Origin of the sequence: Actinobacillus lignieresii, from assembly GCF_900444945.1 — a bacterium.
Lineage (GTDB): Bacteria > Pseudomonadota > Gammaproteobacteria > Enterobacterales > Pasteurellaceae > Actinobacillus > Actinobacillus lignieresii.
In genome coordinates, this window is sequence record NZ_UFRM01000001.1 from 1,777,672 (window position 1) to 1,822,500 (window position 44,829).

General features: G+C 42.3%; 49 protein-coding genes and 3 rRNA genes (2 of these 52 cut by a window edge). 7 read left to right on the forward strand and 45 right to left on the reverse strand.

The window, feature by feature from the left end; translation table 11 throughout:
- From rodA to DY200_RS08335, 10 genes are all read right to left on the reverse strand, one after another.
- Positions 1-721, reverse strand: the 5' portion of a protein-coding gene (rodA, locus tag DY200_RS08290; protein ID WP_115587653.1) for a rod shape-determining protein RodA. The gene continues 404 nt to the left of window position 1, outside the view; the window shows 721 of its 1,125 coding nt (coding positions 1-721); its start codon is at positions 719-721; its stop codon lies beyond the left edge, outside the window.
- Positions 714-2,675 carry a penicillin-binding protein 2 gene (gene mrdA, locus DY200_RS08295; protein ID WP_115587654.1) on the reverse strand — a complete coding sequence of 654 codons (1,962 nt, stop codon included), beginning with the start codon at positions 2,673-2,675 and terminating at the stop codon, positions 714-716. The genes rodA and mrdA overlap by 8 nt, the downstream gene beginning before the upstream one ends.
- Before the next feature lie 82 nt (positions 2,676-2,757).
- Positions 2,758-3,225: a 23S rRNA (pseudouridine(1915)-N(3))-methyltransferase RlmH gene (gene rlmH, locus DY200_RS08300; RefSeq protein ID WP_005598965.1), complete on the reverse strand. Its 468-nt coding sequence runs from the start codon at positions 3,223-3,225 to the stop codon at positions 2,758-2,760.
- 22 nt (positions 3,226-3,247) lie between these two features.
- A complete protein-coding gene (gene rsfS, locus DY200_RS08305; protein WP_005619625.1) occupies positions 3,248-3,562 on the reverse strand; it encodes a ribosome silencing factor in 315 nt (104 codons plus the stop codon).
- 140 nt (positions 3,563-3,702) lie between these two features.
- On the reverse strand, positions 3,703-4,011 hold the full coding sequence (locus DY200_RS08310) for a helix-turn-helix domain-containing protein (protein ID WP_115587655.1): 309 nt from the start codon (positions 4,009-4,011) through the stop codon (positions 3,703-3,705).
- Positions 4,012-4,353, reverse strand: coding sequence for a type II toxin-antitoxin system RelE/ParE family toxin (locus tag DY200_RS08315; RefSeq protein WP_115587656.1), 342 nt, complete (start codon positions 4,351-4,353; stop codon positions 4,012-4,014).
- Positions 4,354-4,532: 179 nt separating this feature from the next.
- On the reverse strand, positions 4,533-7,127 hold the full coding sequence (mutS, locus tag DY200_RS08320; RefSeq protein ID WP_115587657.1) for a DNA mismatch repair protein MutS: 2,595 nt from the start codon (positions 7,125-7,127) through the stop codon (positions 4,533-4,535).
- A gap of 165 nt (positions 7,128-7,292) precedes the next feature.
- Positions 7,293-8,042, reverse strand: coding sequence for an amino acid ABC transporter ATP-binding protein (locus DY200_RS08325; RefSeq protein WP_115587658.1), 750 nt, complete (start codon positions 8,040-8,042; stop codon positions 7,293-7,295).
- A 21-nt stretch (positions 8,043-8,063) separates the two neighbouring features.
- Positions 8,064-8,780 carry an amino acid ABC transporter permease gene (locus DY200_RS08330; protein WP_115587659.1) on the reverse strand — a complete coding sequence of 239 codons (717 nt, stop codon included), beginning with the start codon at positions 8,778-8,780 and terminating at the stop codon, positions 8,064-8,066.
- A 148-nt stretch (positions 8,781-8,928) separates the two neighbouring features.
- Positions 8,929-10,227: an L-cysteine desulfidase family protein gene (locus tag DY200_RS08335; protein WP_115587660.1), complete on the reverse strand. Its 1,299-nt coding sequence runs from the start codon at positions 10,225-10,227 to the stop codon at positions 8,929-8,931.
- Between the two features lie 282 nt (positions 10,228-10,509).
- Between DY200_RS08335 and DY200_RS08340 the strand changes: the two genes are divergently transcribed.
- The gene (locus tag DY200_RS08340; RefSeq protein WP_115587661.1) at positions 10,510-11,004 is read left to right on the forward strand and encodes a hemerythrin domain-containing protein; all 495 of its coding nucleotides are present in this window, start codon (positions 10,510-10,512) and stop codon (positions 11,002-11,004) included.
- 78 nt (positions 11,005-11,082) lie between these two features.
- On the opposite strand, the gene DY200_RS08345 is transcribed toward DY200_RS08340, so the two are convergent.
- The 18 genes from DY200_RS08345 to DY200_RS08430 form a co-directional block, all read right to left on the reverse strand.
- Positions 11,083-11,412 (reverse strand): DMT family transporter, encoded by a 330-nt coding sequence (locus tag DY200_RS08345; RefSeq protein ID WP_005619623.1) that lies wholly within the window; start codon positions 11,410-11,412, stop codon positions 11,083-11,085.
- A gap of 88 nt (positions 11,413-11,500) precedes the next feature.
- Complete coding sequence (locus DY200_RS08350; RefSeq protein ID WP_115587662.1) at positions 11,501-11,791, reverse strand: YfcZ/YiiS family protein; 291 nt, start codon at positions 11,789-11,791, stop codon at positions 11,501-11,503.
- Positions 11,792-11,935: 144 nt separating this feature from the next.
- Positions 11,936-12,568, reverse strand: coding sequence for a tellurite resistance TerB family protein (locus tag DY200_RS08355; RefSeq protein WP_015674208.1), 633 nt, complete (start codon positions 12,566-12,568; stop codon positions 11,936-11,938).
- A gap of 176 nt (positions 12,569-12,744) precedes the next feature.
- Positions 12,745-13,035, reverse strand: a complete 291-nt coding sequence (locus tag DY200_RS08360; RefSeq protein ID WP_115587663.1) for a putative quinol monooxygenase — start codon at positions 13,033-13,035, stop codon at positions 12,745-12,747.
- A 21-nt stretch (positions 13,036-13,056) separates the two neighbouring features.
- On the reverse strand, positions 13,057-13,869 hold the full coding sequence (locus DY200_RS08365) for an urease accessory protein UreD (protein WP_115587987.1): 813 nt from the start codon (positions 13,867-13,869) through the stop codon (positions 13,057-13,059).
- Positions 13,870-14,051: 182 nt separating this feature from the next.
- Positions 14,052-14,687, reverse strand: coding sequence for an urease accessory protein UreG (gene ureG / locus DY200_RS08370; RefSeq protein WP_009874590.1), 636 nt, complete (start codon positions 14,685-14,687; stop codon positions 14,052-14,054).
- 20 nt (positions 14,688-14,707) lie between these two features.
- The gene (locus tag DY200_RS08375; RefSeq protein WP_172539929.1) at positions 14,708-15,391 is read right to left on the reverse strand and encodes an urease accessory protein UreF; all 684 of its coding nucleotides are present in this window, start codon (positions 15,389-15,391) and stop codon (positions 14,708-14,710) included.
- 11 nt (positions 15,392-15,402) lie between these two features.
- Positions 15,403-15,966, reverse strand: coding sequence for an urease accessory protein UreE (gene ureE / locus DY200_RS08380; protein ID WP_115587988.1), 564 nt, complete (start codon positions 15,964-15,966; stop codon positions 15,403-15,405).
- Between the two features lie 44 nt (positions 15,967-16,010).
- Positions 16,011-16,628, reverse strand: a complete 618-nt coding sequence (locus DY200_RS08385) for a glutathione S-transferase (RefSeq protein ID WP_115587665.1) — start codon at positions 16,626-16,628, stop codon at positions 16,011-16,013.
- 268 nt (positions 16,629-16,896) lie between these two features.
- On the reverse strand, positions 16,897-18,618 hold the full coding sequence (gene ureC, locus DY200_RS08390; RefSeq protein WP_115587666.1) for an urease subunit alpha: 1,722 nt from the start codon (positions 18,616-18,618) through the stop codon (positions 16,897-16,899).
- An 11-nt stretch (positions 18,619-18,629) separates the two neighbouring features.
- Positions 18,630-18,935, reverse strand: coding sequence for an urease subunit beta (ureB, locus tag DY200_RS08395; protein WP_005602348.1), 306 nt, complete (start codon positions 18,933-18,935; stop codon positions 18,630-18,632).
- 190 nt (positions 18,936-19,125) lie between these two features.
- Positions 19,126-19,428, reverse strand: a complete 303-nt coding sequence (gene ureA, locus DY200_RS08400; protein ID WP_115587667.1) for an urease subunit gamma — start codon at positions 19,426-19,428, stop codon at positions 19,126-19,128.
- 71 nt (positions 19,429-19,499) lie between these two features.
- Positions 19,500-20,402: an urea transporter gene (locus tag DY200_RS08405; protein ID WP_115587668.1), complete on the reverse strand. Its 903-nt coding sequence runs from the start codon at positions 20,400-20,402 to the stop codon at positions 19,500-19,502.
- Positions 20,403-20,439: 37 nt separating this feature from the next.
- Complete coding sequence (locus DY200_RS08410) at positions 20,440-21,069, reverse strand: energy-coupling factor ABC transporter ATP-binding protein (protein WP_115587989.1); 630 nt, start codon at positions 21,067-21,069, stop codon at positions 20,440-20,442.
- 22 nt (positions 21,070-21,091) lie between these two features.
- A complete protein-coding gene (locus tag DY200_RS08415; RefSeq protein WP_115587669.1) occupies positions 21,092-21,709 on the reverse strand; it encodes an energy-coupling factor transporter transmembrane component T family protein in 618 nt (205 codons plus the stop codon).
- 6 nt (positions 21,710-21,715) lie between these two features.
- Positions 21,716-22,324 carry a cobalt transporter CbiM gene (gene cbiM, locus DY200_RS08420; RefSeq protein ID WP_005599013.1) on the reverse strand — a complete coding sequence of 203 codons (609 nt, stop codon included), beginning with the start codon at positions 22,322-22,324 and terminating at the stop codon, positions 21,716-21,718.
- Positions 22,325-22,738: an HI_1622 family ECF transport-associated protein gene (locus DY200_RS08425; protein WP_115587990.1), complete on the reverse strand. Its 414-nt coding sequence runs from the start codon at positions 22,736-22,738 to the stop codon at positions 22,325-22,327.
- A 68-nt stretch (positions 22,739-22,806) separates the two neighbouring features.
- Positions 22,807-23,493: a DUF4198 domain-containing protein gene (locus DY200_RS08430; protein ID WP_115587670.1), complete on the reverse strand. Its 687-nt coding sequence runs from the start codon at positions 23,491-23,493 to the stop codon at positions 22,807-22,809.
- A gap of 201 nt (positions 23,494-23,694) precedes the next feature.
- Here DY200_RS08430 and DY200_RS08435 point away from each other — a divergent pair, with 201 nt between their 5' ends.
- Positions 23,695-24,594, forward strand: a complete 900-nt coding sequence (locus DY200_RS08435) for a LysR family transcriptional regulator (protein ID WP_115587671.1) — start codon at positions 23,695-23,697, stop codon at positions 24,592-24,594.
- Positions 24,595-24,672: 78 nt separating this feature from the next.
- Here DY200_RS08435 and DY200_RS08440 read toward each other — a convergent pair whose 3' ends face one another.
- The 14 genes from DY200_RS08440 to DY200_RS08505 all read right to left on the reverse strand — a co-directional run bounded on the left by DY200_RS08440 (position 24,673) and on the right by DY200_RS08505 (position 40,496).
- Positions 24,673-25,134: a nuclear transport factor 2 family protein gene (locus tag DY200_RS08440; RefSeq protein WP_115587672.1), complete on the reverse strand. Its 462-nt coding sequence runs from the start codon at positions 25,132-25,134 to the stop codon at positions 24,673-24,675.
- A gap of 227 nt (positions 25,135-25,361) precedes the next feature.
- Positions 25,362-27,227 (reverse strand): SLC13 family permease, encoded by a 1,866-nt coding sequence (locus tag DY200_RS08445; protein WP_115587673.1) that lies wholly within the window; start codon positions 27,225-27,227, stop codon positions 25,362-25,364.
- Positions 27,228-27,287: 60 nt separating this feature from the next.
- A complete protein-coding gene (locus DY200_RS08450) occupies positions 27,288-27,812 on the reverse strand; it encodes an MltR family transcriptional regulator (protein WP_005599023.1) in 525 nt (174 codons plus the stop codon).
- Positions 27,812-28,951 carry a mannitol-1-phosphate 5-dehydrogenase gene (locus DY200_RS08455; RefSeq protein WP_005599024.1) on the reverse strand — a complete coding sequence of 380 codons (1,140 nt, stop codon included), beginning with the start codon at positions 28,949-28,951 and terminating at the stop codon, positions 27,812-27,814. Before DY200_RS08455 ends, DY200_RS08450 begins: the two co-directional genes overlap by 1 nt.
- Positions 28,952-29,037: 86 nt before the next feature.
- Positions 29,038-30,927, reverse strand: a complete 1,890-nt coding sequence (locus tag DY200_RS08460; RefSeq protein ID WP_115587674.1) for a PTS mannitol transporter subunit IICBA — start codon at positions 30,925-30,927, stop codon at positions 29,038-29,040.
- Positions 30,928-31,230: 303 nt separating this feature from the next.
- Positions 31,231-33,063, reverse strand: a complete 1,833-nt coding sequence (gene glmS, locus DY200_RS08465; RefSeq protein ID WP_115587675.1) for a glutamine--fructose-6-phosphate transaminase (isomerizing) — start codon at positions 33,061-33,063, stop codon at positions 31,231-31,233.
- A 123-nt stretch (positions 33,064-33,186) separates the two neighbouring features.
- Positions 33,187-33,945, reverse strand: coding sequence for a DeoR/GlpR family DNA-binding transcription regulator (locus DY200_RS08470; RefSeq protein WP_012478566.1), 759 nt, complete (start codon positions 33,943-33,945; stop codon positions 33,187-33,189).
- A gap of 137 nt (positions 33,946-34,082) precedes the next feature.
- Complete coding sequence (locus DY200_RS08475; RefSeq protein WP_115587676.1) at positions 34,083-34,283, reverse strand: YMGG-like glycine zipper-containing protein; 201 nt, start codon at positions 34,281-34,283, stop codon at positions 34,083-34,085.
- Positions 34,284-34,381: 98 nt separating this feature from the next.
- Entirely contained in the window at positions 34,382-35,374 is a 993-nt protein-coding gene (locus DY200_RS08480) for an alpha-1,6-glucosyltransferase (RefSeq protein WP_115587677.1), read from the reverse strand.
- 48 nt (positions 35,375-35,422) lie between these two features.
- Positions 35,423-37,285, reverse strand: a complete 1,863-nt coding sequence (locus DY200_RS08485; protein ID WP_115587678.1) for a UDP-glucose:protein N-beta-glucosyltransferase — start codon at positions 37,283-37,285, stop codon at positions 35,423-35,425.
- Between the two features lie 15 nt (positions 37,286-37,300).
- Positions 37,301-38,632 carry a 30S ribosomal protein S12 methylthiotransferase RimO gene (rimO, locus tag DY200_RS08490; protein ID WP_115587679.1) on the reverse strand — a complete coding sequence of 444 codons (1,332 nt, stop codon included), beginning with the start codon at positions 38,630-38,632 and terminating at the stop codon, positions 37,301-37,303.
- Between the two features lie 173 nt (positions 38,633-38,805).
- Positions 38,806-39,504: a 5'-methylthioadenosine/S-adenosylhomocysteine nucleosidase gene (mtnN, locus tag DY200_RS08495; RefSeq protein ID WP_115587680.1), complete on the reverse strand. Its 699-nt coding sequence runs from the start codon at positions 39,502-39,504 to the stop codon at positions 38,806-38,808.
- A complete protein-coding gene (locus DY200_RS08500; protein ID WP_115587681.1) occupies positions 39,504-40,208 on the reverse strand; it encodes a thiol:disulfide interchange protein DsbA/DsbL in 705 nt (234 codons plus the stop codon). The genes mtnN and DY200_RS08500 overlap by 1 nt, the downstream gene beginning before the upstream one ends.
- Before the next feature lie 66 nt (positions 40,209-40,274).
- The gene (locus DY200_RS08505) at positions 40,275-40,496 is read right to left on the reverse strand and encodes a SlyX family protein (protein ID WP_115587682.1); all 222 of its coding nucleotides are present in this window, start codon (positions 40,494-40,496) and stop codon (positions 40,275-40,277) included.
- A 90-nt stretch (positions 40,497-40,586) separates the two neighbouring features.
- On the opposite strand from DY200_RS08505, the gene fkpA reads away from it, so the two are divergent.
- The 5 genes from fkpA (at position 40,587) to tusB (ending at position 43,122) form a co-directional block, all read left to right on the forward strand.
- Complete coding sequence (fkpA, locus tag DY200_RS08510) at positions 40,587-41,318, forward strand: FKBP-type peptidyl-prolyl cis-trans isomerase (RefSeq protein ID WP_115587683.1); 732 nt, start codon at positions 40,587-40,589, stop codon at positions 41,316-41,318.
- A 111-nt stretch (positions 41,319-41,429) separates the two neighbouring features.
- Complete coding sequence (locus DY200_RS08515) at positions 41,430-42,089, forward strand: helix-turn-helix transcriptional regulator (protein ID WP_115587684.1); 660 nt, start codon at positions 41,430-41,432, stop codon at positions 42,087-42,089.
- Positions 42,089-42,466 carry a sulfurtransferase complex subunit TusD gene (gene tusD / locus DY200_RS08520; RefSeq protein ID WP_115587685.1) on the forward strand — a complete coding sequence of 126 codons (378 nt, stop codon included), beginning with the start codon at positions 42,089-42,091 and terminating at the stop codon, positions 42,464-42,466. The genes DY200_RS08515 and tusD overlap by 1 nt, the downstream gene beginning before the upstream one ends.
- Positions 42,466-42,840: a sulfurtransferase complex subunit TusC gene (tusC, locus tag DY200_RS08525; protein WP_115587686.1), complete on the forward strand. Its 375-nt coding sequence runs from the start codon at positions 42,466-42,468 to the stop codon at positions 42,838-42,840. The genes tusD and tusC overlap by 1 nt, the downstream gene beginning before the upstream one ends.
- A 12-nt stretch (positions 42,841-42,852) precedes the next feature.
- Positions 42,853-43,122, forward strand: a complete 270-nt coding sequence (gene tusB, locus DY200_RS08530; protein ID WP_115587687.1) for a sulfurtransferase complex subunit TusB — start codon at positions 42,853-42,855, stop codon at positions 43,120-43,122.
- A 358-nt stretch (positions 43,123-43,480) separates the two neighbouring features.
- On the opposite strand, the gene rrf (DY200_RS08535) is transcribed toward tusB, so the two are convergent.
- The 3 genes from rrf (DY200_RS08535) to DY200_RS08545 form a co-directional block, all read right to left on the reverse strand.
- Positions 43,481-43,596, reverse strand: a 5S ribosomal RNA gene (gene rrf / locus DY200_RS08535).
- Between the two features lie 56 nt (positions 43,597-43,652).
- A 5S ribosomal RNA gene (gene rrf / locus DY200_RS08540) occupies positions 43,653-43,768 on the reverse strand.
- 115 nt (positions 43,769-43,883) lie between these two features.
- Positions 43,884-44,829 (reverse strand): 23S ribosomal RNA (locus tag DY200_RS08545) (it continues 1,956 nt past the right edge of the window).

A 44,829-nucleotide genomic window follows, 5' to 3' on the forward strand; every position in this document is an offset into this window, starting at 1 on the left:
CGTTAATTCCGCCGGAACCGATGGCAATTTTCGATTGAATAATATGATAGCCGGCACCCAACGGGTCTTTTTCCGGATCGATTAAGGTCATTACACGGGTTTTCTGATAGTCGTGCATTAAGAAAAACCACATAATCGGAATAAAACCGGCTAAGAAAACCACACCGGCACTAATTAATTTCCAACTTAATCCGGCTAAAAACAGCACGAAAATACCGGCGGCACAGACTAAAATCGACGTACCTAAGTCCGGTTGCGCCGCCACTAATAAAGTCGGCACAATAATGATTCCCAACGCAATAAAGGTATCTTTCAAGCTTGGCGGTAACGCTCGTTTTGCCAAATAAGTCGCTACCATCAGCGGCACGGAAAGTTTGGCGATTTCCGACGGCTGAAATCGTACAAAACCTAAATTTAACCAACGTTGCGCACCTTTACTGGTTTCACCGATTAAATCCACCAAAATCAGCATGACAATACAAACGAGGTAGAGATAAGGCGAAATTCGTTCATAAAAACGAGGCGGAATCATTGCCATAAAAAGCATTAAACCCAAGCCGAGCGAAACTTGAATAATACGGTTGGTAAACATTTTTTCACTCGCACCGCTGGCACTATACAGCACAATCAAACCGTAACCGGTAATCGCCAACAAGCCTAGCAACAGCCATACGTCAAGGGAAAAAATCTTCCAAAAAAATTTTCTGATTCCGCTACTCATTATTTGTCTGTCCCTCTTCAAGCGGTTGAATTTGCTCGATATTTTGCAACAGTTCTGATGTTCCCATCGGTTCTTTTAAGGTTTTTCTTAACGCAAAATCCATCACTTGGCGAGCCACCGGCGCTGCATTCGAACCGCCGCCGCCCGCATTTTCTAAAATAATCGCTACCGAAACTTTCGGCTCTTCATACGGCGCATAACTGATAAACCACGCATGGTCGTGCAGCTCTTTTTTCAGCGCATTTTTATTGTACTTACCGCCGTTTAAGTTAAACACCTGCGCCGTACCGCTTTTACCCGCCGCTCGATAAAACGAACCGCCGGCTTTGCGCCCCGTACCGTTTGCCGCATTAATTACGTTGTACATTCCGAATTTCGCCACTTGCCAAAAACGCTCGGGCACGTCTTGAATATCTTCATATAACAGCGGATCTTTGTAAGGCTCGGTTTTATCGCTGCCGATGACTTCCATCATCAAATGCGGCGTGTTTACACGACCGTTATTAATTAAGATCGCTTGTGCTTTCGCTACCTGTAACGGCGTTGCAATCCAATAACCTTGCCCGATACCGACCGGAATCGTATCGCCCTGAACCCAAGATTTTTTATGACGGCGTTGTTTCCACTCACGATTCGGATATACGCCGGCGGATTCTTCAAAAATATCAATCCCCGTTTTCTGTCCGAAGCCGAATTTACGCATCCACTCCGACATTTTATCGATACCGGTATCATAAGCGAGCTGATAGAAGAACGTATCGGAAGACTCGGTAATCGCTTTATTCACATTAGTCGAGCCGTGACCGCCTTTTTTCCAATCTCGGTAACGTTGTGTCGTCCCCGGCAAAATCCAAAAACCCGGGTCATAAATCGCATTTTGCGGTGTAATTTTTCCTTCCGCCAATCCCATTACCGCATAAAACGGTTTTACTGTCGAAGCCGGCGGATACGTCCCTTGTGTCGCTCGGCTATATAACGGACGAGCCGGATCTTCCAATAAACGTTTATAATCCGCTCCCGATACGCCGCCGACAAATAAATTATTGTCGTAGCTCGGGTTGGTAACCATCGCCAATACGCTGCTATCACGCGGGTCAAGCACTACGACCGAACCTTTTTGATCACCGAGTAAATTCTGAATATATTGCTGTAATTCCACATCAATGGTTAAACGAATACTACTGCCCGCTACACCCGGTTGATCACGCAATTTGCGAATCACTTTGCCTCGGTTATTGATTTCCACTTCCTCAAAGCCGGTTTGTCCGTGTAATTGGTCTTCATAATATTTCTCAATGCCCAATTTACCCATATCGTGCGAACCGGCATAATTACCGAACTTACCCTCTTCTTCGAGCTTTTTCTTATCTCTTTCGTTGATTTTCGCCACATAACCGAGAATATGGGTCAAGGTTTCGCCGTAAGGATAATTACGCTTGTAATACGCCTGTACGTCTAAACTCGGGAAACGATATTGATTTACCGCAAAACGCGCCATTTGTTCCTCGTTTAAATTGCCTTTTAATAAAATCGGCGTATAGCGAGAAGTACGTTTTTTCTCTTTACGGAACGCTTCCACATCTTCGTCGGTCAGCCCGACGACATCACGCAATTCGACTAACGTTTCTTCTAGGTTTTCCGTTTTTTCAGGAATGATATAAAGCCCGAAATAGGTAATATTTTCGGCTAATACTTTACCGTTGCGGTCGTAGATCAAGCCGCGAGTCGGAGGGACAGGTAATAGTTTGATACGGTTACCGTTGGAACGCGTTTGGTAGTCGTCATAATTTACCACTTGTAAATGATACAGGTTGGTTAATAACACGCCCGTAAGCACCAATACTCCAAGAAATGCGACCAATGCACGACGAGCAAACAGATTGCTCTCCGCTTGTCCGTCCCGCACTTTTTCACGAGGTTTTGGATTGGTTAATTTTCCGAGTTTACCAAACATTGTTTATCTCATTTTGTTCTCTAGCGAACGGAACAAGCGGTCAAAATTTTGGCATTTTTTACCATGTCCGTTCGAGATCAAGCTATTCTCGATGATAAGGGTGATTTGTTGTCAGTGACCACGCACGATATAAACTTTCAGCAACAATTACGCGCACCATCGGATGCGGTAAGGTTAGCGGCGAAAGCGACCAACTTTGTTCCGCAGCGGCTTTACATTCCGGAGAAAGTCCTTCCGGCCCGCCGATTAACAAACATACGTCTCGTCCGTCATTTTTCCATGCTTCCAATTGGCTCGCCAATTGTTCGGTTGTCCAAGGCTTGCCCGGAATATCCAAGGTCACAACTTTGCCTTTACCGGCGGCGGCTAACATCGCTTTGCCTTCTTGCTCTAAAATGCGTTTAATATCCGCATTTTTGCCGCGTTTACCGGCGGGAATCTCAATCAGTTCAAACGGCATATCTTTGGGGAAACGGCGTTGGTATTCTTCAAAACCGACCTTTACCCAATCCGGCATTTTTTGCCCGACCGCAATTAATTGTATTTTCATTGTGCCACCACGAAAATGACGATTATGCCCACAGTTTTTCTAATTGATACATTTCACGGGCATCCGCTTGTAATAAATGCACAATCGCTTGACCGAAATCGACCACGATCCAATCGGCGACCGCTTTACCTTCTTCGCCAAACACTTCAAAGCCCGCTTGTTTTGCTTCCGCACTTAAACGATCGGCGGTTGAAGCCACGTGACGTACCGAAGTACCGGTTGCGATAATCATGGTATCGGTAATGCTCGATTTACCACGCACGTCAATCGCTAAAATATCTTGCGCTTTTAAATCATCTAAAGTTTTCGTTAAAAATTCGACTAAATTCTGTTCCACGTTCGGTTCTCTTTCAAATTTACTAAAAATACAAACGTTAAATTTTAACACAAATTCGTTACAATATAACAAATAGACAAAAGTAAAGCGGTCGTATTTGCAAATTTTTTTACCAATACGACCGCTTGTCTTTAACCGGCTTAGAATTGTGCCATTTGTTCTAATAATTGCGGAGATTTGTCCACCATACGTAGTAAAAGTACCGCTTGTGGATTCGGTTTGGTTTTGCCTTGCTCCCACCCTTGATAAGTCCGCACGGAAGTATGCAATTTATGCGCAAAAACCGCTTGTGATAGATTTAATTTTTCTCGAATCGATTTAACTTCGGATGGACTAAGTTCTATCGGTTCAGGCTTTTCTAATACCGTAGTTCGCAGGGTGATTTTGCCTTGAAGGTATTGTTCTAAGGCTTCCGCCCCTTCCATTAGATCATCAAATAAACGTCCCATTTATAGCTCCCTATCCGCAATATTTTTTAAATGTTCCAATACTTTAGAAAATGCTTTTCTTTCCATTGAATTCAAATCTATTTTTCTTGATTTGTTATACCCTGTAAATAACCAAATTTGTGATCCTCTAACATAATAGTAGTAAATCACTCTGGCACCACCTTTCTTCCCCCTTGATTGGGTTGATATACGAATTTTTCGTAAACCGTTTATGCCTTGAACAATATCTCCAGCTTCGGGATTATTCATTAAATATTCTTGAAATTCACGATAATCATCATCTGTTAAATTTTCATAACGAAATTTATTAAAAGGTGGTAATTCTACAAAAACTAACTTCACATTTTCCTCACTATACGCTTAAAGCGTATGGTTTTCAACCAATGAAAGATAGCTTATAAGTGTTTAAGTAACATACAACTTGATTATTCTTTTTTTGCGATCAAGATCGAAAAATCAACTGATTAATAATCACTCAACAAAAAATAAGGCTAGTGAAAACTCACTAGCCTTTTTTGCGGTTAAGCCATTAATTTCTTCAAACGGTACAACTCATCCAATGCTTGGCGGGGGGTGAGTTCATCTGGGTCGATGCTCATTAATGCTTTTTCCACGTCACTTTGTTGTACAACAAGCGGTTGAATTTGCGGTGTTTCTTGCAAATCAGCACCGAATAATAAATCGCCTTGCGGGTTATCGTGCGCTTCTTTGGTTTGTAATGAGATTTCTTCCAAATGCGCTAAACGCTGTTTCGCCAATTGAATCACCTGTTTCGGCACACCGGCAAGCGCCGCTACTGCCAAACCATAACTTTTACTTGCCGCACCTTCTTGTACGCTGTGCATAAACACGATGGAATCCTGATGTTCTCGGGCATCTAAATGCACGTTCGCTACACCTTTTAACTGACTTGGTAAACTGGTCAGCTCAAAATAGTGCGTCGCAAATAAGGTGAGCGATTGAGTTTTCTTTGCTAACCATTCGGCACACGCCCACGCCAGCGATAAACCGTCATAAGTTGAAGTACCACGCCCGATTTCATCGATCAGCACTAAGCTGTTTTCGGTTGCCTGATGCAGAATATTCGCCATTTCGGTCATTTCCACCATAAAAGTCGAACGGCCTGAGGCTAAATCATCACTTGCGCCGATACGGGTAAAAATTCGGTCTAACGCACCGATTTCCGCACCATCCGCCGGCACAAAACTGCCGATATACGCCATTAGACTGATCAATGCAATTTGACGCATATAGGTACTTTTACCGCCCATATTCGGGCCGGTTACCACCAATAAATGACGTTGTGCATTTAAGAATACCGGATTAGCAATAAACGGATCTTTCAATACTTGCTCCACCACCGGATGGCGACCGCCTTTGATATTCACGCCTCGTTGTAAGCTGAACGTCGGACGCACATAGTTCAAACTTTCCGCACGCTCAGCAAGATTGGTCAGTACGTCTAATTCGGACAATGCCATCGCCGCCAACTGCAATTCGCCCAAACGCGGCATAAGTAAATCGAACAACTCATCATAAAGTTGCTTTTCTAACGCCAATGATGCACCTTTTGCTTTCAGCGCCTTATCTTCATAAGTTTTCAACTCGGGAATAATATAACGCTCGGCATTTTTTAAGGTTTGGCGACGGACATAGTGCATCGGGGCTTTATGCGCTTGCCCTTGGCTAATTTGAATATAGTAGCCGTGCACCGCATTAAAGCCGATTTTAAGCGTATCAATACCAGTTGCTTCTCTTTCTCGAATTTCGAGATTTTCCAAATATTGCGTTGCACCGGCAGAAAGCTCACGCCATTCGTCCAATTCCGCATTGTAACCTGCGGCAATGACACCACCGTCACGAATTAATTGTGGAGGCGTTTCAATAATCGCACGTTCAAGCAGTGCGTGTAATTCTCTGAAATCGCCTATTTGTGCCACAAGTGTATCAAGCGAAGTGGTCAAATGTTTCGCATTTTTTGCAATATCAGGCAATTGCGCCAAGGCTGTACGTAAACGAGTTAAATCACGAGGGCGAGCCGAGCGCAATGCAACACGAGCAAGGATTCTCTCCATATCACCGACATTTTGGAGTAACGGCTGAAGTGGTTCGATACATTGCTCTTTTTGTAAAGTGTCAATTATATCTTGACGCTTCTTCAACTTTTCTAGGTCACGAATCGGTTGATGAATCCAGCGTTTCAGCAAACGGCTGCCCATTGGAGTAACACATTTATCTAAAACTGCCGCTAACGTATTTTCCGTTCCGCCGGCTAAATTCTGGGTCAGTTCTAAGTTACGGCGAGTTGCCGCATCCAGCAAAATAGTGTCACTATTTTGCGCCAAATGAATACTATTGATATGCGGTAAGGCGGTACGTTGCGTTTCTTGTGCATAGTGTAAAACACAACCCGCCGCACATAATGCCACCACGGCTTTTTCCACCCCAAAACCAGCTAAACTTTGTGTACCGAATTGGCGATTTAATAAATTAATTGCCGTGACTAACTCAAACTCCCATACCGGACGGCGGCGTAAACCTTTATAATTATTTAAAATTTTAGCGGCAGAAAAATCTTCCGCATAGAGAATTTCCGCCGGTTGTAAGCGTTGTAATTCGGCAGCAAGCGCTTCTTTATTTGGTAATTCGGTAATTAAAAAACGACCGGAAGTCATATCTAGCGTAGCAATCGCAAACACGCCCTTTTCTTCGTAAATCGCTGCAACTAAATTGTCCTGTCGTTCTGGCAATAACGCTTCATCACTTACGGTACCGGGGGTAACGATGCGTACCACTTTACGTTCAACCGGGCCTTTACTGGTTGCCGGATCGCCAATCTGCTCACAAATCGCCACAGATTCGCCCAATGCGACCAATTTGGCTAAATAGCCTTCTACCGCATGATACGGCACGCCAGCCATCGGAATCGGCTCACCTGCCGATGCGCCTCGCTTGGTCAAAGAAATATCTAACAACGCCGCCGCTTTTTTAGCGTCGTCATAAAACAACTCGTAAAAATCGCCCATACGGTAGAACAACAAAATATCGGGATTTTGCGCTTTAAGTTGCAAATATTGCGCCATCATCGGCGTGTGCTTAGAAAGATCTTGAGTCATGGCTTCGCAGTTAAGTTAGTCAAAATTGGCAGTTAGTGTAACAGATTGAAGGAGTGGAAAAAACTGCGAGGCGCAAAAGGAATAATTAGGGAAATGTTCAGATAAATGACACAAGCGGTCTAAATTTGCAAAAATTTTGCTAATTTAAACCGCTTATCAGAAGGATTAATCCGCACGAATTTGATGTAAGAAGCGTTTAGTACGTTCGTGTTGCGGATTTTGGAAAAGTTGTGCCGGCGAACCTTGCTCGACAATTTCCCCTCCGTCCATCACAACCACCACATCCGCCACATCTAATGCGAATTTGATTTCGTGCGTAACCACCACCATTGTCCAGCCTTCTACCGCCAATTCTTTCATGGTATTCAACACGTCTTGTACCAATTCCGGGTCAAGCGCCGAAGTCGGTTCGTCAAATAACATCAATTCCGGTTGAATCGCTAATGCACGAGCAATGCCGACCCGCTGTTGCTGACCGCCGGAGAGTTGGAACGGATAAAGCAAGGCTTTATCGGATAAACCGACTTTTGCCAGTAATTTCTCGGCTTCCGCTTTAGCTTGTTCCGGCTTTTTACCTTGCACGAATACCGGACCTTCCATCACATTTTCCAATGCGGTTTTATGTGGAAATAAGTTGTAATTTTGGAACACCATACCCGATTTACGGCGTAAGGCAAGAATCTGTTTTTTGATGTTCTTTGCCGAAAAATCCACGCTTAACGGCTCTGAACCGTCAAACGTGATTGTGCCTTGCTCCGGCATTTCCAACGCATTTAAACAGCGTAAAAACGTGGTTTTACCGGAACCGGACGGCCCGAGAATCACCACTACCTGACCTTTTTTAATTTCCAGATCGATGCCACGTAAAATCGTGTTGTCGCCAAAGGTTTTATGAATATTGCTAATTTTGATCATCTTGTTTTCCGTGGTTAGCTATTATTTCGCCACAAAGCGGTTAAAACGGTGTTCCAATTTTGCTTGAATCAAGAACAGCACCCAGCAGAAACACCAGTAAATTAAACCCGCCTCAATATATACCGGCAAGAAGTCGTAGGACATATTCGCCATTTGTTGTGCGACACGGAACATTTCCGTTACTGTCACCACAGAAGCTAATGAAGTATCTTTAAACAAACCGATAAACGTATTACTTAACGGCGGCACTGCGACTCGAATTGCTTGCGGTGCAATAATCCGGCGGAAGGTTTGCATATAAGTCATACCGATGGTATAACCGGCTTCCCATTGCCCTTTCGGCACGGAAGAAATCGCCGCGCGCACGGTTTCCGAACCGTATGCACCGATATTCAGCGAGAAACCGATAATCGCCGCCGGAATCGGATCAATATATACACCGATCGCCGGCAAGCCGTAAAACACCACTGAGATTTGCACCAACATCGGCGTGCCTCGAATAATTGAGATATACACTTTCACAATTGCAAGTGCAATGCGGTGTAGCATACCGTTTACCGGCGTCACTCGAATTAAAGCGACACCAACCGCAATCGCCATACCGATAATAAAAGAAGCGATTGCTAGCGGAATAGAAACCAAGACCGCCGCTTCAACCATTGGGAAGAAGGCATCCATCACCAGTTTCACACGCGCTTCATCCATAAATGGAATTTGCAATAATAAATTTTCTAACACAAGTTTTCCTAATTGAAATGTAATAAATTGAATTTTAAGGGATATAAATAGAAATGTACACGTCTAGACGTCTAAATAAAAAATAAGCGGTAAAATTTGTTAAAATTTAGACAAATTCTACCGCTTGTTACCTTTCAATATTTACCGATTATACGTTTTTCGGTTTGCTCACCATAATCTCAATCACTTGGCGATCAGTATATTGCATACTGCGGGAAGCAATCGCACAAAGGTTATTGATTGAACGGTCGATTTGGTGTTCGACAATCCCTTCGTTACCAGTCACTTGGGTGTCGTCCAATGCCATTAAAATCGATTTATAACTGGAACTCACACTGGTTGAAACTTTCATCGCGCAGCTATTTGCCGCACCGTCACAAATAATGCCGCTAATATCACCGATCATACTGCTGATTGCCATACTGATCGCTTCAAATTTACCGGTCAGCAACCAAGCCACACCGGCACAGCTACCCATAGCCGCTGTGGTTACCGCACATAACGCCGAGAGTTTCGGTAATTTACTATGAATATAAATCGCCATTAAATGCGAAAGAAATAAAGCACGAATCAGCTGTTCTTCGCCAGCGGCTACATGGCGAGCGACCACGACTACCGGCATTGTCGCAGTAATGCCTTGGTTGCCGGAACCGGAATTGCTCATCGCCGGTAAGTTTGCCCCACCCATACGTGCGTCACTGGCGGCGGTGGTTTCAATCACGATTCGATTTAATAAATCATCACTAATTAATCCTTTACCGATTTGTTTCTGCAAAGTTCGTCCGATATGTAAACCATAATCTTGATTCAGCCCTTCTTGTGAAAGCGCACTATTTAAAATTGCCGCCTGTTGAATAAAGCAAATCTTCTCCAATTCCACATTTAAAGAAAAATCATAAATATCTTTCGCATTTAAGTTTGCGAAAACATTTTCCGCATTGTCACTTTCCACCGCACAAGGTTTGGAAAACAGTAATTCGCCGTTTTTCTCAATATAAATCACATTGGTATGATGAGCGGCGATACGTACTTTCACTTGCTGATCGGCATTAAACAGTGTGGCTTCGGAATAGAGAATATGTTCGGTATCGGAAATACTGACTTCGATTTTGTGATCATGAATCATTTGTTTCGCTTGTGCCACTTGCTCGTTGGTAATATGTTTAAGCACTTCCAATCCGCCATTCGGATCACCGCCGATTGCCCCGATTGCCGCCGCCATGGTTAAACCGACCGTACCCGTCCCGGGAACGGTTACCCCCATACCGTTTTTCATCAAATTCGGCGAAACTTTAGCTTCGATACGATCAGGTAACGCCCCTAAATACTGACGAGCTACAGCCGCTGCTAATGCCAAAGAAACAGGTTCGGTACAACCCAGTGCCGGTACAACTTCTTGTTGTACGGTGGCAATAATCGCTTGTTCTAATTCCGATTTAAATTTCATTTAATTTTCTATCCTTAATTATTGATCAGTTATGTTGTTATTATAAATTTTAAAAAATACGACCGAGATAAAATTTTACTAAAAAAGCCGCAACATACTCCACCGTTTCATAAGATGATTTTCATTCATCGTTATCCGTTTTAAGTTTTAGCTAAAAATCGGCGGAAAATGACCGCTTTTTGATTTAGGTCTAACCGCTACCCCATCTTGATTATAGAGCTACTAAATCTCCAAATTTATAATTCCTACTAATTTAATCAACTATATTATTAGGAGTTTACGATGTCCGTTTTAACTGATAAAGATTGGCGTACTGCCCCGCTTGGTGAAATTATTGATTTTATTATCCCTCGTTTTCACGATACACATCGCAACCAATTACCGATCCTGATTGAATTGGCGGAAAAAGTGGAATCCGTTCACGCAGATAGTGCTGATTGCCCGAAAGGTTTAGCGGAACTTATTCGTAAAGTTTATGCGGATTTAGTGAATCATATGATGAAGGAAGAACAAATTCTGTTCCCATTGATTAAATCGGGTAGAGGAAAAATGGCTGCGGCACCGATTTCCGTAATGGAAGCTGAACACGATGAAGCCGGTAATGATGTCGAAGAGATGCAAAAACTGACCAATAACTTCACTCCGCCAGAAGGTGCTTGCACATCTTGGCGTAATTTATATCAAGGCTTACAAGAATTTGCCACCGATTTAGATGCGCACGTAGATTTGGAAAATAATAATTTATTCCCTCGTGCATTAGCAGGTGAGCAGCCTTAATAGAAAACAAGCGGTTGATTTTAAAGAAAAATTTGCAAAACTCTTGCAAAAATCAACCGTTTGTATCTCATTCACAAATTAAGCGGACGCTTTTGAGAACAGGTTAATCACCAACACGCCAGCAATAATCATTCCCATACCGATAAAGCCTGCCAAATCCGGTTTTTGTCCGAAAGCGAAATACGCCACAATGGCGGTCAGTACGATACCAACTCCAGACCACACCGCATACACAATACCTATCGGCAACGTCTTGGTAATCACCGATAATAAATATAACGCTATCACAAAAGCGCCAATTGCTACTGCTGTCGGTAGCGGTTTGCTAAAACCTTCGCTTGCCTTAATGCAATTACTGCCGATCACTTCAATCACAATCGCAAAGCCCAATAAAACCCAAGGGTTCATAAATTTCTCCGAAAACAAAAGCGGTTGGATTTTGCTTATTTTTTGCAAATTTCTAGCAAAATCCAACCGCTTTTTAAATAATTACAATTTAGATTGCACGTGTACCTAATTGGAAAATTACCACTTCCGCTTGGCAACTAAAACGGAAATTCGCATCTAGTAAAAAACCGCCTTCTACCGCTTTAATTTCGCTGGTGATTTCACACAGTTCACTTTCCGTGTCACGTGCTTTTTGGGTTAATTTCACAAGTGCTTGTTCTGCTTCCGCTTGTGTTTCATACACTTTTTCAAATTTCGCATCTCGTTCACTGTTATCAATGATTGAGCCGACATCAAAAGTGTTACAGCCAACACATTCAACCGGTTTATCTGATTTCATAAAAACCCCTATAAATTATAAGTTAATCACCTTGTTACTCTAATACTAAAGCGAGTTTGAATCAACCGAGCTTTATACCGTTGTTGATTTACAATAAAAAACGGTCGCAAAATTTTTACAAAATACGACCGCTTATTACTTGGATTAGAAGCCTGCTTGTTGTTCTAGCTGTTCTACTAACGCATCGTCTAAGCCGAGAGCTTCGGCAAGGTCAGCGAGGAAGACGATTTCTTTACGAGCTAAATCGGCACATACCACACGAGCGGCTAAATAAACTTGCGCCGCTAATGCCGGGTTGTTACCGACTTGTGCGGCAATTTGTTGTACGGTCGCCGGTTGGTACATTGCTTGTTCAATCCATTGTTGGATTTCCGGATCTTGACCTGCTTCGCCTAAAATCGCTTGTCTTTCTTCGTTAGAAATCGCACCGTCAGAAGCAGCGGCTGCAATCATCGCTTGTAAAATAACTTGGCTACTTGCTTGAGCATTTTGTTCTGTCACCGCAAAATTTTCTTCACTCACCGGAGCGGCTTGCGTTTGGTTTTGCTGATATTTTTGGTAAGCCTGATAAGCAAGGCTACCGATTGCCGCCAATGACCCTAATTTCGCTAAGCTAGAACCGCCGTTACGACCGAAGATCATCGAAAGAATGCCGATTGCCGCCGCACCGCCACCGATTTTGGCGACTTTATCGGTAGTAGTATTGCCGTTCATCGCATTTTTTGCTGATTCCTGCGCAACGCTTAGCACTTGATTTAAAATTTTGCTGAAATCCATAGGGTTTCTTCTCCAATAAGATTGAGGGTAAATACACTTAGCGCACTAAGTACTTAGCTGTTCGCCAAATTAGCAATAAGTTACCCGACTTGCCAATCAAATTTACCTATCATTAAAAAAAGCAAACGGTCGTAAATTCTTGTGAAAATACGACCGCTTGTTTCAATTAAAGAGAATTAAACTTCAAGTAAATCTACGATATTAATCGCTATCGGCTGACTTAATAACTCGGCAAATTTAGCGCCTGCATCAATAAAATGCGCTTGCTGAGTATGCAACGCCAAATCTTGTTGCGATTGCCATTGTTCCACAAAAGTATACACATTCGGCTGACCTTGCACCGCACCACAACCATAAGAAATACAACCTTGGTCGTTAAGTGAAGCACGAATTAAGTTTTGTGCCAATGCTTCAAATTCTGCGGTTTTATCCGCTTTTACATGGCATACTGCATAAACTGCGATCATAATTGCTCTCCTAAACTAAAATTACACGATGTTGGAATATGCTTTTAAAACTTGCCCAATCCGCTCAAATAAATGTTGAATGATATCCGCTCGATGTGCAAGCACTCGAACCATTAATCCGCCGTCATTTAACTGGGATACCCCCACCAACATCTCTTTTTGCGCGGCAATCAAGGCTTGTAACTCACTCACAATCGCCTTAATTTCTAAGGTACTTTTTGCCAAATTGATGTAGGTTAATGAACCTTGATGCGAAAAATCTTCCATTTGGCTCAATGACGTCAATGCCATTTTTGCCGGTAGCCACTGAATACGGTCGGTAACAAGCGGTCGATTTTGGTGAGAAATTCGCAAATAGGACGCAAAATGACGGAAAGCAAATCGCTCGCCGTTTAGCACACGCCCAATCGCCACAATCTCGCCATAAATTAGCTCGGACTGCTCCCCCATCTCAATTTCTGTGGTTTGCTTAAATCCGCTGTCTTTATGCAGCACCAACGGATGCGGAAGATAAAATAAGCGACTATTTTTGCCCAATTTTATGCACGTTTTTTGCGTGGCATAATCGCCATCATTCATTGATTGCACCCGAGTAAATGCCTGCGTGTTCAATGAAAGTGCGGTATCATCCGCCAGCGAAATCTCAATATCAAGCAGATCACCTGCCAACAAACCGGGCGAAGACGACATTTGCATCGCATTCAAAGCATTGCGCCAATACGAATCCAAATTCGGTAAAGTCATTACCTTAAACGGCGGCGACACAAAGTATTGATCGAGCTGCGTTTTGCCCTGTGAGGTTAATTTTGTTGAGAGTAAAAGTTTGCTTTGCATTTGATTGCTCACTCTCTCCCCTCGAGGGAGAGAGACAGCTTGTTGAAGCGTTCAGCGAAAACAAGCAGAGAGAGGGAATTTGCAAAAAATGAGTGTTCAAACACCGTTTCCCCTCTCCCTGATTTTTCTTCTATACGAAGAAAAATCTGTCCCTCTCCCACAAGGGGCGAGGGTTATAGTATTTAACGAACTAAAGATGCTGGATCTTCAATATTTTTTAACAATGCGTATTTTTCGATCCAACCGATCACGCCATCAAGGTTTTCGTTCTTCATCAAGTTAGTGAAAATAAACGGCTGACCGTTACGCATACGGCGAGCATCACGTTCCATTACGCTTAAATCCGCACCCACAAACGGCGCAAGGTCGGTTTTATTAATCACTAATAAATCCGAACGAGTGATACCCGGTCCGCCTTTACGTGGAATTTTCTCGCCTTGTGCCACGTCAATCACGAAAATCGTCACGTCTGCCAAATCTGGGCTGAAGGTTGCCGAAAGATTATCGCCGCCCGATTCAATGAAAATTAACTCCACTTCCGGAAAACGCGCCACCATTTCGTCCACCGCTTCAAGGTTCATTGAAGCGTCTTCACGAATCGCCGTATGTGGGCAACCACCGGTTTCCACACCCATAATGCGTTCAGGTGGAAGCAAACTGTTTTTCGTTAAAAACTCTGCATCTTCTTGGGTGTAAATGTCGTTTGTGATAACCGCAACACTGTATTTGCTTGCAATTTCACGGGTTAAGCGTTCGATTAATGCGGTTTTCCCCGCTCCCACAGGGCCTGCCACCCCGATTTTGATATATTTACGCATTGGTTTTCCTATTATTCAAATTAAGACATATAAAGTCTTGTATAAAGCTGTTCGTGTTGCATTGAGCGAATATCACTTGCCAGCGTTGCTGCGCCGAGCCATTCTGGGTCTGGATTAAGACTATTTTCGACCGCTTGTGCCAGTGGCGTGCGAAGTGCAAACAAAATATCTTGCCCATCCATTTGACTTAACGGCACCAGTTTCACGCCATTAGTCACCGCTCCAACTGCCGCATTATAGTAGAACGCATAGAGTGTTTCGGCTTTATCCAGCTGCATCGCCTGTGCCACGATCGCAAACACAATCGGGAAATAACCCTGACAGCGTTTTTCGCTGATCGCTTGCTGAAATTCGCTCAATAACGGATGATTTTCATAACGGATAAAAATCTTCAGCAAACGCACACCTAATTTATAACTACCCTCACGACTTTCACGGGCAATTTTACTGGCGGCAAGTTCCTGATCTAACACTAACAAGCGGTCTAAATCGTGATTTGTCATCGCATCAAACGCTAACGACAAGTACGCACCGTCATTGTAAATCCAGTTCTGCATCAACTGGGTTTGCACGTATTCTTCAAGGCTGGCTCGGCTGTTCACTTTGCCTTGTTGGACAAAAGTTTCCAAGCCGTTTGAATGGTTAAAACCGCCAATAGGGAGCGTAGGATCAACTAAGTGTAACAACGCACCCAACTGCCCCATTCGGGCGAAATCTAGTGCTTGTGCCAATTTCCGTCTCCGTGATGATGATAGCCGTGATGATCGTGCGAATGGCTATGGCTGTGAGAATGTCCGTGTCCTTGTGCCGAGTTCGCTCGCAACGCTTGGCTTAAACGGCGTTCCGCTTTTTGCGGTTCAAATCCTGCCGCTTGTAGCCATTCAAACATCGGTTTGTCGTATGGTAACGTTACTTCATCACCGTCTAAAAATAGGGGCGAATGTTTGTTACCGATTTCATAGCACGCACGTGCCATTTCAGGCAAGGTTTTCGGCGAAAGCACAATCACTTCGCTTGGCACGATTTCAATCGTAATCACTAGGCTCTCGCTCACAAAAACTACATCATCATGCTTCAAACGTTGCCCTTCTTTCAGCAAACGAAACGCCACTTCACGTCCTGATTTCGACGTTTTACGCAATATATTGCGTTCACTTTCATACCATTGCAATTCAACGGTGTCGATTTGTTGATTGGTAATTTTGCCTGAAGCTTTTAGCTCGGCAAGATTGCCTAAAATATCTTCCATTACTGGGAGGATTGGGTTAAGGATTTGCATAATTGTATTTTTCATTATTTTCCTAGCACGGCTCGTATGCGGTATTACACGTGTGGTTTCGTTTCTGCCAACACTACATATTTGTCATTCATTTGTTCCGCCCAAGCGGTCAAATTCGGGTGATGTTTTGCAAGATCGTAGCCAAGTTTTTCGGCACGGAATTGCAACCAATCAATTAAGCAAACTGCAGTAATTGTGCCGATATTTAGTTCTGTGCCAAACGGTTCAATCGCTTTTTCAAGCTGTGGAAATGATCGGATATTACGTTCCATTAACTGTTCTTGACGGCTTGTCCACCATTCGTTTTCAGGGCGAAGTAAACGTTCCGCCATAATCGGTACGGTGTTTTCTAAAATACCGTCCGCTAAATTGTGTAGAGCCAATGCAGCCCAACGAGATTTACCGCTTTCCGGGAAAAGTTTTGGTTGGTCGCCTTTTTGATCGAGATATTCGCAAATCAGTTGGCTGCCGAATAACCAGTTGCCGCAATTACGCTGTAAAGCCGGTACACGTCCAAGCGGATTGTCTTGGTTGTGCGGCGAATTTGGATCAAATGACGAGTTGATTTTTAACAATTCGGTTTTAGCTTCTAATTGTTGATGTTTTAGCGTAACTAATACTTTACGCACGAAAGGACTAGTGGTGGAATACCAGAGTTTCATAGATTCTCCTTTTTCCTCATACTCACGTATGAGGTTAGACATTGTATGGTTGCTCTGCAACCAACTTAGTGAATTGTCGCAGAGCGACGACCCTATACTTAACCACGCACGTCAGTGCGTGGTATTTGCAAAATTTTATGCAAATTTAACCGCTTGTTGGAATGTTTAGCGAAACAAACAGAGAGGAAAAAACCGTTCCCCCTCTCCCTGATTTTTCTTCTTAACAAAGAAAAATCTGTCCCTCTCCCACAAGGGGAGAGGGTGAACACTAGAACAAGAAATAACGCTGTGCAAGCGGCACTTTGGTCGCAGGTTCGCAAGTAATATGTTCGCCGTCCACACGTACTTCGTAGCGTTCCGGATCTACGGTAATTTCAGGCGTTGCATTGTTGTGAACAAGGTCTTTTTTACCTACGTCACGACAACCTTTTACCGCCAGGGTTTCTTTCTGAATGCCGTATTGGGCTTTGATGTTCGCATCCACGCTCGCTTGTGAAACGAAATAAACCGCACTTTCGGTATTCGCTTTCGCATTCGCCCCAAACATTGGGCGGTAGAATACCGGTTGTGGCGTTGGGATTGAAGCGTTCGGGTCGCCCATTTTCGCAAAGCTGATAAAGCCTTTTTTCATCACAAATTCCGGTTTTACACCGAAGAATTGTGGCTTCCACAATACGATATCCGCAAGTTTACCCACTTCAAGCGAGCCGACGTGTTGGCTGATACCGTGAGCGATTGCCGGGTTGATGGTATATTTCGCAATATAGCGTTTAATACGGAAGTTATCGCTATTCGGATCTTCAGCTAATGCTCCACGTTGTACTTTCATTTTATCTGCCGTTTGCCACGTACGAGTGACCACTTCGCCGACACGTCCCATTGCTTGACTGTCTGAACTCATAATTGAGAACACGCCCATATCGTGCAGAATATCTTCCGCTGCAATCGTTTCAGGGCGGATACGGCTATCTGCAAATGCCACATCTTCCGGCACACGTTTATCTAAGTGGTGACAAACCATTAGCATATCCAAATGTTCGTCAATCGTGTTCACGGTAAACGGACGGGTCGGGTTGGTTGAAGCCGGTAATACGTTCGGGTACATCGCCGCTTTAATAATATCCGGTGCATGACCGCCGCCTGCACCTTCGGTGTGGAAAGTGTGAATCACACGTCCGTTAATCGCTTTCATCGTGTCTTCTAAGAAACCACTTTCGTTGAGCGTGTCGGTGTGGATTGCTACTTGCACATCCATTTCGTCCGCCACTTTTAACGCCGCATCAATTACTGCCGGTGTGGCGCCCCAGTCTTCGTGGATTTTTAAGCCTAACGCACCGGCAACGACTTGTTCTTTAAGCGGTTCGAGCGTAGAACAGTTACCTTTGCCGAAAAAGCCGATATTGACCGGTAACGCTTCGCAAGCTTGGAACATTCTTTCAATGTTAAATTTACCCGGTGTACAGGTGGTGGCATGAGTGCCGTCCGCCGGGCCTGAACCACCGCCGATCATCGTAGTAATGCCATTTTCGATAGCGTGTTGTGCTTGTTGCGGACAAATCCAGTGAATATGCGTATCAATACCGCCTGCGGTCGCAATTAAATGTGCGCCGTTATGTACTTCGGTGCTTGCGCCGATAATCATATTTGGCGTGACGTTATCCATCGTATCCGGATTACCCGCCTGACCGATACCGACAATGCGTCCGTCACGAATCCCGATATCCGCTTTGATAATGCCTAATTTTGCGTCGATAATCATCACGTTAGTGAGAGCAAAATCCAATACGTTCGGATTATCACGGGTAGCGGTACTGGATTGTGCCATACCGTCACGCACCGATTTACCGCCGCCGAATTTACACTCATCGCCTTTGGTTAAAAAATCTTGTTCAATTGTCGCCCATAAATCGGTATCGCCTAAACGGACTTTATCACCGACTGTCGGGCCGTAAGTCGCTACATACTGACTGCGTGGGATTGTTAATGCCATTTTCTTACTCCCTATAATTTGCCGTCGATTTCATTATGGAAACCGTAAATCACTTTATTACCACCAAACTCAACCAGTTCCACTTCTTTCGCTTCGCCGGGTTCAAAACGCACCGCATTGCCGGACGGCACATTTAAACGCATACCGCGAGCCTGCAAGCGGTCGAATTTTAGGGCGTGATTGGTTTCAAAAAAATGGTAATGCGAACCGACTTGAATCGGGCGGTCGCCTGTATTGACTACTTCTAATTTGACGGTTTTGCGACCCACATTCGCTTGTATATCACCGTCTGCTAATTGGTATTCTCCGGGGATCATTTTTTATTCCTTATTTGTTTACTTTCTCCCCTTGAGAGAGAGGCAGCAGAAAATTGCGTCAGACAATTTTTTGCAGAGAGAGGGGGAATTTGCAAAATATTGCGATTTTACACCGCTTTCCCCTCTCCCTGATTTTTCATCTATACGAAGAAAAATCTGTCCCTCTCCCACAAGGGGTGAGGGTTTATTTTTATCTAATAGGGTTATGTACGGTCACCAATTTGGTACCGTCCGGAAACGTCGCTTCGATTTGTACTTCGTGCACCATTTCCGCAATCCCTTCCATCACCTCCTCAACCGTCAGCAATGTTGCGCCGTATTGCATCACTTCCGCCACCGACATACCGTCACGTGCCGCTTCTTGTAAATGGCTGGCGATATAAGCGATTGCCTCCGGATAATTCAATTTTACACCTCGAGCTTTACGTTTTGCCGCCAGCTCACCGGCAAGAAATAACATCAGTTTTTCTTGTTCTCTTGAAGTTAAATGCATTTTGTACCTTCTTTTTGTTTGTGTTTGTAAAATTTTTCTGAAAATAGACCGCTTGCTTATGACCGTTTTGACTAAGGATTCAGCAATCTGACTAATTTGTTTTTATCGAAAGCGGCTTTATCCAGCTTGGATTTAACCGCCAATAATAACCAACTGGCGACAATAAAACCGATGGTATAACTCGGTATGCCTAAACTTGAAATACTAAATTGGATTAAAACCGCTAACAGCGATCCTAAAATAATATAAACAAAGTTACGGAAACGATCGCCGGCAAAAGCGCAAGCGACGAGAATCGGAGAGAAACCGTAAATACCGTTTGCGAGTTGGTTCGGTTGAACGGTTAATAACTGGTTGGCAAAGGAAGTGCCGATGGTTGCGGCGGCTAAACCGTACATGGCAGCCATCGGAGAATTAATCGAGATGGCAAGGAAAAGTAAAATACCGGTAATAATACTGGATCCGAAATTGACTTCCGCCCAAGCGTAAAACGGCTCGCCGATTGCCTGTAGCGTATTCGTATTATCCGCTAATGCGGGGGTGGTCTGAGAGAGATCAAAGAAATGATATTTAGCGATAGCCCAGCAAAAAATCCAGCAGGTAAATACGAAAGGGAAGGTAAATGCGATTTTATTCCGTTTGGTAAATTCCCGCATAATAAGGGTTGCCACGATGGAAGCAACGACGGCATTTAGCCAAATGAGCGGGTTACTTGCATCAATTAAACCAAAAGTAAACATGACGCACATAAAAGCGAGGCTGGCGTTAAAACCGTATAATCCCTGTTCAATCTGCCGTTGAGGATATTTAAGCAAAGATGCCGTATATGTGCCGATTAATGCACCGAGAAAACACCCCACACCGAGCGTCCAATGACTAAAAAACATAGCGATGACGATCACCAAACCGGACAAACCGTTTTCTTGTAAAAAGATTTGCCCAACCCCGGTAAGGGTAGATTTAAGCAGCTTCATTTTTCATTCCCGTGTGTTTGCACCACTATCTTGTGGTTTATTTTGTTAAATAAAGCGTATCTGTTGCGAGCGTTCGACAAAACGCTTGATCATGCGAAGCAATTAACATCGGCAATTTTAATTGTTTGAGTAAAGCGGTTAATTTTTCGCAATTTTTTGCATCAAGCCCGTTTGTCGGCTCATCAAGTAATAACATTTTAGGTTGCATCGCCAATACGCCGGCTAATGCGGTAAAATTTTTTTCTCCGCCGGAGAGTAAATTGACCGGACGGTCTTTTAGGTGAGCAATACCGATTTGTTCCAACTGCGTAAGGGCGATATGATAGGCTTCCACCCTTGCGTAGCCTTGATTTAATACGCCGAACGCCACATCGTCCAATACCGTAGGGCCGAATAATTGATCTTCCGCATTTTGGAAACACAAGCCGATCGTTCCCCTAAACGGCGCAAAATCTTTTTCAATTTTACACCTTTTGCCGAATAAAGATATCTCTCCCGATTGAATCGGTACGAATCCCAATAAAGAAAGCAGTAATGTCGATTTACCTGCACCGATTTCACCTTGTAGAAATAAACACTGTTGAGCTTCGAGGGTAAAACTGAGGTTTTCGATAATAGGCTGTTGATTACGGCAAATCGTAAGATTGCGGACTGTCAGTATATTCATTTGTGTATTCTTATTCGCAAAGCTATTTTTCACCAAATTTAAATCCGCGAGCTTTTAAAGCGATTTCGGCTTTTTCCGCCCTTACCATCGCATGAATCAATAATAGCGATACCTTTTGGGCGATAATCATCAAGGTTCTCATATTGCATTTCGGCTGATAGCCTCTGGCGCGCATCGCCATATCCATTTTACCGTTCAGTTCGGATAATAATGCGATATAGCGTATCGTCAATACAAAGAGATGAATAAACTTGCTTGGTAACGGCAATTTACCGATTGCCTGTACTAAAACGGTATCCGTTATATTAAATAGCCCCAGCCACATGACCAAAACAATTAAATTCATACGTAAGCCGATTAATAACGCCAGCTCAAACCCTTTTTGATGCCATTCGATGCCGTTTGAACCTATATGCCAACTCAAAGTAAGCAATATCAGTAATGTGAAAAGATTAAACTTCAGCCAACGAAGACACAAGGTTTTCAGCGAATACTGCGCATAAAAATGCAACCCGATCAGCAAAATCGCCGTGCAAGCGGTCAGAATAAATAAAAAATTTACGGAATGCAGCGCACTAATCGCTAACCCTGCGATAAAGATATAAATTAAACGCCAATGTGGTTGCAATAATACCGTCATGACCAATTAATCGAAATGTAAGGCGGAAGGCATCATTTTGGTGAGCGTCAATACAACCCCCACGCTTACGATACTATCGACAACAAAAATAGGTAAATGAGAAACGATAAGCAAGCCGATCAAATCGGTATAAGCCTTACCGCCGTCGAACGCTAACACCAACGAAGCCAAAAATGCCGCCCCGCCGACTCCGATAGTTCCCACGCAAATACCCGTAAAGATCAGGTAATTGCGTGATAAATTCCGTTTCAGTGAATTGCGGAAAAGATAATGAACCAGTAATGCAGGTAATGCCATAATGCATAAATTTACGCCGAGTACGGAGAATCCGCCGAACGAAAACAACAAAACCTGCAATAAAAGCGCAATTAAAAAAGCGGGAAAGACCGTCCACCCAAGAAATAATCCCGCCATCCCATTGAGGATAAGGTGAACGCTTCCTATCCCGACCGGCACGTGAATCGTCCCCGCCACAAAAAATGCCGAGGCAAACAAAGCGGTTAATGATAAGCGGCGGTAATCTAACTTACGCAGACCGATTGCCACTCCCGCCAGTGCGATTACCGCACCGGTAATCAGGGTTGTGGAATGTAAAACACCTTCAGACAAATGCACTTACTGCTTTTCCCTTTTCGCTTTTAATAACGCAAAAAGACCGAATAAACCGAAGATATAACCGATTCCGCCTAAAATATCGTGTAAATAGATTTTATCTTTTAATTTATGTAAGTCTTCACGCAATAACTCGAATTCGGATCTCCCCATCGCACGTTTCGCGATATTATCCGCAACTCTCTCCGCTCTATGACCTTCAGGTCCGTCAATCACGACTTTAAACGGCCCGGTGGTCGTTACCGGAAGGACAAAATGCCCCGACAAATCGGTTTTACCCGAAACGATAGGTTGCTCCGGATTGCCCCCCATACCGAGCTGATAGGCTTCTACATAAGTTTCCGCCACGGGAGATTGATCGGAATAATATGCCCTGCCGGTAATTTCATCGCCGTCATATTGTGCAAAAAGATACAAATTATGCGCTATTGCTTGAAATGAAAACAGCGATAAAACGAGGACTAATAAATATCGAACGACTTTCATTATTTCACATCAAACGTCAGCATATATTCAATTGAACGTTCGGTATAATCCGGATGTTCAACCCCTTTTTCCTCAAATTCCGCCCAAACTTTATTAAATCCCGCAACAGGGGTAAATTGAGCGATACCTTGTGCATTCGTAAGCTCAAACGGCTTATCTTCACCGCTGCCGACTTTAATGCCGGAAACCGGTTTTCCTTTATGTAAGACTAAAACGGATAACGGCTTACCCGCCTCCGGTTTGGCTTGCGGTACTAATTCATAATCAAGATCATGTGATTTAGTCGCTTGTTCGTTCCAAGTTAAAATCGCTTTGCCGAGTTTAACCGGATTGAGGCTTAATACGGCGCTAGGCGCTTCTCTTTTTGTTTTCTCGACATATTTACCGCTAGGTAGCTTCGACCATACGCCGTTATCAAATTGGAGGAAAACGATAGGATAAACATCCGCTTTAAAATAAGCTTCGCCGTTTTGGAATTGGTAGGTTGCAGCTTCGAGAGAACCGTCGCTTTTAAGTAACTGAATGGATTTTAATTTATGTTCCGGATAACTTTCCGTGGTTTCATGCCCGAATTTTACCACATATTCATCTTTATTCTTTGTCGGCTCTAACCATACATTATGTGCTTGAACAAACGATGTCATCAAAAAACCGCTTAATAAGATTGTCATTTTTGCAAATCTCATTACACAATACTCCTTTTAAATTTTCTTAAAATATCGGCATTATTCTTGCCTTATTCAGTCTATAACAATTTTACTGAGCGTTCAAATAAATAGCCATAATGCTTTAAGGTTACTTCTTGCTCCGTTGTAAAAGATCGCTTTACGGTTGCATCATTTTTGAGAAAATGAATAATAACGAAAAAACGGATCAACTCGGACAATATGTTAAATAAACTGGACGCACTAAAATATTTCTGTACCGCCGCTCAAACGCTTAACTTTAGAGAAGCAGCCAATCAATTGGCGGTTTCTCCGCCGGTTATTAGCCGAGCCGTAAATGAGCTTGAATCGGAGCTAGGCGAACAATTGTTTAAACGTACGACGCGTAACATCACCCTAACCAATTTCGGCGAAGAGTTTTTATTACAGGCGGAACAATTACTGAGAGACAGTGAGAAATTATTCGGCTTAGGCAAGAAAAAACAAAACGATATGGCGGGCGTCGTGCGTATCACGCTACCGAAATTACGTGATCAGGAGGAAATTCTATTTGAGTTACTGCAAGCGCTGGAGCCCTATCCGGAATTAGTGATTGACTGGCGGGTTGATGCCGCGCGTTTAGATAACGTTAAACATCGAATCGATATCGGTATCCGAGCCGGTCATGACCCCGATCCTAATTTTATTATTCGTCCTTTAACCAAAATGCACGAGATTTTCGTTGCCTCCCCCGCTTTTATTCAGCGTTGGGGCATGCCGAAAAATCTGGACGATATGCAACGAAACTTCCCCATCAGCAGCTTATTAAACGCAAATACCGGGCGACCTTGGGAAATTTCTCTTAACGAGCATCAAGTGCTTGTTCCGCAAAAAATCGGTTTTATTACGACGGACTTATACTGCGAGCTTCAGGCGGCATTAGCCGGTAAAACCATTACGCATATCGGCAATACGGTGTGTAAGCCGTATCTCGAAAGCGGTCAGCTTATTCAACTTTTTCCCGAACAGCAGTCCGAATTATGGCAACTGTATTTATATCGCCCGTATCAAGCGGTAACATCGCCGAGAGTACTTAAAGTTTTTGATCTGCTGACCGAGATTATGCAACGTCGTTATAGCTAACAAGAAAAAAGCGGTCAAATTTTGCAAAAAAATTGCAATCTCTGACCGCCAAGGTGAACACTGTTCTCTTTAAACGGATTAAACGTTTGCCGGCTTAATCACAATTTTAGTAATTTGTAATTTATCGCCGTTTTGTTTGGTATCAATATTAAATTTTACGTTCCAACTTCCTTTGTTATCCCACATATCGCCCAAAATACGTGCGGTAACCAGTAATTCGCTATAACCCTTCGATTTGATTTTCGACTCGGTAATCGCGTAATATTTTAAACCGCCTTCTTGAATGTTTTTAATCCATTCTTGTTTGGTTAATGTATCCTGTTTAAGCGTGACTAATTTAAAATCGTCGGCTAAAAGATTTTGCAACGTTTCAAAATTCGGATTGACCAATGCGTTATTCAGTTCTTCATAAGCATGGATCACTTTTTCTTGTTGTTCCTGTTTTGCTTCCGCATTCGTAATAACCGGTAAACTTGCGGTAAAACTCAGGGCAATGCCCCAAAATAACGATAAAAAAATTCGTGTAAAAGTTAATTTCATTTGATTCCTCGAATATCTCTCTTCTCATTTCTTGAGTGATATTATAAGGTAATCATTATTAATGATAAGAGCACATTTCATTAATTAACTATTAACAAAAAAGAAATAATCTTTTGGTTAGTTTTGTGTACAAAGCAAGACAAAAGACTGTTTATCCGGAAAATGGCAAGCGGTCGTTTTTACAAAAAAATCGGTAAAAACAACCGCTTGCAGTTTAAAGAAGAGGATTAAAGCGGAAATAATAACGGCACAATCAAGACCGTGGCAAACATCACTAAAATCGTAAACGGTACGCCGACTTTGACGAAATCTATAAAGCGATAGCCCGCCGGTGCAATCACCATCGTATTTACCGGAGATGAAATCGGTGTCATAAATGCGGCGGAAGAAGCGATAGTAATCACCATCACCAACGCAATCGGCGAATAGCCCAACTGTCTTGCCACTTCAATTGCAATCGGCGCCATTAGAATCGCCGTCGCCGTATTCGAGATAAATAAGCCGACTATCGCAGTCAAAGCAAATAATCCGATTAAAATAAAAATATAAGAGGTTTCGGAACCGCCGGTAAGTCGAATAAATTCCTCTACCATCAACGCCACACCGCCGGTTTTTTGCATCGCGGTCGAAAACGGCATCATACCGACAATTAATAAAAGCGTTGGAAAATGAATCGAATCATAAGCGCTTTTCATATCAATACAGCGAAATTTACCGAGCAATAAACAGCAAATCAATGCGGCGATCACATTCGGCACGATACCCGAGATCATTAAAACGACCATCAATAATACCGAAAACAGTGCGTAAGGCGCTTGACTGGTGGACGGCGCAATCTGTTTGCCCTCTTTCGGCATACCGAGCAGAAATAAGTCTTTATTATATTTTTCCAACGCAACGATTTTTTGCCATACGCCCATTACCAACAGCACATCGCCCGCTTTAACCGGTTCTTTTAACAAATTATCTTGTAAAATCCGGTTTTCTCGTTTAATCCCAACTACGCTTAAACCGTAAGTCGGGCGGAAATTCAATTCCTGTACCTTTTTATCGATACTTTCCGTTTCCGGCATCACGACAAATTCCGCCATGCCGACCGATTTGGAATGTGTTGAGAAATATTCGCCTTTCAACTCTACCGGTTGTAAGTGACATTCTTCGCATAACATCGCAAAAATATCTTCGTCAATGCCGATATCCATCAACAAAATATCTTTTTCTTGCAATTGGTCGTTACCGAACGCCGCCATAATTTGCGAACGGAAATTTTTATATCGTTGAATCGCAATCACATTCATGCGATACAGCGAGCGCAGTTTCAGCTCGTCCATGGTTTTACCGATAAACGGCGAACCTTCTTGCAAGATCACCATTTTGGCTCGTCCGTGCAGCTGATATTGCTCAATTAAGTGCGACATACTGTTATCGTCTTTGGCGAGCGTCGGTATATCGCCGTTATCCAACCAACGGCGAGCGACCAACATATATAAAATACCGAGCACAAGTACCGTCATACCTATCGGGGTAAAACTAAAAAAGCCGAATCCTTGATAGCCGGCTTTAATCAGTTCCGAATGCGTCACAAGGTTTGGTGCGGTCGCAATTAAGGTCATCATACCGCTGATTAAACCGGCAATACTGAGCGGCATCATCATACGGCGAGGCGAAATATTCATTTCGGCACAAATCGCCAACGCAACCGGTATAAAAATCGCCACAATTCCGGTCGAACTCATAAATGCGCCCAACAATCCGATCGACAGCATCATCAACACCAATACTTTGGTTTCGCTTGAACCCGCCGCCCGCATTAGCCAATCGCTGATTTGATACGCCACACCGGTACGGGCAAGCGCCTCGCCCACCACATATAACAGAGCTAATAAAACAATGTTCGGATCGCTTAAGCCCGCAAAGATTTCTTGCGTCGTTAAAATGCCGCTGATGCTAAAGGCAAGCATTACCAGCAATGCGATAATATCCATCCGTAATTTGTTTTGGATAAATAGCACAACGGCAACGATAAGAATCGCCAACACCCAAAATAGCGGATGTTGTAAAAAAGAAGGTAAATAATTAAGAAGAGTCTGCATTCAATTCTCCTTATCCGGTAGGCTTTGTTATTATACCTTTTATATTATAAAAAAAGCCCTTTATAAAGGGCTTTCTACATTTAACTTCTCGTTAATTTCAGTAATGGCAAGAATCAAACTGGATCGCATCACACGTTCCAAACGAATTTGTTGCATTTGATATAACATTGAATCTTTATTTTCTACCGACGAAGCAAATTTCAACAGATCCGCAACCGGGCTGAGATCAATGTGATGAAGATCTTTGGCGAATTGTACGATTGCCGGATGGGAAAACGGTAATTCCTCCACCTCATCGCTTAATTGCTGTTTCACTTCGATAAAAAGCGAAATATCTTCAAAAACGGCGGCGGAAATCACCCCCAAACCCAATAATAACTTTAGACGAACAGTCAATTCCGCAAGCGGTCCTTGATGTTCAAACAAGGAATCGACCACCGACTTTAAAGCAAAGTCGGTTTTACGAAATACTCTTTGAATAAGCCGTTCAATATTTTGCGCAAACTGATTCACTGAAAGTGCAAAGAACCCTCGTAAAGAGGGAACTTCGCTTAATTGTTCGATAAAATTATCTGAATATGGCATTAGTTATATAACGCAACAACTTGATCAATCACCTCTTGGTTTGTTAAACCGGTATATTTCTCAACTGCCGCAGCTACTCCGTTATCTGCAATAAATTGTGCTAATTCGACCGCTTGCGGGTCTTCTTCATTACGATATTGTAGAGCCATTACCACGCCATTGACGAGGTTTTTATGCGGTAAACCGTATTCCAACGTGCCTAAAAGCGGTTTAATTAAACGATCGTTCGGGCTAAGTTTACGAATCGGCTCACGACCGACACGGTTTACATCATCGTTTAAGTACGGGTTCGCAAAACGTTTTAAGATTTTTTCGATATAAGCGGCGTGCGCTTGCGGGTCAAAATTATAACGTTTAATTAATACCGCACCGCTTTCTTCCATGGTCGCTTTTACCGCCGCTTTCACGCTGTCGATAGCGATCGCTTCTTTAATCCATTTCACGCCGGCTTGTTTACCTAAATAAGCAGAAATTAAATGACCGGTATTTAACGTAAATAATTTACGCTCAACAAATGCCATTAAATTATCGGTTAATTCCATACCTTTAATATCCGGAATTTGACCTTTGAATTGGGTTTTATCTACAATCCATTCGCTAAACTCTTCCACCGTTACTTCTAACGGATCCGCTTCGTTTAATTCCGCTGGCGGTACGATTCTATCTACCGCAGAATCGACAAAACCGACAAACTTTTCAATTTCCGCTTGTTGAGAAGCGGTTAAATTTTCAAAGATTTTTGCTTTAAAGAAGCTTGTACCACGCACCATATTCTCACAAGCAATAATATTTAACGGCTGGGTGTTACCCGCTTCTAAACGAGCTGCTAACGCTTTGGCAAACAACGGCGCAATAAAACCTAATACATTCGGACCAACCGCCGTAGTAATCAGTTCAACGCTTTTCACTTGTTCGATTACTGCCTCTTCATCTTTTGAGTTGATCGCCGCAATATTTTTCACCACTTCGACACGGCTCGCATCGCCTACGATTTTTACGCCGTATTGTTTATTTTGGTTAATTTGATCAATCTGCGTTTGATTGATGTCGGCAAAGGTGACGAAAACACCCGAGTCCGCCAATAATTTACCGATAAAGCCACGACCGATATTACCTGCACCAAAATGTAATGCGTTCATTCTATGTTCCTCTTTAATTTGTAAAATATTTGAAAAATTTGACCGCCTGCAAGCGAAAATCCCCCACTTTCGTGGGGGAAGTTAAATTATTCGCCTTTTAATAAGCGTAATACTTTTTGCGGATCATCGGTTAATGTGAGAATTTCCATCGTTTTCTCATCATCTAACGCATTAGTGATCGCACTTACCACTTGGATATGCTCATTATTGCGTGCCGCAATACCGATCACTAATTTCGCCACACCGTCTTCTTCATCCGTAAAGCGAACACCCTCACGATATTGGCAGAACACGATACCGGTTTTTAATACTTTATCTTTTGCCGCAATCGTACCGTGCGGAACCGCAATCCCTTCGCCTAAGTAAGTGGAAACTTGTTGCTCACGCTCAAACATCGCAGGGATATAATCCTCTTCCGCAAAGCCTAATTTAACTAATTGCTCGCCGGCAAATTGAATCGCTTCTTCTTTGGTACGAGCGGTTAAATTTAAGAAAATTTGTGCTTCGGTAACGTTTAAACCGGTACTTGCCGTTTCCGCTTGCGGAGCAGTTTCTACTTGTGTCGTTTTTTCCACCGGAGCGGTATTGGTATTAAGTTTTGCTACTAGACTGTCATAGAATGCGCCGTCTAAGAAGTTATTTAAGGACAAATGTTGTGCGCTCGGTACTTGTTTTTGCGCACGAGCGGTTAAGTCTTTATGTGTTACCACTAATTGAGAATCTTGCGGTAAATCGTTGATCGCAATATTTTGCACTTCAATATTCAAACCTGCCGCTTGTACTTTTTTACGTAACATACTTGCACCCATTGCACTTGAGCCCATACCGGCATCACAAGATACATAGATTTTACGTATATTACTAAAATCGCCTGCTACCGAAGCTACACCGCCTTTGCTTTGTGCTTTCATCGCCGCCATTTCCGCTTGCGCACTTTCTAACGCATCTTCTTCAGAACCGTCATCTTTTTGCATTTTAAGTAACACAGAAGCAATGACAAAAGTTACCGCACAAGAAAGAATCACTGAAGCGACTACCGCTAAATGCGCACCTGCCGGTGTCATTGCCAATACCGCAATGATTGAACCCGGAGAAGCCGGAGAAACTAAACCGCCGCCTAATAATGTATTGGTTAATACGCCTGTCGCACCGCCTGCGATTACCGCAAGGATTAAACGAGGATTCATTAATACATACGGGAAGTAAATTTCGTGAATACCGCCGAAGAAGTGAATGATTGATGCGGAACTTGCGGTATTTTTCGCAGAACCTTTACCGAATAACATATAAGCAATCAAAATCCCTAAACCCGGACCCGGATTCGCTTCAATTAAGAAGAAGATAGATTTACCTAACTCCGAAGATTCTTGAATACCAAGCGGTGAGAAGATACCGTGGTTAATCGCATTGTTTAAGAATAATATTTTCGCCGGTTCAACAATGATTGAAGTTAAAGCTAAAAGATTTGCATCAACCAACGCTTTAACGCCCGCCGCTAATAAATCTGAAATTGAAGTTACCACACCACCGATCACGCTGAATGACAGTAACGCTAATAACATACCGATAATACCGGCAGAGAAGTTGTTCACTAACATCTCAAAGCCGCTTTTCACTTTACCTTCGATTGCTTTATCGAATGTTTTGATTGCCCAACCGCCAAGAGGACCGACAATCATCGCACCCAAGAACATCGGAATTTCAGAACCGACAATGATACCCATAGTGGTAATCGCACCGACCACCGCACCACGTTCGCCGCCGGCTAAACGACCGCCGCTATAACCGATTAAAAGCGGTAATAGATAGCTGATCATCGGGCCGACAAGTTTTGCAAAGCTTTCGTTCGGTAACCAACCGGTCGGAATAAATAATGCGGTAATAAAACCCCAAGCGATGAATGCTCCGATATTCGGCATCACCATATTTGATAAGAAACGCCCAAAACTTTGGACTTTCACTTTTAAATTAGACATAACTGCTCCTAGAACAACAGTGTGTGAATTAAATAAATAAGATTGAATAATCTGGCGCATAAATTAGCACCGGAAAGCAAAGTCTCAAAAATATTTATTTAAAAAATGTGAAGACGATCACATTAATTTTTTAGTTAAAATTTTATAATTGTGACATATATCACATTTATAAAAACAACTATCTAAAAATTGTGATATAGATCACATTTTCTCCGCAAGCGGTTAAATTTCTGTATTTTTTAGCAAAAGCCATAAACAAAAAAGCCTCCGAATTCTCGGAGGCTTTAGATATGAAAGAAATGATTACTCTACGGTTACCGCTTTCGCTAAGTTACGAGGCTGATCCACATCGGTACCTTTAATTAAAGCGATGTGATATGAAAGTAATTGTAACGGCACGGTATAGAAAATCGGTGCGGTTACTTCATCAACTTTAGGCATTAAAATCGTTTTAAAACCTTCCGCTTCGGCAAAACCGGCATCATGATCCGCAAATACGTATAACTGACCACCGCGCGCACGTACTTCTTCAATATTTGATTTCACTTTTTCAAGTAAATCGTTTTCCGGTGCAACGACTACAACCGGCATTTCGCTATCGATTAACGCTAACGGACCGTGTTTTAATTCGCCCGCCGCATAGGCTTCCGCGTGAATGTATGAAATTTCTTTTAATTTCAATGCGGATTCCATTGCAATCGGATAGTATTCGCCGCGACCTAAGAATAAAGTATGGTGTTTATCCGCAAAATCTTCCGATAATTTTTCGATTTGTTTATCGAACACTAACGCACTTTCGATCTGTGCCGGTAAGCGTTGTAACGATTGAATAATGTGATGTTCTTGCTCTTCGGATACCGTGCCTTTTAAGCGACCGATCGCCACATTTAACAACAACATACAAGTTAATTGCGTTGTAAATGCTTTTGTAGATGCCACACCGATTTCTACGCCAGCTTTGGTCATAAAGGCAAAATCAGACTCACGTACAAGTGAAGAACTTGCCACATTACAAATCGTCATTGCAGACATATAACCAGATTCTTTCGCTAAGCGTAATGCCGCTAAGGTATCCGCCGTTTCACCTGATTGTGAAAGGGTTAATAATAAGCTATTCGGGCGAGTTACGAATTTACGATAACGTAATTCAGATGCGATTTCAACGTCACAGCTCACACCTGCGATTGCTTCGAACCAGTAGCGAGCAACCATACCCGCATTATAAGAAGTACCGCAAGCAACAATTTGAACATGTTCTACTTTCGCTAAAATTTCCGCCGCATTCGGACCAATCGCATCAATTTTCACTTTACCGTTTTCGATACGACCGTCTAAGGTATTAATAATCGCAACCGGTTGTTCGAAAATTTCTTTTTGCATATAGTGACGGTATTGACCTTTGTCCGCCGCATCCGCTTCAAAATTACCTTCGTGAATTTCACGTTCGACTTTTTGACCGTCACGCGTATAAATATCAACGGTTTCACGGGTAATTTCCGCTACATCGCCTTCTTCAAGGTAAGCGAAACGGCGTGTTACGCTTAACAATGCTAACGGGTCTGACGCTAAGAAGTTCTCACCGATACCGTAACCGATCACTAACGGAGAACCTGAACGAGCAACGATTAAATGCTCCGGTTCATCTTGATTCATTACTACCGTACCGTATGCACCACGAAGCTGAACCACGGTTTTTTGTACCGCTTCTAATAAAGATTTAGCCGAGCGTAATTCCCATTCAACCAAGTGAGCAATCACTTCGGTATCCGTTTGCGATTGGAATACATAACCGCGTTCTTGAAGTACGACTTTTAATTCTTCATAGTTTTCAATAATACCGTTATGTACCACAGCGATTTTACCGCTGCGATGCGGGTGAGCATTGGTTTCCGAAGGCTCACCGTGAGTCGCCCAACGCGTATGTGCAATACCTGTACCGCCTAAAAGCGGTTTTACCGCTAAAGCGTCGTCAAGTTCTTTTACTTTACCGACACGACGTACGATTTGCATATCGTGTTCGTTATTTAACACCGCAACACCGGCAGAGTCATAACCACGATATTCCAAACGATGTAAACCGTCCACTAAGATTTTTGCTACATCACGTTGCGCTACTGCACCTACAATTCCGCACATATTTTTTGTTCCTATATTAAGATTAAATTAAAAACCGTTATAACTGATTGAGTATAAGAATGCGTGACAAGCGGTTATTTTTTCAGAAAAATTTACCCTGTTTTGCATACTCATTATGTTTTACTATTGGGCAATAATGACTTGAACGCCATGCTTTTCAATCGCCGCTTTTACTTCTTCGGTAATTTCCGAGTCCGTAATTAATTTATGGATTGCAGCCCATTCCAACTCTAAATTCGGCATTTTTCTTCCGAATTTTTGTGATTCGATCAATACAATCACTTCACGAGAAACTTTCGCCATCACTTGGCTTAAGCCGACCAACTCATTAAAAGTCGTCGTTCCCCGTTCTAAATCCAAACTATCCGCCCCGATAAACAATTGGTCAAAATCGTACGAGCATAACACTTGCTCGGCGACTTTTCCTTGAAACGAATCGGAACGGCTATCCCAAGTACCACCGGTCATCAATACGGTAGGTTCATTGTCTAATAAAGTCAGCTCGGTCGCTAAAGACAGAGAATTGGTCATCACCACTAAACCGGTTTGGTAAAGCATTTTGACCATTGCCCCCGTCGTACTGCCGCTATCGATAATAATTCGATTATGATCACGAATTTGTTTTACCGCCTCATTAGCAATCGCTAACTTTTGTTTCGAAAGTTTCTCGTTCGAATCATCTATCATTTCCGACGGAATTTTTACCGCTCCGCCATAACGACGCAATAAGAAACCGCTTTCTTCTAAAGCGGTTAAATCCTTACGAATAGTGACTTCCGAGGTTTCAAAAAAATGAGCTAACGTATCTACGCTAACTTCACCTTCCTCTTGAACCATCTTTACGATTAAATGGCGGCGTTGTTGTGTGTTTCTCTTTGACATTCTATTTCCGCAAAAAGTTTCGCACCAAACTCAAAAAATTTCGTTTCAAAACTTTTTTATTATATTTAGTCTAATTTATTTATGCAATAAATTTAATAAAAAGAAAAGCCACTTAACTAAGTGGCTTCGTATCAAAATTATTTAACTTGGCTACCGATTAAGCCGCCAAGCGCCGCTCCGCCAAGCGTTGCGCCGGTAGATTCGCCAATCATATGCCCTGCAACACCGCCTACCGCTGCACCGATAGCCGTATTTCGTTGAGTTTTGTTTAATGAATGACAAGCACTTAGAGATAAAGCAAGAGATAAAATAGCGGTTAATTTGAATACTAGTTTCATTGAGAAATCCTCATAAATTAATTTTCCTAAACGATAAATTACACAAGGTAATTTATGTGCACTCAGACGTTATAAGACGATAAAAGTTCATTAATTATTTAACTCCGACTATTCTCAAGATCATAATCGAATATATTGCCATATACCCGTTTCATCTCTTGCTCAAAATGACGGATACGAAAACGTTGCTCGATTAAACGTAAACCGTTTTCAATTTTTGGATTCATTTTTTCATTTACGAAATCGTCGATCGCTTGGCAAACTTTTTGAGCAAACAACGTATATTCGCCTTCACCTATCCAATCGCCTACCGAATCATCAATAACTTCATTGTTATATATATCGGTATATCCGGAAAAGCCGATTACATGACATCCCGAAGCCATTGCCTCCAATGCCATTAACCCTAAAGATTCTCGTTCCGCAAACGAGATAAAAATAGCGGCTTCAGACATCACTTTAGCCACTTCTTCTCGAGTTAAGCCTTGAATATTAACAAAATTTACACTGTGTTTATGGGAATAAAGCGATAAGAAATAAAACTTGAAAATATCAAATTCCGCCGAACGTTTACGCCTCGAAAATGCAATTTGAATGACTTCTCGTTGCTTTTCCGCAGGTTTAAAATAATCGGGGATATAAGGATGAATAATATCGATTGGTTTTGTTACGCCGATTTCTTGTAACTTATACTTCGTATAGCTACTAGGTACAATAATCCGTTCCAAACGATGCTCATTAATATGTTGAGCGGAAAGAAACCCATATCCGGTATAAAACGGATTTTGATTATGCATAATCATTCTTGGAAACACAGTCATTTTACTCGCTAGATCGTAAAGGACTTGCATTACTTCCGGCACAATGAAAATATCTTGCGAAGAAAATTCAATTTCCTCATTAAGAATTACGACCGGAAGAGAACCGAAGCTATTTACAATTTCCTCGGATTGGTTTCCCGCCAATAAAATACTGGCGTTAATGCCTAACTTTCTTAATGTTCTAACATGATCCAGATTGACAAAATCGCCGCCGGTGCAAGGTCTATTAACAAAACAGAAGCAAACGTTTAAATCTATATTATTTTCCATAACATAACCTTAAGAGCCTCTAAAATATAAAAAATTTATTATTATGAGTTAATTTTCTTTTAGGAACGCATTTAATTTTTCTAAAAATACTTGTCCCATCGGTCTAGGATCCCCGGTAAACAATGTGTTCAATCCGTTATTTTCAATAATATATCGACGCAACTCTAAACGCTCCTGATGATTTTCCGCCAAGCGAACCGCCCGTTCAACATATTCATCTACCGTATTTGCTATCAGCCACTCGGGTAAGCCTAAACGTTTAAACAGCCCTTCATCAATATGCTCGTGAACTTCGGCTCCTGTCTTACACACACCAACTAAGCCTAAAGTGACCATATCGATAATTCCGTTCGTATTCCCGAATGGGAACGGGTTTACCATCATATCGCAATTATGCAAAATACGGAGATATTGATGATAAGGAGAATGAGGGTGTGCAGTGGCCGAATCACCTAAATAAGATTTAATAAAGCGTTCTACATACGGGTGAGTAATACCGTTTGATTGCCCCAATGCAAAATGGAAATGCACTTTCACTTTGGCACGATCACGAATCGCTTTTAACGCTTCTAAGAAATACGGATTTAGCTTCATCGTGGTTGAAGCTATACCGATATTTACCACTTCCGGATTTTCACGTAATAAATAGTCCACTTTTTCAGGCGCTAATGCTGACGGGACGTAAGGCAGCGCATCTTTTGGTAAACGTAATAACGTTTCGCTAAAGCACTCTTCCGAGCCGACATAATCGTCTTCCACAATCACATATTCAATGAAGTCCGAATGTGTTGTTGCCGGATGCCCCAATGCGATCGCTTGTATCGGAGTAAGGCGCGTATTACTTGCGAAAATCGTCGTCATATCCATACCGATACTCGGCATATAAAATATTGCGGCACCGTTGCTCTCACAAACTGAGCGGATAAATTCTAACTTCTGCTTCATATTATCGCCGGCAACCAAGTGGAACTCATCAAAAACCTCTTGACCCGCTTGATCAACCGACGGACTACCTAAACCGATTAAATAGAAATGTTCACGTGCCGCAATCATAGATGTGGAATGCGTACGGTAAATAGAATGGGCCGAATGGAAATGTTCCAGTAATACGACCATAACCGGTTTATTATTACGGTAACCGATATGAGCGACATCTCGATCTTTCCAACCGTATTCACTTTCGATATGGCGACGAATAACATGATTTAACGCCCTTTTCACATCATGTTTATTTACTGACGTATCATAACTACAATGCATATATACGTCATGCGAAATGGCACTAGGAATATTATTCAGGTTTTTAAGTTGATCCAAATGTCGTGGAAACCATTGCAAAATGGTCGCTCGTTTATTAAACGCAGTTGATGTACCGATAAAACGAGGCGATTGCAAAGCAAAACATAAAGAAGCGCATAATTCAGGTGAAATATTCCACATTACATCCAGATTCAAATTTACGTTAGATTCCGGTAAATACAGGATACAGAATTTAATTAATGACGATTTTGAAGAATCTAAATGAATCTCTAAACTATTCTTACGATTCGGCTCTCTGTTATATGTTTGTAATATATGATCCGCATTCACAAACGGTGAACTGGCAAAGATTAACGCTAACCAACGTTGATAAACCAGAAATCTCTGAACGCCTAAATCAGAGATTTCTAAAATCGGATCGGAAAAAAGCGTAGTAATCGCCGTTGCCATACGCGTACAAAAATAAACTATTTTTTCTTGTTCTAAATCCTGAAGCTGCGCCGGATATTCAAACTCAATCTCCTGAATACCACCAAAGTTACTGTCTAACTGACCCAAAATTAAAAGTAATTCGGAGCAAGCTTTTTCATAATCTTTAGCCGCAACCGCCGCTTCAAAATTAGCTACATTCGGTTTATTTTCGTTTTCCATACATTATCCTTACAATTAACAAGTTCCCCAAAGGTCATATTCGTCTGCGTTGGTAATGCTTACCGAAATCACTTGACCGACTTTCACTTCTTGCTCGGAAAGGTTATCGACATAGACTACGCCGTCAATTTCCGGCGCATCCGCCATTGAACGACCGATAATACCTTCTTCGTCAATTTCATCAATAATGACTGCAAGCGTTTTACCCACTTTTTGTTGTAAACGGGCAGCGGAAATACGTTGTTGAACTTGCATAAAGCGATGGAAGCGTTCTTCTTTCACGTCTTCCGGCACTTGATCCGCCATTTCGGTTGCAACCGCCCCTTCTACTGGGCTAAATTTGAAGCAGCCGACGCGATCTAACTGGGCTTCTTCCAAGAAATCCAATAACATTTGGAAATCTTCTTCCGTTTCTCCCGGGAAGCCGACAATAAAGGTTGAACGTAAGGTTAATTCCGGACAAATCTCACGCCATTTTTTTATACGTTCCAAAGTACGATCTATAGCGCCGGGGCGTTTCATCGCTTTCAGCACTTTCGGGCTGGCGTGCTGTAACGGAATATCCAAATACGGCAGAATTTTACCTTGCGCCATAAGCGGAATTAAGTCGTCCACGTGCGGATACGGATAGACATAATGTAGGCGAACCCAAATACCTAGCGAGCCTAACTGCTCACATAAAGTGATAAGATTATTTTTAATCGGCGCACCGTTCCAGAAAACCGTTTTATTTTGATTTTCTTTTGACTGATCCAGCGCATAAGCGGAAGTATCTTGAGAAACGATGAGTAACTCTTTTACGCCCGAATCGGCAAGGCGTTTTGCTTCATCTAACACTTGCACAATCGGACGGCTATCTAAATCGCCGCGCATTGACGGAATAATACAGAAGGTACAACGATGGTCGCAACCTTCCGAAATTTTTAAATAGGCGTAATGTTTAGGAGTAAGTTTAACCCCTTGCGCCGGCACAAGACTGGTATAAATATTACCTTCCGGACGCGGTACGTATTTATGTACGTGTTTCATTACCGCTTCATAACTGTGAGGGCCGGTAATCTCCAAAACTTTCGGATGTACTTCACGAATTTGGTTTTCTTTCGCCCCTAAACAGCCGGTTACAATCACTTTACCGTTTTCTTCCAATGCTTCGCCGATCGCTTCTAACGACTCCTGCACCGCACTATCAATAAAGCCGCAGGTATTTACAATGACTAAATCCGCATTTTCATAACTTGGAATGATGTTATAACCGTCTGTACGTAATTCAGTCAGAATACGTTCCGAATCGACTAAATTCTTCGGACAGCCAAGACTAATAAAGCCAATATTAGGTGTAGTACTCATAAATTTCTCAAAAATATCATTAGGTAATCAAATAAAAAAAAGACCTACTGAGAATCAGTAGGCAAAGTGTGAATATTGTACAGAACTTGCTGTAAAATAGCGATAACAAGCGGTTATATTTTAGCGATTCTTTGCAAATTTTTAGCTAAATCGAACCGCTTGCTCCGTAAGAATTAAGCGAAGTTATTTAACATTGCGACCACGATCTCCGAAGAGTTCTTTGCCGCTAACGGTAAAAATTCATCAAAAGAAAGATGTGATTCTTTATCCGCTACATCCGAGATGGCTCTGACCACCACAAAAGGTACGTTAAACGCGTGACAAACCTGTGCAATAGCTGCCGCTTCCATTTCTACTGCGGCAACACTCGGGAAATCTTGGCGAATTATTGCGATTTTCTCCGCTCCGTTTACAAAAACATCACCACTACAAATTAAACCGGACACCGCATTAAAACCCGCCGTTTGCGTTTCTTTTAATGCAACGGAAACTAACTGTTCGTTCGGCAGAAAGGCGGCGGGATTAGCCGGTAATTGCCCTTTATCATAACCGAACGCCGTTACATCCGCATCGTGGTGGCGTACTTCCGTAGAAATCACTATATCGCCGACATTTAAATTCGCATCCAAGCCTCCGGCCGAACCGGTATTAATAATCATATCCGGTTTGGTTAATTCCAATAACAATGCGGTACCCACCGCCGCCGCAACTTTGCCGATACCTGATTGTAATAACGCTACTTGCGTATTATTAATTTTACCGTCATAAATTTTACAACCCGCAATTTCTATTACTTTAGCTTCAACCATTAAATTACGCAGAATTTCCACTTCTTGTGCCATTGCGCCGATAATACCAATTTTTAATCTCATTATTTTGTTTCCTCTTTTTGTTCTTGTTGTAGTTTATTGACTAAAAAATCTAATACGCCGTAAGTATAGTCGTCATTGTATAAAGTATTTTGTAATAGAATATACTTCCCGTTCAATACGGCAATCGGTACGTACGGCGGTTTATATTTGTTAAATAACGTTTTCGCTTGTTTCATCCGATTTTTCACCTCATCCGAATGAAATAAACGATTAAACGCTTGCGCATCAATGCCTTTTGAAGTTAGCCACTGTACAATGGCATCATTGCTTTTAACCAAACTCATTGACTCTTTACGACCGACACTGTCAAATAAGTACAGATCGCTTAAATCCTCCCGACCAAACTGCATAAACGTCGCGTGCATTTGTCCGGTAAAAATGTCATTTCCGTCATACACCGGCGAACGTTGCAATATTACTTGATCCGAGTGCAAACGCGCATACCGCTTTAAATAATCGTCCGCATTCAAACAAATATTGCAATCATATTTAAAAAAGTATTGGATCAGTACGCGCCCGTCCGGAAGTTCAATATCTATCGGTTTTTTATACGAATAATAGCCTTTACCATCCTTAAACAGCGATTCGTTTTTTACATTTTTTGGTATTTTTTCGACCGCTTGCGGTAAAGTCGCGGCAACATTACACGTTATGACCAATGCAAATATGAATGTCACCCATTTTATCAATTTCTCACATAACATCTTGTCGATCACCTTAAACAAAAACTATGAGTGATTAGAATACGAACTAAACTATAAGTTCATAGCCTAATAATGAGGTGGCGGAGTTTCCTCCGATTGAGAAGCAATATTACTGGCTTGCGCACCTTTTAGCTTTTCCGCAAAATGCCGCATTTGCGTTTGTAATTTATCTAACGAAAGTTGATGATGAATTAACGCTTGGTTTAATTCTTCAATCGTAATTTCTTGAAAAGCAACTTTCGTTTCCAATTCCGCAATGCGATTTAATAGGTCATTCTCTGTAGTCATTTGAAATAAAAAGGTTGTATAAAATAGAAATACACTTTACCCTATCCACCATTCTTTTAACAAATTATTTTATTTATATAAGGAAAATCTATGTTAAAAAATAAACTTTCTGTTCTTGCAATCGTAGCCGGTACGTTCGTTTCAGCTCAAACTGCATTTGCAGCGGAACAAAAAGCGGATCAAAAATTCATTGACGATTCATCATATGCAGTCGGCGTATTGATGGGTAAAAATATCGAAGGCGTTGTTGAATCACAAAAAGAAATTTTTTCTTATAACCAAGATAAAATCTTGGCGGGTGTCCAAGATACCATCAAAAAAACCGGTAAATTAACCGATGAAGATCTACAAAAACAATTAAAATCGCTTGATACTTATCTTGCAAGCCAAGAAAGCAAAATTGCGGCGGAGAAAAGCAAAGCAACCGTAGAAGCCGGTAATAAATTTCGTACCGACTACGAAAAACAAAGCGGCGTGAAAAAAACCGCTTCCGGTTTACTTTATAAAATTGAAAAAGCCGGCACGGGAGAATCGCCTAAAGCGGAAGATACCGTTAAAGTTCACTATAAAGGGACATTAATCGATGGTACGGTATTCGATAGCTCATATGATCGCGGCGAACCGATCGAATTCCAATTAAATCAATTAATTCCGGGCTGGATTGAAGCGATTCCAATGCTGAAAAAAGGCGGAAAAATGGAAATCGTCGTTCCACCTGAACTCGGCTACGGCGAACGTCAAGCAGGCAAAATTCCGGCAAGTTCAACCTTAAAATTTGAGATTGAATTGTTAGATTTTAAAGCGGCTGAAGCGAAAAAATAACCCTTGAATCCAAGCGGTCTAATTTGTAAAATTTTTTGCAAATTAGACCGCTTTCTTTTTTGAAGGCTTATTAAGCTATAACTAAAATTAACGGCGTAAGCCCTACATAATATGAAAAAATTCCAAACTTTTAGCGAAGAAGATCATGCTATTCTCGCTTCCTACTTTCCGATTGTGGACGGAATTGCCGCTCTTATCGGTGATCACTGTGAAATCGTTTTACACTCTTTAGAATTTCTTGAAAATTCAGCTATTTATATTGCGAACGGCCATAATACCGACCGAAAGATCGGGTCGCCTCTGACCGATAAAGCGTTAAAATCGTTACATCAAATGAAAACCGATAGCGTGTCAAAGCCCTATTTCACTCGTTCAAAAGGCGGTGTTTTAATGAAATCCGTGACGATTGCCATTCGAAACAGCAAGCAGCACGTTATCGGGTTTATCTGCATCAATATCAATTTGGATGTACAGGTATCGCAATTTCTCAGTACTTTTATTGCGCCGTTACAAGAAGATGAAGATACTTCGGTAAACTTTGCCAGTTCCGTTGAAGAATTGGTTATCCAAACGATTGAAAATACGATTGAAGAAACCATGGCGGATCGTAACGTCGCAAATAACAATAAAAATCGCCATATTGTCGTATCGTTATATGAGAAAGGCATTTTTGATATTAAAGATGCGATCAACCAAGTGGCGGATCGTCTTAATATTTCTCGTCACACCGTTTATCTTTATATCCGACAAATTAAACAGGATAACGAATAATGGATTACGTGCTTGCCGTCAAATCTCCCGTTTACGGGACTCAAGGGGCGTATTTAGCCTATCAGGTTGCAGAAGCCTTACTTGCATCCGAACATCATATTAAACAAGTATTTTTCTTTCAGGACGGCGTGAGCAACGCAAATGCGTTGGTGAACTCTGCAAGTGATGAAATAAATTTAGTTGAAAAATGGCAGGAACTTGCAAAATTACATGATTTACCTTTACATCTCTGCATTTCCGCCGCACAAAGACGGGGCGTGGTAGATAATCAAACAAGCAAAATTCAACAAAGTAACCTTGCTGACGGTTTTATCTTAGCAGGGCTTGGCGAATTTAGCCAAGCAGTATTAAAAGCAGACAGACTCTTAACTTTTTAATGATGAAAAAATATAAACTTGCCTTTGTCTTTACACAACCGCCTTTCGGAACGGCAACCAGCCGAGAAGGCTTAGACGCATTACTTGCAGCCAGTGCGTTTTGTGTGGAAGACGAAATTGCGATTTGTTTTTTAAATGACGGCGTATTTAATCTATTGGCTCAACAACAACCGAATAACATTTTACAGAAAGATCATATTTCGACTTTTAAATTAATTGAGCTGTATGATTTAACCGAATATTTTGTTTGTGAAGAGTCAATCAACCAAAGAGCATTAAGTAATGCCGAATGGATTTTACCTAACGCCAATATCATTCCTCAAACCGAATTGTTCGCAATTCTTGCACAATCTGAAAAGATACTGACTTTCTAACAAGGAATCCCTATGCTTTATACGTTATCTAAAGCGCAATATGACTTAAATGAATTACAGCAAATATTAGCGCAAATTACCGAAAATGATGCGCTTGTATTATGGCAAGACGGCGTCTTACTCGCGGTTAAATATCCGCAAATTTTTGCATCCATCAGCCATATATTTGTGCTAGCTAATGATCTGGAAGCAAGAGGATTAACTTTAGCAAATTATCAACCGATTTCTTTCCCCGATTTTATACAAGTAACCGAAAAATTTTATCCTCATATTGCATTCTAAATATCATCAACTAAATATTCCCAAATAAACAAAAAGAAACGGCTAGAATTTTACTTCTAGCCGTTTTTCTTTCTATCTTATTTCTCTACCATAATCTTCTTTAATATATTTAAACTATAAGCGGTCAAATTCCCTTGTTGTTTTACAAATACCCTAGTTGGGGCTGTTTGAATCAGCGAAAAGGAAAAAAGAAAGGAGAAGCTGAATAAAGATAAAAGTGAGGTTGAGACTGAGCTTGAGGATGAGAATAAGGCTGAGGATAAAACAACACTATTGTCTGTTGTAAAAAAGCCAAAACCCCGTAGTTATCGCCAACCACAGGGTTTCTTGCTTCGTTTTCGCTTTCGCGCTAAATTCAATCCGGCGATGCCCTACTCTCACATGGGGAAACCCCACACTACCATCGGCGTTACCGCGTTTTACTTCTGAGTTCGGAATGGAGTCAGGTAGAGCCACGGCACTATGGCTGTTAATCAAATTCTGTGCTTATTAACTTAACTCACTTAATTAAAATAAGCTAAGGTAATAAAACCCGACAATGCTCTACTCTCACATGGGGAAGCCCCACACTACCATCGACGTAACGGCTTTTCACTTCTGAGTTCGGGATGGATTCAGGTGGGACAACCGCACTATTGTCGTCGGGAAATTCGGTTTAAATTCGAAACAAGCCGTCACTGATTTTTTCGTTTAGTCTTTCTTTAATTTAGTTCTCTTTAGCTTTTCTCTTCGCTTTACGCCCAAAAACACTTGAGCGTTGTATAGTTAAGCCTCTCGGGCAATTAGTATGTGTTAGCTCAACGTATCACTACGCTTACACACCACACCTATCTACGTCGTAGTCTCCAACAACCCTTACAGTCTTATAGACTGGGAGAACTCATCTTGAGGCAAGTTTCGTGCTTAGATGCTTTCAGCACTTATCTCTTCCGCATGTAGCTACCCAGCAGTGCCTCTGGCGAGACAACTGGCACACCAGTGATGCGTCCACTCCGGTCCTCTCGTACTAGGAGCAGCCCCTCTCAATTCTCCAACGCCCACGGCAGATAGGGACCGAACTGTCTCACGACGTTCTAAACCCAGCTCGCGTACCACTTTAAATGGCGAACAGCCATACCCTTGGGACCTACTTCAGCCCCAGGATGTGATGAGCCGACATCGAGGTGCCAAACACCGCCGTCGATATGAACTCTTGGGCGGTATCAGCCTGTTATCCCCGGAGTACCTTTTATCCGTTGAGCGATGGCCCTTCCATTCAGAACCACCGGATCACTATGACCTGCTTTCGCACCTGCTCGACTTGTCCGTCTCGCAGTTAAGCTTGCTTATACCATTGCACTAACCTCACGATGTCCGACCGTGATTAGCAAACCTTCGTGCTCCTCCGTTACGCTTTGGGAGGAGACCGCCCCAGTCAAACTACCCACCAGACACTGTCCGAGTACCCGTTCCGGATACTTCGTTAGAACATCAAACGTTAAAGGGTGGTATTTCAAGGACGCCTCCAACAACACTGGCGTGTCATCTTCAAAGGCTCCCACCTATCCTACACATCAAAATTCAATGTTCAGTGTCAAGCTATAGTAAAGGTTCACGGGGTCTTTCCGTCTAGCCGCGGGTACACCGCATCTTCACGGCGATTTCAATTTCACTGAGTCTCGGGTGGAGACAGCCTGGCCATCATTATGCCATTCGTGCAGGTCGGAA

Coding starts and splice junctions, on each gene's coding strand:
- DY200_RS08435 (WP_115587671.1), top strand. CDS start 23,695: ATGTTAAATAAACTGGACGCACTAAAATATTTCTGTACCGCCGCTCAA.
- fkpA (WP_115587683.1), top strand. CDS start 40,587: ATGTTAAAAAATAAACTTTCTGTTCTTGCAATCGTAGCCGGTACGTTC.
- DY200_RS08515 (WP_115587684.1), top strand. CDS start 41,430: ATGAAAAAATTCCAAACTTTTAGCGAAGAAGATCATGCTATTCTCGCT.
- DY200_RS08485 (WP_115587678.1), bottom strand. CDS start 37,285: ATGGAAAACGAAAATAAACCGAATGTAGCTAATTTTGAAGCGGCGGTT.
- DY200_RS08350 (WP_115587662.1), bottom strand. CDS start 11,791: ATGAAATCAGATAAACCGGTTGAATGTGTTGGCTGTAACACTTTTGAT.
- DY200_RS08500 (WP_115587681.1), bottom strand. CDS start 40,208: ATGTTATGTGAGAAATTGATAAAATGGGTGACATTCATATTTGCATTG.
- DY200_RS08470 (WP_012478566.1), bottom strand. CDS start 33,945: ATGTCAAAGAGAAACACACAACAACGCCGCCATTTAATCGTAAAGATG.
- DY200_RS08505 (WP_115587682.1), bottom strand. CDS start 40,496: ATGACTACAGAGAATGACCTATTAAATCGCATTGCGGAATTGGAAACG.
- rlmH (WP_005598965.1), bottom strand. CDS start 3,225: ATGAAAATACAATTAATTGCGGTCGGGCAAAAAATGCCGGATTGGGTA.
- DY200_RS08455 (WP_005599024.1), bottom strand. CDS start 28,951: ATGAACGCATTACATTTTGGTGCAGGTAATATCGGTCGTGGCTTTATC.
- ureA (WP_115587667.1), bottom strand. CDS start 19,428: ATGCATTTAACTTCAAGAGAACAAGAAAAACTGATGTTATTTCTTGCC.
- DY200_RS08365 (WP_115587987.1), bottom strand. CDS start 13,869: ATGCAAAGCAAACTTTTACTCTCAACAAAATTAACCTCACAGGGCAAA.
- ureG (WP_009874590.1), bottom strand. CDS start 14,687: ATGCGTAAATATATCAAAATCGGGGTGGCAGGCCCTGTGGGAGCGGGG.
- DY200_RS08375 (WP_172539929.1), bottom strand. CDS start 15,391: ATGGGGCAGTTGGGTGCGTTGTTACACTTAGTTGATCCTACGCTCCCT.
- rimO (WP_115587679.1), bottom strand. CDS start 38,632: ATGAGTACTACACCTAATATTGGCTTTATTAGTCTTGGCTGTCCGAAG.
- DY200_RS08410 (WP_115587989.1), bottom strand. CDS start 21,069: ATGAATATACTGACAGTCCGCAATCTTACGATTTGCCGTAATCAACAG.
- ureB (WP_005602348.1), bottom strand. CDS start 18,935: ATGATCCCCGGAGAATACCAATTAGCAGACGGTGATATACAAGCGAAT.
- DY200_RS08450 (WP_005599023.1), bottom strand. CDS start 27,812: ATGCCATATTCAGATAATTTTATCGAACAATTAAGCGAAGTTCCCTCT.
- DY200_RS08445 (WP_115587673.1), bottom strand. CDS start 27,227: ATGCAGACTCTTCTTAATTATTTACCTTCTTTTTTACAACATCCGCTA.
- ureE (WP_115587988.1), bottom strand. CDS start 15,966: ATGCAAATCCTTAACCCAATCCTCCCAGTAATGGAAGATATTTTAGGC.
- DY200_RS08475 (WP_115587676.1), bottom strand. CDS start 34,283: ATGAAACTAGTATTCAAATTAACCGCTATTTTATCTCTTGCTTTATCT.
- tusC (WP_115587686.1), top strand. CDS start 42,466: ATGATGAAAAAATATAAACTTGCCTTTGTCTTTACACAACCGCCTTTC.
- tusD (WP_115587685.1), top strand. CDS start 42,089: ATGGATTACGTGCTTGCCGTCAAATCTCCCGTTTACGGGACTCAAGGG.
- DY200_RS08415 (WP_115587669.1), bottom strand. CDS start 21,709: ATGACGGTATTATTGCAACCACATTGGCGTTTAATTTATATCTTTATC.
- glmS (WP_115587675.1), bottom strand. CDS start 33,063: ATGTGCGGAATTGTAGGTGCAGTAGCGCAACGTGATGTAGCAAAAATC.
- tusB (WP_115587687.1), top strand. CDS start 42,853: ATGCTTTATACGTTATCTAAAGCGCAATATGACTTAAATGAATTACAG.
- DY200_RS08360 (WP_115587663.1), bottom strand. CDS start 13,035: ATGATCGCAGTTTATGCAGTATGCCATGTAAAAGCGGATAAAACCGCA.
- DY200_RS08385 (WP_115587665.1), bottom strand. CDS start 16,628: ATGAAACTCTGGTATTCCACCACTAGTCCTTTCGTGCGTAAAGTATTA.
- DY200_RS08460 (WP_115587674.1), bottom strand. CDS start 30,927: ATGTCTAATTTAAAAGTGAAAGTCCAAAGTTTTGGGCGTTTCTTATCA.
- DY200_RS08340 (WP_115587661.1), top strand. CDS start 10,510: ATGTCCGTTTTAACTGATAAAGATTGGCGTACTGCCCCGCTTGGTGAA.
- DY200_RS08325 (WP_115587658.1), bottom strand. CDS start 8,042: ATGATCAAAATTAGCAATATTCATAAAACCTTTGGCGACAACACGATT.
- DY200_RS08405 (WP_115587668.1), bottom strand. CDS start 20,402: ATGAAGCTGCTTAAATCTACCCTTACCGGGGTTGGGCAAATCTTTTTA.
- mtnN (WP_115587680.1), bottom strand. CDS start 39,504: ATGAGATTAAAAATTGGTATTATCGGCGCAATGGCACAAGAAGTGGAA.
- DY200_RS08355 (WP_015674208.1), bottom strand. CDS start 12,568: ATGGATTTCAGCAAAATTTTAAATCAAGTGCTAAGCGTTGCGCAGGAA.
- DY200_RS08335 (WP_115587660.1), bottom strand. CDS start 10,227: ATGAAATTTAAATCGGAATTAGAACAAGCGATTATTGCCACCGTACAA.
- DY200_RS08310 (WP_115587655.1), bottom strand. CDS start 4,011: ATGGGACGTTTATTTGATGATCTAATGGAAGGGGCGGAAGCCTTAGAA.
- ureC (WP_115587666.1), bottom strand. CDS start 18,618: ATGGCATTAACAATCCCACGCAGTCAGTATGTAGCGACTTACGGCCCG.
- DY200_RS08345 (WP_005619623.1), bottom strand. CDS start 11,412: ATGAACCCTTGGGTTTTATTGGGCTTTGCGATTGTGATTGAAGTGATC.
- DY200_RS08430 (WP_115587670.1), bottom strand. CDS start 23,493: ATGAGATTTGCAAAAATGACAATCTTATTAAGCGGTTTTTTGATGACA.
- mutS (WP_115587657.1), bottom strand. CDS start 7,127: ATGACTCAAGATCTTTCTAAGCACACGCCGATGATGGCGCAATATTTG.
- DY200_RS08440 (WP_115587672.1), bottom strand. CDS start 25,134: ATGAAATTAACTTTTACACGAATTTTTTTATCGTTATTTTGGGGCATT.
- DY200_RS08480 (WP_115587677.1), bottom strand. CDS start 35,374: ATGGAAAATAATATAGATTTAAACGTTTGCTTCTGTTTTGTTAATAGA.
- mrdA (WP_115587654.1), bottom strand. CDS start 2,675: ATGTTTGGTAAACTCGGAAAATTAACCAATCCAAAACCTCGTGAAAAA.